Raw genomic sequence first — 43,144 nt, 5'->3', positions numbered from 1 at the left:
CATTCTCCTGGAGCCATCAACGGCAAACCATCATCAGCCACACCCGGTCCTCCCGGACCGCCCAACATTCTTAAGGAATCCGTCATGAGTAGCACCGGCACCCCGAACGAAGCCGTCATCACCTCCTACGCGAAGGCCCCGGCCCGCACCGTCAGCGCCGGTGGCGTCACCTACGCCTACCGCGAGCTGGGACCGAAGGGCGACATCCCCGTCGTCTTCTTCGTCCACCTCGCCGCCACCCTGGACAACTGGGACCCCCGCATCATCGACCCCGTCGCGAAGGGCCGTCACGTCATCGCCTTCGACAACCGCGGTGTCGGGGCGTCCACCGGCCAGGTGCCCGACAGTGTCGAGGCGATGGCCGACGACGCCTACACCTTCATCAGGGCGCTCGGGTACGACAAGATCGATGTCTTCTCCTTCTCCCTCGGCGGCATGGTCGCCCAGGCCCTGGTGGTGAAGCACCCCGAGCTCATCCGCAAGCTTGTCCTCACCGGCACCGGGCCCAAGGGCGGCAAGGACATCGACAAGGTCGTCGGCACCACCTACTGGGACATGCTGCGCGCCACCTTGACCCGGTCGGACCCCAAGGAGTTCCTGTTCTTCAACCGCAACGCCGCCGGCAAGCCCGCGGCGCGTGCGTTCGTCAACCGGCTCAAGGAGCGCACCGTCGACCGCGACGCGAAGATCAAGGTCAAGGCGTTCCAGACGCAGCTCAAGGCGATCCAGAAGTGGGGGCGCTCCGCCCCGGACGACCTGTCGACGATCACGCAGCCCACCCTGATCGCCAACGGCGACAACGACCGCATGGTGCCCTCCGTCCTCTCGGAGGACCTGCACCGGCGCATCAAGGACAGCGAGGTGATCATCTACCCCGACTCCGGTCACGGCGGCATCTTCCAGTACCACGAGGAGTTCGCCCCGGTCGCGGTCGAGTTCCTCGGCCGATGACCACCGCCTGGCAGGAAGAGCCGGCCGGCGAGGGAAGGGCAACACCATGAGCATGCCATCGACCGCCGTGCACCTGGATGCGAAGAAGCACCTCACCTCCTCGATCCTGTTGTGGGTGCGCACCGACCAGCCCCGCCAGACCGGCATGGACCACTGGAAGGGCCCGCACTCGGGGATCATCTCCGCCACCCCGGGCCTGGAGGAGTACCGCCAGATCCACCTCGCCGAGCACAACCCGGGCCGGTGGCCGGCGACCGGCGGAGTGGAGACCTCGATCCCCGTCGACCGGAAGATCGACGGGGTCGCAGAAGTCACCTTCCGATCGGCGCTTGCACCTCTGCTCGGGCGCAAGCAGACGAAGCTGGCCTACCAGGACGAGATCAACGTGTTCCGCCGCACCCTGCTCTCCGGCGACGTGATCGAGGGACTGTCCGACCAGCTGGCACCGCTGGTCTCCGCTATCCACGCCTACGACGTCGCCGCCGCCCTCACCTACGTCAAGAACGGCGACATCCTCCCGCACTACGAGGAGTGAGCGGCAACGGGCGGGAGCAGGACCGCCGGACCCGGCAATCCCCCCGTGCCTCCCGCCCACTGACGCCCCGTCGCCAACCCATATCCATCACACATCTGGAGCCAGACCATGAGCGAGCCGAGCACCATCCACTACGAGCGCACCTCACCCCAGGTCGCGAAGATCACCTTCGCCAACCCGCCCGTCAACTTCATCGTCGGCGAGACCGTCCTGCGCCTCACCGAGATCGTCGAGAAACTGGCCACCGACCCGGACATCCAGGTCGTGGTGTTCGACAGCGCGACCCCCGACTTCTTCTACAACCACTTCGACCTGGCCGCCGCCGCCGACTTCCCCGCCCCCGAGGACGAGAACGAGGTGCCGGCCTGGACGAACCTGGTCCTGCAACTCTCCAAAGCGCCCTACATCACCATCGCGGCCATCCGCGGACGCACCCGCGGCGGCGGGAACGAACTCGCGCTCGCCCTCGACCTGCGGTACGCCAGCCGGGAGAAGGCGATCTTCGGGCAGCCGGAGGTCGGCAGCGGACTGCTCCCCGGCGGTGGCGGCACCGAACGCCTGCCCCGCGCCATCGGGCGCGACCGCGCCCTGGAAGCCATCCTCACCAGCGACGACTACGACGCCGACACCGCCGAACGCTGGGGCTGGATCACCCGTGCCCTTCCCGACAGCGAGCTCGACGCCTTCGTCGACACGATCGTCGGCCGGCTCGCCTCCTTCGACCGCACCTCACTCGCCTCGGCCAAAGCCCAGATCAACCGGGCCTCCCTGCCCCCGGACGCGGATCTGGTCGCCGCCTACGGCGAGTTCGCCCACTCCCTCACCCTCCCCGGGTTCCTCGTCCGCGCCGCCGGCGCGCAAGCCGTCGTCGAGCAGGCCGGCATCGACTTCGAGTACCGCCTTGGGCAGTACATCGGCGTTGCCAACCAGCAACTCTGACACCCCATCACGAAACGAACACCGACGCAGCAGATGCTGCGGCGGTGCTCGTCTGTCGTGGGGGCCACCTGGTTCGCCGTCGCATCCTTGCCGATCAGGAGAAGAACATGGCGCGAAACCCCGTCACTACCGGAAACGGGAGACGGATCGGTGCTGCTGTAGAGGCTGTGGTGTTCGACGTCTTCGGCACCGTGGTCGACTGGCGCACCGGTGTCGCGAGCGAATTCGAGCGCGTCGGCACCCGCGTCGGGTTGCAGGCCGATTGGCTGGGACTCATCACCGCGTGGCGCAGCCGGTACCCGCCGACGCTGAGGCGGGTGGTGTCGGGGGAAGTTTCCTGGCGGCCACTGGACGAACTGCACCGGATGATGCTCGACGACGTGCTCACCGAGTACGGCCTGACCGAGTTCACCGACACCGACCGGGACGAACTCGTCAACGCCTGGCACCGACTGAGCCCATGGCCCGACAGCCGCGACGGTCTGTCCCAGCTGCGCGAGACCCATATCACCGCCACCCTGTCCAACGGCAGCATCGCGCTACTCATCCACCTTGCCCGCGCCGGCGGATTGCCGTTCGACGCCATCCTGTCCGCCGAACTGGTCCACAGCTACAAGCCCGACCCGAAGGTGTACCTGATGGCCGCGGAACTGCTCGAAGTCCCGCCGTCGCGGCTGCTGATGACCGCCTGCCATCTCGAAGACCTGCGTGCCGCCGCCGACGCCGGACTGCGCACCGCATACATTCCACGCCCGCTGGAATGGGGCCCCGGCCACCCGGCCCCACCGGCGCCGGACTGGGTCGACCTCACGGCCACCGACATCCCCGACCTGGCCCGGCGACTCGCTCTATAGCGGCCGATCCGACGCGGCCAGACCAGTTTCCAGCAATCACGGGCCAAGAAAGCTCGTCTCCACGTTCCGACGGATCTCCTCATAGGAACGGGTGAGGTCCCCGGGCTCGGGACCGACGCCGCGGCATCGTTCATCAGCACCGTTGCCTCACCACGGTGGTGATCGACACCGACGGCAAGCGGCTGCGCCGGGTCCACCGCCGATATCGTCGGCGGCCCGACGAACGTGGCGGCGCACACCTCCTCGACGTCGGCCAGCCGCTCGAACGCCATGGATCGCGGGACCTCGACGCGAAAAGACCACGTCGGGGCCTAAGAACAAGCTCAGGCGTTCGTGCTGTGCAGGTCCGGGTAGAGCGCCTCGACCGGGCCGCTGAGAGCCGCCTTGACCTGCGCGGTCAACTCGTCGGCCAGGACCTCGTACGCCCCGGCCTCGACGGCGTCGTAGGCCGTCTTCACCAGCTCTGCCGGCAGCAACTTGGGTCCCTCGGCGTGCGCGGCCATGGGGGTGTCGACGTAGCCCATGTGCACCCCCGTCACGTGGACTCCCTTGGGTGCGAGCTCGATGCGCAAGGAGTTGGTGGCCGACCACAGTGCGGCCTTCGACGCGCTGTAGACGCCGCCGAAGGCGTACCAGCTGGCAACGGAGTGCACGTCGACGAGGACCGAGTTCGGCTTGGCGGCAAGGACCGGTGCGAAGGCGCGGGCGAGGAAGACGGGGCCGAAGAAGTTCGTCTCCATGTTCGCCCGGAGATCCGCTTCGGCGACGTCGAACAGGCTCGCGCTCGGCGGGATCGCACCCGCGTTGTTGATGAGCACGGTGACATCAGGCGCGGCGGCGACGGCCGCGTCGATCGACGCGGGGTCGGTGACATCGAGCGTGAGGGGGGGCGATGCGGTCGTCGTCCCAGGTGCGGGGTGACGTAGACCTTGGTGGCGCCACGAGCCAGGGCGTCGTGGACGAAGTGGGTTCCGAGGCCGCCGTTCGCTCCGGTGACAAGGACGACTGATCCGTTGAGGGAGGGCATGGGTGTTCCTTTCCAAGGGGCACGAGGCGCGGGCTGGTGCCACCGCTTCGCACGGATGGAGCAATGGCTCGGCTCCCGGCTGTGGGAGCATGAGTGAAGACACTTTCGAGCCGACACGTTAGTGACTGCGTTCATAACTGAGTTAAGTCAGAATCTATTCCCGGAGGACGCCGCCATGTCTCTCGCCTCCCGGCCGGTAGGACGGCGCGAGCGGAACAAGCAGGACAAACTGGACCGCATCATCGCCGCCGCCAGCGAGCTGTTCGCCGAACGCGGCGTCGACGAGGTCACGACCCAGCAGATCGCCGACAAGGCGGACATCGGCACCGGGACGCTGTTCCTGTACGCCAAGACCAAGGGCGAGCTTCTGCTGCTTGTGCAGAACGTCAAGTACGCCGAAGCGCTCGACCGGGGCCGGGCGGAGGCGGAGACCATCCCAGGCCTGCTGGACGCGGTGCTGGCAATCGTCAGGCCGATCGTGGAATGCAACCGCACCCAGATCGACAACGGACGCACCTACCTGCGAGAGGTGGTCTTCGGCGACCCCGAGGAACCCCGGCACGGCGAAGCGCTCACCATCGCCGCGCAGACCGAGGAGGCCATCGCCGCCCTGCTGCGCCGAGACGAGCGGGTCACAGAGGGCGATGCCGCGACGCTGGCACACATCGTGTCCGCCGTGATGTTCCTCAGCATGGCGGTGAGCGTGAACATCGCCTTGAGCGTCGAAGAGATCGTGCAGGACATCCGAGGGCAGGTCAGCGTCCTGCTGCCTCGCTGAAGCGCGGTTCATGGGTTCGCATCCGCGCGGCCTGTCGGGCGAACCGATCGTGCGTGCAACTGGCGATCCCGCCCTGGGAAGCACGATCCCAGCACGGGGCCTCATCCCAGCACCATGCGGCTCGGACGCCCCCGATCACTCCTTTCGCGGTCGATCCGCGCCGCCCGGCCCGACGGCGCCCCGGTCTACGTGTTCATGGACAACCTGTCCGCCCGGCCCTGCTTTCTAGGAAAGTTCGCGTTTGAGGATCTTTCCGGTGGAGGTCATGGGCAGAGCGTCGACGAACTCGACGATGCGCGGGTACTTGTAGCCGGCGAACTGCTTTTTTCCCCAAGCTGTCAGCTCGGCCTCGGTCGTACCGTCGCCGGCCTTCTTCACGACGACTGCCTTGATCTCTTCCCCGTGGCTGGGGTGCGGAACTCCGATGACGGCGACCAAGGAGACTGCGGGGTGTTCCATGAGCACCTCTTCGAGCTCGCGTGGGTAGACGTTGAACCCGCCGCGAATGATCATGTCCTTGGACCGGTCGACGACGAAGTAGAAGCCGTCCGCGTCCTGGCGAGCCAGATCTCCGGTGCGGAACCATCCTTGGTTGATGGCCTCTGACGTCGCCTCGGGGCGCTTGTAGTAGCCCTTCATGACGTTGTGGCCCTTGATCGCGATCTCCCCGACCGCGCCGGCGTCGTCCTCCACATCCGACCAGTCCTTGTTGATGAGCTTCATCTGAACCCCGGCGATGGGCCGGCCGATCGATCCGACACGGGGCTCCTCGCCGTACGTGGCGAACGACGCGATGGCCGCCGTCTCCGAGAGCCCGTAGCCCTCAAGGATCGTCACCCCGAAACGTTCCTTGAACTCTTGATGGATCTTCGCGGGAAGCGCGGAGCCACCGGAGACGGCGATGCGCAGGTTGGCGGCCAGTCGGGCGACGTCCACGCTGTCGTCGAGTGCGTCGAGCAGGCCCCAGTACATGGTCGGTACGCCGCCGAAGAACGTCACGTCATGGTCGAGCATGAGCTCCAGGGCCTGGCGGGCGGAGAACCTCGGTTGCAGGACGAGCGTGCCGCCGAACCCGATGGCGCCGTTCTGGATGACCATCTGGCCAAAGGCATGGAAGAGCGGAAGGACGCACAGGTAGACGTCGGGTCTCGCGGGATCCGACGAGAAGAGCTGGACACCGGCTCGGGCGATGTCGTACACGTTCCGGTGTCTGAGTTCTGCGCCCTTGGGCTGCCCGGTGGTACCGGACGTGTAGAGGATGACCGCGGTGTCGTCGTCGCTACGCTCGACCGTCTCGAACGTCTCCGGCTGCCCGGCGACAGCGGCGGCATAGACCTGGTCCGGGGTGACACCGTCCACGGATGCGCCGCCGCCGATGAGGAAGAAGTGCGCGGCCCGGTCGGCGGCCTGGAAGGCCGACCATGCCTCGCGCCCGATCGGGAGCTCTGCACTGCCTTCGAAGGCGAAGTACGCCGTCGCTTCGGAGTCGTTGAGGTGGTAGGCGATCTCACGCGCCTTGAGGAGCACGTTCACCGGCACGACAACCGCGCCGGCCTTGAGGATCCCGAAGTAGACCGTCGTGAACTGCGGGATGTTCGTGCAGGACAGGGCGACCTTCTCGCCCGGGCGGACGCCGCGCTCGATCAGCAGGTTCGCCACCCGGTTCGACGCCGCGTCGAGTTCCGCGTAGGAGATCCGATCGCCACCGAAGACGATCGCCGTGCGCGCAGGGTGTGCCGACGCGGTGCGGGTCAGCAGACCGGACACGTTCCGGGTCGAGCTCGTCATCAAGGGCTCCTGGTCTGTGCGTAGTCGGGACACCGTGTCGCTCCTGACATCAGGTGGTCAGGAAGTCCTCGCCGTCACGCGCGTCGAGGCGTTGGAGAATGCTCTGGACCGTGCGGTCCCGCGTCAGGCCGGAGTCCAGGGCGGGCGCGACGATGCCGCGGGCCCGCGAGACCACCGACCATCTGCGCGGACGGAACACCCGCACATCGCGGCGACGCAGGCCCTCGACGATGGCTTCCGCCGCCTGCTGGGGGCTGATGCGCTTGCGCAGGAACCTCGGCTGGGTGTTGAGCAGCGCCCGGGCTGCTGGATCCTCGTCGATGCTCTGCCGGATCATGTCCGTGTTGATCATCGCGAAGTACGCGGTGGTCACGCTGACGCCATGAGCGGCGAGCTCGACCCGCAGTCCACGGCCGAGCTGCTCGACCGCGGCCTTGCTCATCGCGTACGGGATCGTGCCGGCCCCGTTGACGAACGCGAACACCGACGAGATCGGTACGAGCCGGCCACGGTGTGCGATGAGGCCCGGGAGAGCGGCACGGACCGTGTTGAGCGCGCCTCCGACGTTCACGTCGAAGAGCCGGTCGACCACCGGAGCCGAGGACGCCCGCAGGGTCACACCCCGCGCCACCACACCCGCGTTCGCGATCACGATGTCCAGGCGGCCGGAGTCCCTGACGACGGTCTCGACCGCTCGGGTCATGTCGCCGGGGTCGGTCACATCGCCGACCAGGTGGGTGATCCGCTCGTCGATCGCCTCGCCCGCGGCCGGGCGGTGCAGATCGATCACGAAGACCCGGGCACCGGCGGCGGTCAGGGCCCGCGCGGTCGCCGCGCCCAGGCCCCGGCCGCCGCCGGTGACGAGGGCGACCTTTCCGGCGATCGACCGGTCGGATCTGTCAGTCATCGAGGAACTCCAGCACCTCGCGGACGAACTCCCGGTGGTGCTGGAAGACGCCGCCGTGCCCGGAGTTCGGGTAGATCTTCAGGCGGGCGTTCGGGATCCGGCGGGCCATGTCCGCCGAGTTGCTGCTCGCGACCATGAGGTCGTTGTCACCGTTGGCGACGAAGACCGGCTGGGTGATCACCGAGAGGTCGTCGGGTGCGTGCAGTCCGGCCGTGCGGATGGCCTTCAGCTGCGCGCGCCGAGCCTGTAGGGAGATTTTCTCGTCGCGATCGTGGGCGCGCTCCTTGAGCCGGGCGAGGTAGTCCTTCGCGGCCCGCTTGCCCTCGGCGTCGCGCGGGAAGAACAGGAACGTCCTGGCGTCTTTCAGGGTGAGCGCGGACTTGACGTACGCCCCGACCGCGACCTTGTTGATCTCCTTGATGCCGCCGCCTCCGCGGGGACCGGTCCCGGCCAGGACGATCCGGCGCACGAGCTCGGGTGCCTGCAGGGCCACCATCTGTGCGACTCCGCCGCCGAGCGAGAACCCGAGGAGGTCGACCTGCTCCAGTCCCATCGCACGGATGAAGGCGACGGCGTCGCGGCCCATGTCCGCGACATCCGGCGGTACGGATCCTCCGGACCTGCCGACCCCGCGGTTGTCGAACGTGATCACCCGGTGGCGGGCGGCGATGCCGTCGATGATCCTCGGGTCCCAGGCGTCAAGGACAGCCATCAGGTGGTGCAGGAACACCACGGGAACACCACCGGCCGGACCGAGCTCGCGGTAGGCGAACGGCACCCCGCCGACGTCGATCGTGCGGTTGGGTACGTCGATCCACTTCATGCTCTTTGTCGTCTTCATCTGACCTCATCGGATACGGCGCGAGGACCGCGGCTCCGTGCAGTTATATTACGGTCGTTCTTCTTACGGTTGTAATGTATACAGCTGGATGGAGCGGTGACAAGGGCTCTGCACCCACTGAGCGGGGGTTGTCACCGAAGGCCCCGGTCCGACCAGTCGTCACGAAGACGTCTCGACCTTGCGCTCTGCTGTACGTGCCGGGCGACTGCATCAAGGCCCTCCCGGGGCGGCGCCGCGTCCGAACACCGGGGCCCGCGCACCAACAGGGGTCGGTTCGGTGCGCGGGCGTGGGTGGCGTGGTTTCGGAATCGGCCGGGGCGCGACCGAGGGCGTTCTGGGCGTCGGCGGGGTCGGGGCCCTGTACTGCTCCTACGTACAGCTCGACCTGGGACTTGAACCGGTCGACGGCGGCGCGGTCGCTCATGAACTTCGGAAAGGCGAGGGCGTCGGTGGTGGGGTAGTCGGCGAGGGGCTTCAGCCCCGCGGGCGGGGCGACATCGGCGCGTACCGACCAGGTGAAGCTCGCGATGACGTTCTTCTGAGTCTGCTGGGAGAGCGGCCAGCTCATGAACAGTTTGGCGGTGGCCTGGTGCCGGGACCGTCGGAAGATGGCGGCGCGCTGTGCCCAGGACGGGAACCGGTCGTGGCTGGGCAGCACCTGAACGCTGTTGGGGCCCGTGCCCCCGGCTCCGGCCGGGCTGGCAAGGTAGGTGCCGCCAGTGACGCCGCTGATTGATCCGAGCAGGCCGCGGACGTATGTGGGCCGCTGCGCGGCGAACTTGTCCAGCCAGCCCCAGCCGTACTGATCGATGAACAGCTTGTACTGGAAGAGCACCGCGTCGTCGTCGTTGGGCCAGGTGGAGATGACCCTATCCGTGAAGACGGGGCTGAGCAGGTCGGTGGCACGCATCCGGAGATCCTGATGGGCATTCCGCCCGGCTCCGGTGGCACCCAGCGCATGCCTCGGCTCATCGGTGCCCACCGTGCGCTGGTGGCGATCCTGGAAGGCCGGCCGTTGCCCGCCGAGGAAGCCCTCGCCGTCGGGGCCATCGACGAGATCGTGCCGGCCGATCAGCTCATTTCCCGGGCCGTCGAACGAGCCGCTCATCTCGCGGCGCGGCCGACCGAGGCGATCGGGGCCGTCAAGCGGGCGGTGAACGTGGGCGGCTCGTTGTCGATGGCCGACGGGCTGCACCTCGAACGCTCCGAGTTCCTCGCCTCCCTGCCGCAGCCGACGGCGCAGGAACTCATGAAGGGCTACCTGCGCGACACCGCGGTCCAGGGTGAGCTGCCGCTGTACCAGCCCGGCGGTTACGCCGCCGCCCTCCAGCGCGGAACCGCGTCAGGCCGGAAAGAGGAAGTGAGGGCGTGACACACGATGTGACCACGAAGTTCAGCCGGCGCACCGTGCAGTTCGCCTCGGGTGACTCCTACTGCTCGGCCTGGCTGTACGTGCCGGAGCCGGCCTCCGAGGCGCCCGTACCGGTCGTCGTGATGGGGCACGGCCTCGGCGCCACCCGGGAGATGGGGTTGGCGCCCTACGCCGAACGATTCGCCGCCACCGGGCTGGCGATACTGGTGTTCACCTACCGCAATCTCGGCGACAGCGGCGGCGGACCGCGCCAAGTGTTGTCCATGACCAGGCAACTCGCCGACTGGGACGCCGCCATCGAGTACGCGGCCAGTCTCCCCGAAGTCGACCGGCAACGGGTCGCGGTGTGGGGCAGTTCGCTGGGCGGGGGCCACGCCATCGCCGTCGCAGCCCGGCATCCGGAACTGTGTGCCGCGGTCGCCCAGTGCCCCTTCACCGACGGGCCGGCCTCGGCCGGGGCGCTCGGAATACGGGAGACTCTGGCCCTGGGAAGCGTTCTGACCCGCGACTTCCTCGCAGCGGCGCGCGGGAAGGAGCCGGTCACCGTTCCGGTCGCGGCAGCGCCCGGTCAGCTGGGTCTGATGACCGCGCCCGACGCGCTGCCGGGAATGCTGGCGTTGGTGCCCGACGACTACGAGTGGGTCAACCGCGCGGCGGCCCGCAGCTTGATCAACATCATCCGGTATCGGCCCGGCCGAGCGGCCAAGCGCATCACCGCGCCGATCCTCGTCTGCATCAGCACAACCGCCTCGGTCGCCCCACCCGCGCGGACCGAACGCTACGTGCGTCAGGCACCGCGCGGCGACGTTCGTCACTATGATGCCGGGCATTTCGACTTCTACTTCGGCAACGCGTTTGAGCAACTGGTCGCCGACCAGAGCGAGTTCCTGGTCAGCCACCTGAAACCAGCGCAGGTCACGAGCGGCTGAGCCGGGCGGGCCGTCGAGGACGGGGTAGCCGATGTCAGATGCTGCCCCGCACACGGTGCCAGGAGCAGGTCGATCCTCGCCGAGGCGAAGGGCGACCTGACCACAAGTGGATCGACGGCCCCCTGGCTTCGATGACCTCCGTCAGAGGCCGCGCCTGGGCTGGGGATGTGGTGCGTCAGTCGCGCTGCCCGCTGTCCAGCAGGGTGAGGGCGTTGTTGATCCCCTGATCGAGGAGCTCGTTGGCGAGTTGGCTGTCGGTCAGGGCGCGGGAAAGCTGCAGGGTTCCGGCCATCAGGCCGAGGAGGCTGAGTGCCTTCACGCGTGCGGAGGACGGGGCCTCGGGCGCCATGCGGGCGGCAATGCCGTCGATGAGGATCAGCACGCCGTCGGTGTACGCCTGCCTGGTTGTGTCGGTGCAGCGCCCGATCTCGTCGAGCAGCGCGGCGTTGGGGCAGCCGTCGCCAAGCATTTCACGGTGCTGGGGCGACAGGTATCCGCGCACGATCTGCTCCAGTCCGGCCCGGCCGGGTTCGGCCCGCGCGACGACATTCTCGGCCTGCGCCTTCAACTGGTCGGCGATCGCCGTGGTGACGAGGTCGTCCTTGGATGCGAAGTGGGCGTAGAAGGCACCATTGGTCAGCCCCGCGTCCTTCATGAGCGTCGAGACCCCGGAGCCGTCGATACCGTCCTGCTTGAAACGGCGGCCCGCCGTCTCGATGATCCGCCGCCTCGTCTCCGACTTGTGCTCTTTTCCGTACCGCACCACGCCACACGCTCCTTCGCCGGCCGGAAGGACCGGTTGCCCTTCGCCGACTCCGACAGTCTATGGTAGTGCGAACGTACTCCAAAGAGTCGACGGCGGCGACGGTCGTCCGCCTCGTCGCCAGTTGCCCTCTGCGGCAAGGGCGATGAGCGAGCGTCTGGCTTTCATCGGTGCGGCAGCCACGGACCCGGCATCTGGACTCGCCCTCGCCGACGAGGCTCATGGTGACGGCCGCCACCGCGAGCCTCGCCGACCACCCCAGCCCTGGCCGGCGCTGCTCCTCGATCGGGCCGACACGGACATCGCCATCCGCGCCAAGGGGATCGAAGGCGGTCTCGCCGACGTCATCTCTGTCGGCACCATCTCTCTCGGTAGTCCCGACCTCGTCAAGCGCGCAAGCGCCAACGCCCCTAAACGCCCCCGACCTGCCACCCTCCACGGCGGTGGCGCGGCCGGCTGCACCGACTACCCCGTCCTGCTCCGCCCAGGTGGAGCACCCGGTGCCCGAGGGGGACGTCCGCCCTAGGTACCCGGCACGGCTGCGACACACACCATCCCCACAATCGATGAGTCACCGAGGGGCAGCGGGCCGCCACCGAGCGGAATGGCGATGCACTCTCCGGCCACCCCCGCGGACCCGTGGCCCTGCCTGCGGAGTCACACCCGAGGGGCGGGCCCCGGGCGGAACATGCAGTTGCCGGCGTGGGCACGGCATCACCCACCTGGTGACCGTCGGCATGCCGGCCCACCCTGCGTCGAGTCGGCCGGCCGCTACGCCATGGAACTGGGCTACCACGTGCCCCTGCTGCGCAGAGGGGCCGCCGCATTGACCTGTGGAATGCCGCACGCGGCCTACGAGTTGACCGGCCCTTCCTGCGCCCACGCCATGGTGACCGCCAGCGAGATCGTCACCGCCTTCAAGGGAGCACCCGTCTGACGCTCACCACGGCACCGCTCATCGGGGCGGCCGGTGCGCCGACGAGGGCGGGGACGGCGCAGGCGCTGAACCCTGCGCCGGGAGCGCCCATCGAGTTCGCGTTCGGCGGTATGCCGAAGCGGCACGGAATGGATCCGGGGTCGGCGGTCGGGCAAACCCGGCGAACCGGGTGACGTCGGCCGAGCGTGCGCTTGGCACCCTCGCGCACGGTGGCGATGAAGCAGATCGCGCGGGACACGTGTCCAGGGATCGGCGCCCCCTGCGGGCACTTCCCCACGCCTCCCGCTCCGACGCCGATGCCTCCACTCCGCGCAGAGCGCTTGCAATCATCGAAGCAGCCTCATAGAATTACGAGCGTAATTTAAATGCATGGGTTCTCACCGCTGACGGCTCGACCGACAACCCTCATGACGGGTCTGCCCTCGGTTCGCGAGACAGATGCTCCCCTTCGGGCACGCCTCCACCACCGCCCGCAACCCCGCCCCGCCCCGCGACAACGGCCCTACCACCTGCCTTACGGCCGACATCGCGCACCGGCGGCGTGGCTGCTGCGAGCAGCGAGCCCTTCTTACTTCACCAGGAACTCTCCATGGATCTCTCCACCAGCACCGCCCTTGTCACCGGAGCCAACCGGGGCTTCGGCCGCGCCCTCGCCGCCGAGCTGCTCAGCCGCGGCGCCACCGTCTACGCCGGCGCCCGCAATCCCGACCAGGTCGACCTGCCCGGCGCCAGGCCGATCGCGCTCGACATCACCGATCCCGCCTCCATCGCGGCCGCAGTCAAGGCCACCGGCGACGTGACCGTCCTGGTCAACAACGCCGGATCCTCCACCGGTGCCGACCTGCTGGCCGCCGACCTGGACGCCATCCGCTTGGAGATGGACACCCACTACATCGGCACCCTCTCCGTGGTCCGCGCCTTCGCACCCCAGATCACGGCCAACGGCGGCGGCACGATCCTGAACATCCTCTCCGGCCTGTCCTGGGTCAGCTTCCCGGAACTAGGTGCCTACTGCGCCGCCAAGTCCGCGGAGTGGTCCCTCACCAACGCCCTGCGCCTGCAACTCGCCGACCAGCACATCCGAGTGGCCGGCCTCCACGTCGGCTACATGGACACCGACATGGTCCGGGCCGTCGACGCGCCCAAGTCGGACCCCGTCGACATCGCCCGCACCGCCGTCGACGGCATCGCCGCCGACGCCTACGAAATCCTCGCGGACGACGCCGCCCGCCAGGCACAGGCCGCACTGGCCGGAGGCGTCTCCGTGCTCTACCCGCAGCTCCCCTGAGGGCAGCCGCCCAGGAATCCGCACCGAACTGGGTGGATGCCGATGCCCGGTGTCCCACTCCCACCCCCGCCGTCGCGCCATCGACGTGAGGGCAGCGGCGGCACAGGACGGCGAGAACCACTCAAGCGTCGTCAGGGCAATCGTCGCGGTAACCACCGACCCCAGGTCGTGACCGCGCCAACCGTCGGCCCGCCGGCCTCACGCGTCCGCACAATGCGCCACACCGTCCCACGGCCGGTTCTTCGGCAAGAGATCCGCAAGCCAACACGGCGACCGACTGGCGCCCGCCCCAACAGACCACATCTCTCAGGCGCACCGGCAAAGGGGAGAAGCACACGCATGAGTACCTATCTGGCGGACAAGGCCGAGGACCTGTCCGCGGAAGGCGCTTCCGCAACGTTCACCTACCGGCGGATGGGGCCACAGGGCGGCGTCCCCCTGGTCCTGGTGAGCGGTTTCCGCGGGACCATCGACTGGTGGGACCCGGAGTTTCTGGACCTCCTGGCCGCCGACCACGATGTGATCCTTTTCGACAACGTCGGGATCGGCTACACGCCCGGCGAAGCGCGCGACTCCGTCGAAGGATTCGCCGACGGCGCCATCGACTTCATCGAGGCCCTCGGCCTGGCGCAGGTCGATCTGCTCGGCTGGTCCATGGGCGGCTTCGTGGCCCAGCACGTGACGCTGCGGCGGCCCGACCTCGTCCGCAGACTGGTCGTGGCGGGCAGCAGTCCGGGCCGGGTACCCGAGGCGCCGCCCCTGCCGGAGAAGGTGCAGGGCATCATGGCCAATCCCGACTCCTCCGCGGACGACCTGCTCTATCTGTTCTTCCCCGAGACCGACGCGGGCCGCGCCGCCGGGGTCGAGCACCTCACCAAGGTCTCGACACGGCTGGCCGCCGGGGGCCCAGCCGTGTCCGAGACAGCAGCGATGCGCCAACGCGAGGCGATCGTCAAGTACATGACGGTTCCGTTCGAGCAGGTACGGGCGAACCTGGAGACCATCAAGCAGCCCGTCCTGTACGCAGGCGGCGTCCGAGACGTGATGGCCCCCGCCCTGGCCTCCTACGTCGCCGTCCAGCACCTCGACTCGGCCACCTTGATCCTTTACAGCGACGCCGGCCACGCCTTCCTGTTCCAGCACGCCAAGGCCTTCACCACCGAGGTGGCCGCCTTCCTCGCCAACTGACCACGCCGACCGAAACGTCGCACGCAACTCGGGCAGCAGACCGCTGACACCGGATCAGAGCACCTTCTGGCCACGCGAATTGCCGTCTCCGTCCATCCGCATTGGAGAAGCACATGTCTTCCTCGAACGAGACCCAAATGTCCACCACCGACCTGCACCAACTTGCCGATGAGTACGTCAAGCTCGTCAACCTGCGTGACCTCGACACCCTGTTCGCCCTGTACGCGCCGGACTTCCGCAACCACGCCGCCGACGGCACCACCACCAGCGTCGAGGAGACCCGCGCGGTGCTCGCGTCGTTCCTCGACGCGGTCCCCGACTACGCCGCCACGCCGGTCCGTGTCGTTGTCGAGGACGATTGGTTCGCGATCAGCTTCATCCTCACCGGCACGAACACCGGGCCCTTCAACGGAACTCCCGCCACCGGCCGATCGATCAAGGTGCTGGAGGTCCGCATGTTCAAGGTGGCCGACGGGAAGCTCACCGACCACTGGGGCCTCATCGACCTGCCGACGCTCTTCGCCCAACTGCAGTCCTGAAAAGGGCATTTGATGAAGCGATGTCGACCTGTATGCCCGAGCAGGTGCCTCGCCAGGCGGGTGCGGTCTCGCCCGCTACGCGCCTGGCGAAGTTGTCGGTCGAGGCGACGTGGATCACGGCCCCGGACCGGCGGGGAGGGGGCTCCTGGACACGGACCGGACGCCGGCCGAGCATGACGCGTCCCGGACTTCACCGCACGGCCCACGGACGTCCGGCGCCCCGGCCTAGGCCGTGTCCGCAAAGTCCCGCCTGCTCCGCGACGCCCGGCACGCACTCTCGCCGCACCGGACGAAGGCCCACGTACAACCAGTACGAGGGCTTCCGCCCGGCACGCCGAGAGCACGCACCGAACGCCGCGGAGGCCGCCCTCCGGGCGGACGACGGGACTTTGCGGACACGGCCTAGCCCCATCGGCGTTCCGCCCGCCGAAGGCTCCGGTGCGCAGGAGGCAGCCGGTGGTGAACATGTCGACGGCCTTCATGACGAAGTCGTCGAAGCTGTGCTCGCCGATCGTGTAGTCGGTGCAGACGCGGCGGGCTCCGAGCGGGGCGAGGGAGTAGAAGAGGACCACGCCCCCGCAGTTCTTCTACAGGTCGACGAGGATCTGGTGCTGGTCGAGGTGGCCGTGCGTCCGGGCCATGGCCCGCATCACCGCAATCCGCGGCGCCTTCCTCGCCCGCGACAAGCGGCGACCGACCACTCGTCCTCGTCACGCCCCGGCCGGGCCCGTAAGACCATCGCCCAGCACCCGCCCCCGAGCACTACCAACTACCCCGCCACCAGGCCATATACCCAGCGAAAGTGCCGTGCCGGTATCAAGCCGACCGCCCCGTCGTCCGGCCGATCCGCTCTCCGGCTGCTTACTTCTTCAGCCAGCCGACCTTGGTGTAGTCGACGTCCGCGAGGCCGTTCGCGCCGTAGTTGGCGAGGTTCGAGCGGACGGCGAGGACCTGGGGGCGCTGGTAGACCGGGATGGAGTGGCCCAGCGCCCAGATCTTGGCGTCGGCCTCGTTGTAGAGTTTGTTCGCCTCGACGGCGTCGGTGGTCTCGGTGGCCTTCTTCAGCAGGGCGTCGACCTCGGGGGAGCCGACCGAACCGTAGTTCTGGTAGAGGTTCTTGCCGGACGGCTCGCGGTAGATCGGGTACGCCTGGGAGCGGAAGATCTGGTCGACCCAACGGAAGCTCGTCAGATCGAAGTTGCCGATGGTGACGTACTTGGAGAAGTAGTCGTTCGACGGCACCTTCACGATGTTCAGCTTGATCCCGACCTGCGCCAACTGTGCCTGCACCAGCTCCGACTGGTCCACCTGCGCGGAGGTGGAGCCCGCGCTGAGCGTGTAGCCGAGGGTGAGCTGCTTGCCGGCCTTGACCCGCTTGCCGCCCTGGAGCTTCCAGCCCGCCGCGTCCAGCAGCTCGGCGGCCTTCTTCAGGTCGTACGTGCCGTACGTACCGGAGTTGTCCTGGTAGCCGGCCTGATTGGGCATGAAGAAGTGGCTGCCGTACGGCTTCAGTTGGACGGGGAGGTCCTTGCCGAAGGCGGCGGCGATGGACGTGCGGTCGATGGCGTGCTGGAGGGCCTGGCGGACGCGGACGTCCTTGAGCGGGCCGCGCGCGCCGTTGAACTCGATGTGCACCTCGTCCCAGCGGGCGCCGACGCGGATGTCGGTGCCGGCCGCCTTGTACAGCCGCTTGTAGTCCTCGGGAAGGAGCGCGCTCGCGGAGTCGATCTCCTTGTTGAGGTAGGCGTCCGTCCAGGCGGAGTAGTCCGGGGCGCGGAAGACGATCGAGTCCAACTTGGGCTTCGTTCCCCACCAGTTGGGGTCGGGGACCGCCGTGATGGTCTGGGCCGTCTTGTCGTACGAGGAGATCTTGAATGCGTTGCCGGTGATCGGGATCCGCTGCGTCCAGCCCTTGTTGAACTTGTCCGGGGTGCCGATCCCGGCGGCCGGCAGCAGCGGGTTGAACAGGTGCTTCCAGTCGGCGTACGGCGTGGAGTAGGTGACCTTGACCTGGTGCGCGTCGGCGCCCTGTTCGACCCGGCTGATCTGTTCGTAGCCGGAGGTGTCGGCGGCCTCGTACGCCTTGTCCGTGCCGTTGTTCGCCTTCCATAGAGCCTCGAAGTCCCGCCAGCCGATGGGCTTTGCGTCGGACCACTTCGCCTTTGGGTTCAGCTTGTAGACGACCGTCTGCGGGCTGGTCGAGGTCACCGAGGCGGAGAGCAGGAAGTCCGTGTCGGGGTGGGACTCGCCCTGGGCGTCCGCCCAGAACAGCCGGGGCTCCACCAACTCGTTGATGTCCGTCGCGTCGCCCTGGTTGCCGTTGGCGGTGTAGCGGTTGTAGTCCGCGATCCACTGCGAGATCGCCAGCTTGAGGGTGCCGCCCTGCTCGATGTCGCTCAGCGGACGGGCGTTGATCTCCTGACTGCCGGCCGGGGCCGCGTTCTTCCGCGCGACGGGTTTGCCGTCGTCGGAGGAGCCGCAACCGGTCACCAGCAACGCGGTGGCCGCGGTGGCGGCGATCCAGGCTGCGGCGGAGGTCTGTCGCATGTCGGTGTCCTTCGTGAGGCCGGTGGTCGTCGGTGGGCGCGCCGGGACTTCAGGTGGATGCACCGAACGTAGAACGGCCTACGACCCTCGGGGGAGACCCCCTGGACACCTGACATGTTCTCTTCATAATGTGGCAACAGGAGGCCTGGACCATTTCTTCTGTGCCTGCCTACCTGGCCAAACGACTCGGCTACTACGCCCTGTTGCTCCTGGCCGCCGTCTGCCTCTCCTACCTGCTGGCCTCGCTCGCGCTTCATCCGCGTGAGTACTACGCCGGCCGGCAGCCGCCCATCCCCGTGGCCTCGGTGAACCACCATCTCGACGAGATCGGCGTCAACGACCGCACCCCGCTGCTGAACCGCTTCCTGCGCTGGCTCGGACACGCGGTGCGCGGCGACCTCGGCGAGACCATCGACGGCACCTCCGTCGATGCCGAGTTCGGCCGCCGACTCGGCGTCAGCCTGCGGCTGCTGCTGGCCGGGACCGTGTTCGGGACCGTCGTGGGAGTGCTCGTCGGGGCCTGGACGGCGGTACGGCAGTACCGGTTCAGCGACCGGGCCGTCACCCTCGCCTCCTTCGCGTTGCTCTCAACTCCCGTGTTCCTGCTGGCGATTCTCCTCAAGACCGGCGCGATCTGGTTCAACCGGACCACCGGCACGGACCTGATCCAGTTCACAGGGGAGAAGAGCCCCGGCGTGACCGGCGGCCTCTGGACCGTCATCGAGGACCGCGGCGTGCACCTGCTCCTGCCCACCCTCTCCGTCGCCCTCTTCGCCGTCGCGAGCTACAGCCGCTACCAGCGCAACACGATGCTCGACGTCCTCGGCTCGGACTATCTGCGCACCGCTCGGGCCAAGGGCCTCGCCCGCCGCACGGTCTTCCTCAAACACGGACTGCGTACGGCCCTCATCCCCATGTCGACCTACTTCTCCTGCGGCTTCCTCGCGCTGTTCACCGGCGCCATCTTCACGGAGACGATCTTCGGCTGGCACGGCATGGGGGAGTGGTTCGTCGCGTCGATCGGCAAGAACGATGTGAACTCGGTCGTCGCCGTGAACCTCTTCGCCGCCGTCACCGTGCTGCTCTCCGGCTTCCTCGCCGACGTCCTGCACGCAGCGCTCGACCCGCGCATCCGGCAGGCGCCATGACCACGGCCGTCATCGCCGAAGAGGCATCCGTCGCGGCGCCGCCCGCCGGCCGTGCCACCGTCGTACTGCGCCGCTTCCTGCGCAACCGCACCGCCCTCGCCGGAGCCGTCGTCCTGGTGCTGCTGTTCCTGCTGGCCTTCGTCGGGCCGTACGTCACCCCCTGGTCCTACAGCCACATCGACTACACCGCGCTGCGGGCCGCACCCGGCGCGGACCACTGGTGGGGCACCAACCGCATCGGTCAGGACGTGTTCGCGCAGACCGTGCGCGGCCTGCAGAAGTCCCTCGTCATCGGACTGCTCGTCGCCGTGCTGGCCACCGGGCTCGCCTCACTCGTCGGCGCCTGCGCCGGATACTTCGGCGGCTGGACCGATCGGCTCCTCATGTTCTTCGTGGACCTGCTGCTGGTCTTCCCCTCCTTCCTGATCATCGCGATCGTCTCGCCCCGGCTGAACTCCAGCGGATGGTTCGCCCTGGTCGGGCTGCTCGGACTCTTCGCCTGGATGATCACGGCGCGGGTCGTGCGGTCCATGACGCTCTCCCTCAAAGAGCGCGAATTCGTGCGCGCCGCACGGTACATGGGCGTCGGACCCTTCCGGATCATCTGGCAGCACGTACTGCCCAACGTGGCCTCCTTCCTCATCATCGACGCGACCATCCAGGTCGGCGGCGCCGTCATGAGCGAGACCGCCCTGTCGTACTTCGGCTTCGGCGTACAGCCGCCCGACGTGTCCCTCGGCACGCTCATCGCCGACGGGACGAGTGCGGCGGTCACGTACCCCTGGATGTTCTTCTTCGCGGCCGGTCTGCTGGTCGTGTTCGTCCTGGCGGTGAACCTGGTGGGCGACGGCTTGCGGGACGCGCTGGACCCCACTTCGAAAGGCGCCTCCCGGTGAGCCCGATACTCCAAGTGACCGATCTGGACGTCGACTTCGACGGGCGTCCCGCCGTACGGGGGGTCAGTCTCACCCTCGAACGCGGTGAAGTCCTCGGCCTCGTCGGCGAGTCGGGCTCCGGCAAGTCCGCGACCGCGCTCGCCGTACTCGGCCTGCTCCCGGGCAACGCGGCGGTGCGCGGATCCGTACGGCTCGACGGCCAGGAACTCGTCGGCGCCTCGGAACGGCAGCTCACGAAGGTTCGCGGCAGCCGGGTCTCCATGGTGTTCCAGGACCCGTTGTCCGCGTTCACGCCGGTCTACCGGATCGGTGACCAGATCGCCGAGGCGGTACGCGCCCACCAGGACGTCTCCCGCGAACAGGCCCTGGAACGAGCAGTCGAACTGCTCGACGTCGTCGGCATCCCCGAACCCGCCCTGCGCGCACGGGCGTTCCCGCACGAGTTCTCCGGCGGCATGCGCCAGCGCGCGATGATCGCCATGGCGATGGCGAACGACCCCGACATCATCCTCGCCGACGAACCGACCACCGCCCTCGACGTCACCATCCAGGCGCAGGTGCTCGACGTCCTGCGCACCGCGCGGCGTGAGACCGGGGCCGCGGTGCTCCTGGTCAGCCACGACCTCGGTGTCATCGCCGGGATGGCCGACCGGGTGGCCGTGATGCACGAGGGACGGGTCGTCGAGTCGGGCGCGGCCGTCGACGTCTTCGAACGGCCCCAGGAGCCGTACACGCAGCGGCTGTTGGCCGCCGTGCCCCGGATGGACACCCCCCGCGCACCCCAACCGCCCACCGGCGAAACGGTGTTGAAGGTACGCGGACTCACCAGAACCTTCCCCCTCCTCAAAGGAACCGCCTTCAAGCGCCGGATCGGCTCCGTGTACGCCGTCGACGGCGTCGACCTCGACATCAGGCGCGGCCAGACGCTCGCCCTCGTCGGCGAATCGGGGTCCGGGAAGTCGACAACGCTCTTCGAACTGCTCGAACTGGCCCGGCCGGAAGGCGGATCGATCGAGCTGTTCGGCAGGGACCTCGCCCGGCTCGGCAAGGCTGAGGTGAAGGCCCTGCGCCGCCGCGTCCAGATCGTCTTCCAGGACCCGATGGCCTCCCTCGACCCGCGGATGCCCGTGGGGGACATCGTCGCCGAGCCGCTGCGCACCCAGGGCGCCGACCGGGCGACGATCGGCCGCCGCGTGCCCGGACTCCTCACCCAGGTCGGCCTGGACCCGGCACACGCGGACCGCTACCCGCACGAGTTCTCCGGCGGCCAGAGGCAGCGCATCGGCATCGCCCGCGCGCTGTCCGTCGAACCCGAACTGCTCGTCCTGGACGAACCGGTCTCGGCCCTCGACGTCTCCGTCCAGGCCGGCGTACTCGAACTGCTGCAACGCCTCAAGGACGAGCTGGGCCTCGCCTATCTCTTCGTCTCCCACGACTTGTCGGTCGTACGGAACATCGCCGACCGCGTGAGCGTGGTCTACCTCGGGCGCACGGTCGAGGCCGGCCCGGTCGACGAGGTCTTCGAGCGACCCCGGCATCCCTACACCCAGGCACTCCTCTCCGCCGTACCCCTGCCGGATCCGGCACGTGAGCGGGAACGGCAGCGGTCGCGCATCCTGCTCGCCGGGGACCCGCCCAGCCCGACGCGACGCTACGACGGCTGCCGGTTCCGGGCACGCTGCCCGCTCCACCCGCAGCTGGGGGAGGGGGAGCGGAAACGGTGTGACCAGGAGGTTCCGGTGCTCGACGGGGACGGGGCGGCCTGCCACTTCCCGCGTGTACGGGAGGTCGTCCGACCTTCCTAGGGCGGGCTTGAGACGGTCGGTCGTTGTGGTGCGGGCGGTCGTGGGCCCGGGCACTACCGCGGTCCCGGAGGATCGCCGACCCGCGGGAGCTCCGATGTCGACCGCCGTGCCGGGAAGAGCAGCAGGAGCGACCGGGGACCAACCTGAGGCGGTCAGGCGGGGCCTGCCAACTGTTCTGCCCCGGGGCACCGGCAGTACCGCGGCGCGCATCGGCGTCCTGACCGCCTGTCAGGCCGCCCTGATCGTGGGCTTCGGGCTCCTGATCACGGACCCGGCCCGGAACGTATGGGCGCTGACGGTCGAGGACCATGTCGACGAGGGGTTCAGTGGATCCGTACGGGCCCGCTCACCGCCCTGTCGTACCTGGCTGGACGCCCGCCCGAGCCCGCTGCGGATCACCACGGCCTCTGCCGCCGGCCACCGTCCGGTGTCCAAGGAAGTGACCCTGCTGCCGGGCCGCGCCACGACAGCAGACCTGTCGCTGGCCGCGACCTGACCCCACCGCCACGCGTTCACGTCGCGCCCGCCCAGACGCTCTGTCCGGGTGGGCGCGGCTTCGCCTTCTCCCTGTGCACACCTCGGGACAGATGTCCCTCGGTGGGTGTGGCCGGTCCGCGCTGCGAGGAACTGGCAGTGCTCGCACGGGTGGGCCAGTCGTACTACGCGCGGTTGGAGCGGGGGCAGTCCACCGCCGGTCTGGAGTTCCCGGAGGCGATCGCCCCGGCCGCTGCCGCAGGGCGGGACCGCGCGTCGATGTCTGTCCGGGCAGGACTTTGTCGCCGTCGCCGATCTGAGGGGAGCCGAGCCGAGCGACGCCAAGGGCCCTTCGCGCAGGGCGGTTACGTGGGCGGCTCAGGAGGTTCTGCCCGTGCCTGTTGCGCGTGGTGGACGTGAGCCCGGGACCCGACCTCTCGGCTGTGTTCTTCCGACCCATTGTGGTTGGGCCCCCGTCCCTTTACTGTTCGGCTTTGCCTGAGTCTGTTTGATGCTGTTCGCCCAGTCGGTCTGGAGGCCGCCGTGCGGGATGGTCGGAACGGTTCGGAAGGTGCGAGACCCGGTCGCCGTCGCTGGTGGAGGGCGATCCTCGCGACAGCCGCGACCATCGTCCTGGCGGCCGGCCTGACCGCGCCGGCCACGGCGGCGGCGCAGGACGTCGGCGAACAGCCGCCCGCCGCCAGTCCGCAGGCGCACACCGTGACTCTCGACGGCTACTCCTTCCTCGTCGACGGCAAACGCACCTACCTGTGGTCCGGCGAGTTCCACTATTTCCGGCTCCCGAGCCAGGACCTGTGGCGCGACATCTTCCAGAAGATGAAGGCCGCCGGTTTCAACTCGACCTCCCTGTACTTCGATTGGGGCTACCACTCACCGAAGCCGGGCGTGTACGACTTCACCGGGGTGCGGGACGTCGACAAGCTCCTCGACATGGCCCAGGAGGCCGGGCTCTACGTCATCGCCCGCCCGGCGCCGTACATCAACGCGGAGGTCGACAGCGGCGGCCTGCCCGGCTGGCTGACCACCAAGGCGGAGAACAATCGCAGTGACGACCCGCGGTTCCTGAAGTACGCGGACGAATGGCTGACCCAGATCGACCGGATCATCGCCCGCCACCAACTCACCAACGGCACCGGGTCGGTTATCGCCTACCAGGTCGAGAACGAGTACTACAACGGCTCGGCGGCCGGCCGTTCCTACATGCAGCACCTGGAGGACAAGGCCCGCGCCGACGGCATCACGGTCCCGCTGACCGGCAACAACAACGGCACCTTCAACTCCGGCACCGGCGCCCTGGACGTCGACGGCCCGGACTCCTACCCCCAGGGCTTCGACTGCTCCAACCCCTCGAAGTGGAACGGCGTCCCCGACATCAGCTACGACCACCCGGCCGGAAAACCGCTGTACTCACCGGAGTTCCAGGGCGGCGCCTTCGACCCCTGGGGCGGACCCGGTTACGACAAGTGCGCCCAGCTGATCAACGACCAGTTCGCCAACGTCTTCTACAAGCAGAACATCGCCGTCGGCGCGACCGCGCAGAGCTTCTACATGACCTACGGCGGCACCAACTGGGGCTGGCTCGGCATGCCCGAGAACTACACGTCGTACGACTACGGCGCCGCCATCCGCGAGACCCGCCAGCTCGACCCGAAGTACGACGAGGACAAACTCATCGGCTACTTCACGCAGTCGGTCGCTCCGCTGACCAAGACCGAGGCGATCAGAGCCACACCGCCGGACGACTCCGCGGTCGTGGACACCGCCCGGATGAACCCCGACACCAAGACGCAGTTCCACGTACTGCGGCACGGGAACTCCACCTCCACGGCAGCCGACAAGACCCACATCTCCCTGGACTTCAACGCCCAGCCGACCAATGACACCACCTACACCTGGGACGACCCCGACTCAGCGCTCCAGTACGCCGGTTCGTGGTCGCACGTGGCCAACACGAGCTACACCGGCGGCGATTACAAACACACCGAGTCGTTCTCGAACAAGGCCGGCGACTCGCTCACCGTCCCCTTCGACGGCACCGCGATCCGCTGGATCGGCTCCAAGACCAACAACCACGGCAACGCCGACGTCTATCTCGACGGCACCAAGACGGCCACGGTCGACGACTCGGGCAGCGAGAGCCAGGCGGTGCTCTTCCAGAAGACCGGCCTGACACCCGGCGCACACACGCTGAAGATCGTCGTCGCCGGGAACCACAGCTCGGGATCCACGGACAACTACGTGGCCGTAGACGCCATCGACGTACCGACGAGCGACTCCGCCGCGGAGGCGACCTACCCGGTGGTGCCGCAGCAGCCCGGCACCGCGATCACCCTCGACGGCCGCGACTCCCACGTGATCGTGGCCAACTACCGCCTCGGTGAAGCGCAGTTGCAGTATTCGACCTCCGAGATCATGACCAGCGCGACCATCGGGGACCGGGACATCGGCGTGCTCTACGGCGATCAGGGCAGCGACGGCGAGACCGTGCTGCGCTACGGCGCCAAGCCCACCGTGACCGCCAACGGCGGTACGGTCACGACCAGTTGGGACCCGGCCACCGGAGACCTGCGGCTCAACTACACGCACAAGGGCCTGATCCGCGTCAGCATCACCGGCGACGGACAGCGCCCGCTGCTCCTGCTCGTCGGCGACAAGGACACGGCGAAGACCTTCTGGCGTCAGGACACGGCGAGCGGCCCGGTGCTCGTGCGCGGCACCCACCTGCTGCGGACGGCGACCAGCCTGCACGGCGGCCACACCGTGGCATTCACCGGCGACAACGCCGACGACAAGAACATCGAGGTGTTCACCTCCGCCGCCCAAGTCACCTGGAACGGCCGGACATTGGGCACCCGCACCACCGACACGGAAAGCCTCACCGGGAAGATCGCGGTGGCCGCCCCGATCCACCTGCCGACACTGACCAACTGGAAGCACGCCGCGGAATCCCCCGAAGCCGCCCCCGGTTTCGACGACACCAGCTGGCAGGTGGCCGACAAGGCGACCACCAACAGCGTCTCCGGCGCCAACTCGCTGCCGGTGCTCTACGCGGACGACTACGGCTTCCACACCGGCAACACGTGGTACCGCGGCCGATTCCGCACCACCGGCAAGGAGACCGGCATCCACCTGGTCTCGGACTCCGGGGGAGGAGCGCAGGCGTTCTCCGCCTGGCTGAACGGCACCTTCCTGGGCAGCTCCACCACGGGCAGCGGCGACTTCACCTTCCCGGCAGGTTCCGTGAAGTCCAGCGGCGACAACGTCATCTCCGTACTCACCGTCAACATGGGCCACGAGGAGGACTACAACTCCACCAACGGCAACAAGACCGCGCGTGGACTGACCAGCGCCTCCCTCGTCGGCGCGCCCCTGACGTCCGTCACCTGGCGCCTCCAGGGCGTACGGGGCGGCGAGGACCTCCAGGACACCGTCCGCGGCCCGCTGTCGACGGGCGGCCTCTACGGAGAGCGGGCCGGCTGGTCCCTGCCGGGCTACCCGGACACCGACTGGAACCGGGTGTCCCTCCCGACAACCGACACGACCCCCGGCGTCTCCTGGTACCGCACCGACGCCAACCTGGACCTGCCGCACGGCCAGGACACCTCGCTCGGGCTGACGTTCACCGACGACCCGGCACGCAAGTACCGCGCCACGGTCTTCGTGAACGGCTGGCAGGTCGGCAACTACGTCAACTACCTCGGCCCGCAGCACACCTTCCCCGTCCCCAACGGCATCCTGAACCCGAACGGCCACAACAGCATCGCCATCGCCGTGTGGAACCTCGACGGCACCACCGGCGGCCTCGGCAAGGTCGCCCTGACCAACTACGGCAGTTACGCCTCCTCCCTGCGCGTCGCGCAGAACGACAGCCCGTCCTACGACCCCCGCAGTTACGCCATGCCGAAGCGTCCGGGAACGGACGTCACCCTGGACGTGCCGGACACCGCCCAGCCGGGACAGCCCTTCACCGCGCGGGCGACGGTACGGGTACCGAAGGACCGACCGTCCGCTTCCGGACTGACGGCGTCGCTCTCCGCGCCCGACGGCTGGAGCGTGAGTGCCACCAGCCCCACATCGGTCAAGCGCCTGCAACCCGGCACATCGGCCACCTTCACCTGGCAGGTCGAGCCGCCGACCGGAACGCTGCCATCCGCCTCGGCACTCACCACCACGGTGCACTACCGGCAGAACGGACGGCAGGCGGTCGGCGGAGACGAACGCATCGTCCGCGGGATCCCACCGGCTCCGCCGACCGGGAAGAGCGACGTGAGCGACCTGCCGTTCCTCTCCTCCACCAACGGCTGGGGCCCGGTGGAACGGGACACCAGCGTCGGCGAGCAGGCGGCCGGGGACGGCCGCCCGATCACCATCGCCGGCGTCGGCTACGCCAAGGGCCTGGGAACCAACTCCGTAAGCGACGTTGAGCTCTACCTCGCCGGACAGTGCTCGCGGTTGACGGCGGAGGTCGGCGTCGACGACGAGACGGGCGGCGCGGGCACGGTGACGTTCTCCGTGATCGCCGACGGCAAGACCCTGGTCACCACGCCGACGATCCGCGGCGGGCAGGCCGCGCTGCCGATCGACGTCGACGTCAGCGGTGCCCAGGTGATCGACCTCAAGGCCGGTGACGCGGGCGACGGCAACGGCAACGACCACGCGGACTGGGGGATGCCGACGCTGACGTGTGAGTGAGCGTCGCTCGTTCGCGGGGCGCGATCGACGACCGAGGACCCGGGACTCGGGGGACTCCTCCGACGCCGGGGAGTGTCGCCGTCGGCTCCGAGGCGCGGGTGAGCGAAGCCGGTTCCTACACGGGGCTCGGATCGTCGAGGAAATGAAGCAACACGGCGGCCTCGGCACGGAGCCGTGCGGCCCGGTGCGCGTGCGCGGGCGCGGTCAACTGTGCCGCAGCCTCCAGACGCTCGGCGGCTTCCGCTGTCACGATCCCGACCACACCGTGCTCGCCCAACTCACGCCGAGCCCTCTCCGTGACCCCGACACCGACCGGCGATTCCTCAAGGGCCAAGCCACGAAGCTCGGTTTCCTGCACGGGCACCGCCTCGGCGTTGTCCAGCGCGCCAAGGGCTGCCCGAAGGGCGCTCACCGCGGCCTTGTCACCCGCGCGCATCGCTTCCGGGAGCGCTCGACGCATGCGACGACGAAGAGACATGCCGGAGAGCCTATGGCGGCGCCCCTCGACCCTCAACGCGAATAACGCGCTGCGCCGGACCTACCGCAGCGATGGCCTGCACCGGGGACGTCGTTGCCCTGCCCGGCGGATGCGGGCGTTGGTTCGAAGAACAGGGCAACCAGGAGCGTCCCTCACGGGTCTAGCCACCGATGACACACCATCAGGTTTCGTCGTGCGGGGAGCGGCGAACCCAGTGTCCCGAGGGGGGACTTCATGCGTATGCGCCCGGCTGTGGCCGTCACTTTCCTGACCGCCGCCCTTTCAGCATCGGTGCTTCCGGCAACCGCCCAAGCGGCGGGCACGGCCGCCGCCGACGACACCACGTTCTCGAACGTCGTGGTCAACGGAGGCAAGGACATCGTGCTCGGCCTGACCACCAGAAAGACCGTCACGATCACGTGGACGGCCCGTGACCCGGAGGGCGTCGCCGCCTCCTGGGCCTACCTGTGGCACGGTCCCAACACCGACGACGCCGACGGCAGCCTGCCGCTGTATCCGCCGGCGGGAACATGCGTGGTGTCGCCGGCCGACCCGACCACCGCCACCTGCAAGGTGAGCATCGCTGTGAGCGCCGCGCGGGACTTCGACCACAACGGCCTCGCCGGCGCCTGGAAGGTGCTCGCCGGGGCACAGGACACCGACGACAACTGGACGGAGATCGACGCTGCCGGTACGGCGAACTTCAAGCGGTACGCCAGGGTGACGGTCAACGCCTCGCCCGAGCCGGTGAAGAAGGGCAGGACGATCACGGTCACCGGGAAGCTGACCCGCGCCAACTGGGAGAGCGGCACCTACACCGGGTATCAGGGGCGGACGGTCCACCTGCAGTTCCGCAAGAAGGGAAGCTCCGTCTACACGACGCTGAAAACCGTCACCAGCGGCGTCGGAGGCACGCTGAAGACCACCACCAAGGCCAAGGCCGACGGCTACTACCGCTTCGTCTTCACCGGAACCCCCACCACCGGACCGTCCACGGCGACAGGCGACTTCGTCGACGTCAGGTGACGAACCACCCCGTTCCGGCCGGTCGGCGCCGTACCGCGGCCGCTCGGGGAAGGCCGGCGTCCATCCGGGGTGGACGCCGGCCCGTCCGAACAGCCGGTCATCGTAATGCGGTCGCCCGAGTGCTCGATCCCGTTGCCTGCCGACGGGTGCACGAGCAGACGCCGTGAGGCGGCCCGGTCGCTGCCCGTAGCCGCGTCGCGGTCGACCTCCGTGCCGAGTTCCAGCACGGGGACTTCGCCCGGCAAAGGACGTGTGACGTGCCGGCGGCCGTTGTCCCCTCACTTTGACCAGGTGAGCCCAAGGGCGCCGAAGAGGTGTCATCTCCCCTCGTCACCGCGCCGAGGACCGGTGGACGCCGACACCTCCCGGCGATGCCGGGTCGGCCGACGGATGCGGAAGCCCAAGATGGGACGCCACGGCAGACAGAAGAAGCGCGCACCGGAGCTGCCGGTCAGGCCGGGGCGCCGACCGGACCAGCCTGGTGGGTACGAACTCCGCGCCTGGCCGCCGTGAGGCCGAGCACCTCGACTCCACCCGACTCGGGACAGTCCGGAGCCTCCGACAGACCCGGAGCAGTTCACCTGACAATCGGCCGAGAAAGCCGTGGACGCGCCGAGACGAGCCGCCGATCAACCCGGTGACCGGGGCTGGCCGTGCTCGCTCTCCGGTACCCGCACGGGGGAAGGACGCCGACCCGCGGTGCCGGGCTACACGTCCAGGTATGCCGCAGGTACGGCGTCGGGCGAAGCCGCCGTCACAGCCGCAGGACGACCAGGGCCGTGTCGTCCGTGTTGCCCTCGGCGGGGAGCAGGTCGGCGAGGAGGGCGTCGGCCAGGGGCTCGGGTTCCGCGTGCCGGTGGTGGGCGAGGGATGCGGCGAGGCGGGCCAGACCGCGGTCGATGTCCTCCGTACGGCGCTCGATCAGTCCGTCGGTGTACAGGACGAGGGTGGCGCCCTCGGCGAAGGGGACGCTCGTCTGCGGCCGGCCGACATGCTCGGGTCGTGCGCCCAGGGGCGGGTCGGTGGCCTGGTCGAGGAAGGTCACCGCGCCGTCGGGGTCGAGCAGCGCCGGAGGAGGGTGACCCGCGCAACTGTAGGTGATGGTGTGGTCGTCCCAGTCGATGAACGTCGTCACCGCCGTGGCGGACTCGGCGCCCTCGACGAAACGGGCGTAGAGACCGAGGGCCTCAAGGGCGGAGCCCGGCCCGTCGGCGACCCGGCAGGCCGCGCTCAAGGCGCTGCGCAGCTGGCCCATGACGCAGGCGGCCGCCAGACCGTGCCCGACGACGTCACCCACGGCGACCGCCATTCCGCCGTCGGGCAGGTCGACGAGGTCGTACCAGTCGCCGCACACGTTCAGGGCATCCACGGCGGGCCGGTAGCGGACGGCCGCCCGGTGGTGGCCGACCGGTCGCGGCGGGGGCAGCATCGCCGCCTGCAGGGTCAGGGCCACCTCGCGCTCATGGGCGTGTGCCCTGCGCAGCCGCTCGTTGACCTCCTGCAGCTCACGCGCCCGGGTGTACAGCTCGGCTTCCAGAATCCGGGACCGTCTGTCGTCGGCTCGGCCACCGAAGGCCCGGACGAACTCGGTGACCTCCTCCACCCGGTGGACGATGAGCGTCACATTGCCGTCCTTGCCCCGGATGGGCGCGTTGACGGGGCTCCAGAAGTGCTCCACCCATCGGCCGGGCCGCAGAGGGTCCTCGATGTCGTAGCGGAGCAGGGCCATGGTGTCGCGCTCGCCGGTGGTCGCCGCGCGCAGCATCGACTCCCGGGTCTCGCGCATGCCGGCCGCCGCCGGGTCCTTGGGGTTCTCGGGAAAGACGTCGAAGATGTAGCGGCCGACCAGTTCCTCGCGTTTGCGTCCCGACAGGCGCTCGAAGTCCCGGTTGGCGTCGACGTAGATCAGCTCGGGGGTGAGCAGCGCCACCATGCCGGGCAGGTCGCGGAAGACCGCCTCATAGTCGATCTCCGGATCCTGCATGGCCTGCCCGCTTCGACGCCGAGGGTCACTGTGTCGTTCCACGATAGGAGGGATCTGGCCATGAAGCCCGGAAACGGCTCTTTTCGGTTCGGTGAGCAGTGACGACGGCGTCGGCCGTCACCCGACCGAGCGGCCTGCTCGGAGAGGGCATCCTGGGCGGCCGCACGGTGGTACGGCCCGGCGAGCGGCTCCGCCGTTCATGATCCGGTCCGTGTCGGGCCGCCGGTGTCCGTGGTGAGACGGCGATAGGCGGCTCGGGCGTGGAGGAGTCGGGCCAGGGCCGTGCCCACCAGGGCAGCGGCGAACAGGCAGGCGAGCCAGAACACGTCGCGGTGTCCGGCCCAGGTGAGAGTGCCGGCGGGCGGGACGGCGAAGCCGTTGAGGAAGAGCCAGCACAGCACCGCGGTCCCGGGGGCCGCCGAGAAGCGGGCGCACAGGCCGAGCAGTACCGAGAGCAGGGACAGCGCGGCCAGCGCCGACGATGGACGACCGGGACCTATCAGCGCGTTGAGCAGGGCCACCAGCACCAACGCGCCGCCGGTTGCCGCTGCCCAGACCAGTGGCGTGGCCAAGGGCGAGGGGACAGGCCGTGCTCCGGTACGCAGAGGCACCCAGTCGATCATGCCTGAGACTCCTTCTGGTCCTCCCGCTCCTCCTGGCGACGGGGAAGCCAGCCTGCCCGAGTCCGCACCACCGGTACAACCTCGCCCCATGGCTCAGGTCCCGGTCCGCACGGTGAGCCCTCACCGACCCGGGCATGGGCGAGGCTCACCGTGCGGACGCCCTCACCTGATAACCGGAGGATGCCCCGTCCTTCAGGGCGGGGAGGAATCAGGCTTCCCGTGTAGCGGGGCAGGGAAAGGGGGATCGCCGTCAGGGCGTTTCCTCGTCGACCCCGGCGGCGCGGAGGCCGACCTCCAACATGTAGACCAGTTCGGAGTTGAGGGAGCGCCGCTCGGACTTGGCGTGGGCGGCCAGCCGGTTACGGAGGTCTTCGGGGAGCCGCAGAGTCATGCGTACCTCGTTATCCATGGTGCTATTATGACGGTATGTCGACACTAAAGGAAGCGGGAGGGGCCGGGCATGCCCGGTGGACCTACCGCATCCGTGTGTCGTCCACCGCCCTTTGCGCACTGATGGCGGAGTGGGACCGGTGTCGGTGGGTGTGGAACGAGTGCTGCGCGAAGTCCAGGCAGACCCACATGTGGAACAAGGACCGGCCCAAGGACACGGATAAACGCACGTGCGGCCCGGCTCAGCTCGACAAGCTGTTGACCCAGGCTCGGCAGGCCATGCCATGGCTCCGCGAAGGCAGCAGTGTTCCTCAGCAGCAGATCATTCGCGACTTCGGAAAGGCCAAGGCCAAGGCGCAGAAGGACATCCGGGAGCGTCTGCCGATGCGGCAGCGCGGCAGGATGCCGAAGTGCAAGAAGAAGCGGGAAGCGCTCCCGAGCCTGAACTACAACCGGAACGGGTTCCGCCTCAAGGACGGCCGTCTGCACTTGGCGGGCGGAATCGCCCTGACAGTTGTGTGGTCGCGCGACCTGTCGGCCGATCCGTCCAGCGTGCGTGTCTATCAGGACAGCGTCGGGCATTGGTACTGCTCGTTTGTCGTGCCCGCCGAGACCCTGCCGCTACCCGAAACGGGCGCGGTGATCGGCATCGACTGGGGCGTGAAGGAGACCGCGACCACTACATCCGACACACATGACCTCCCCCACGCCGAGTACGGCAAGAAGGCCCGGACGAAACTGGCCCGGTACGACCGGATGATGGCCCGCCGCAAGCCGAAGAAGGGCCGGCCCGCATCGAAGGGCTACCGTGAGGCGAAGAAACTGCGGGCCAAGGCGCACAAGAAGGTCACACGCCAGCGCCAGGACACCGGTCGCAAGTGGGCCAAGTCCGTGGTCCGCGACCACGACGCGCTTGCGGTCGAGGACTTCCGTCCGAAGTTCCTGGCCCGGACCACCATGGCCAGGAAGGCCGCTGACGCGGCGATCGGCGCCACCAAGCAGGCCCTGGTCGAGATGGGCCGCAAGTACGGCCGGGCCGTGCACCTGGTCCACCCGGCGCACACCACGATGGACTGTGCGCAGTGCGGAGCGAGAACCAAGCACGCACTGCCCCTTTCGGAACGAACCTATACCTGCACCGCGTGCGGAGCCGTGTCCCCACGGGACAAGAACTCCGCCCGCGTGATGCTCGTCCGGGCTGGTCTCAACCCGGCTGGTGCTGATGGCGCAAGACCTCCAGGAGTGCTGCTCCAAGAGGCGGCCTGAGCCAGGAATCCCCTTCCCTTCAGGGAGGGGAGGATTCAATGAAGTCTCCTGCCCGGCCCGAGCCTCCCACTGCGGCGCCGCTCCCGCGACCAACTGCTGCTCCATCGCGCCGACACCCAGCACGACGGCCTCTACGACGACTACGGCGTCGAGGTGAGCGGCTACCCAGCGGGCTGTGTCGACAGTCATCGCCGCCGCCAGGGCCGCGATGACTGCCGACACAGCCCTCCTGCGGACCCTTCTCGACCATCCTGATCCTGCGCAGCTTTCCTCCCCCGGCCCGCCGTTGAGCAGACCCGACGTCCGGGGTTCGTGGAGGTGTCGGTGTCTGCCTGCGCCTTCGTACGTCGGAGAACCGGCACCCGTTGTCCTCTCGGAGGGCTGCCCGGAACACAGGACGGACACCAACTGCCTGGGCTGGCGCGCCTCGGCGTGGGAACCTCCTGGTCGGCGCCAGCGAGGAGGCCCTGTACGGGCCTCGACGTCGACCAGGACCGTGGGTGAGGCGCAGGGACTCGATCGCACCTGATGCTCGGCGCCGGACCGTTCACCGGCCCTGTCGCTTCAGCAGTGCGTCGAGGCGGGGGTAGACGGTGCGGGCGTTGTGTTCTTGGACCGCCGCCAGGTCGTCGGCGGGCAGGTCTGCGGCCTCCATGTAGCGGCGGGTGTCGTCGAAGTGGTGGCCGGTGCACGGGTCGATGTCGCGGACGGCGCCGATCATCTCCGAGGCGAAGAGGATGTTGCGGGCCGGGATGACGTCGTAGAGGAGGTCGGAGCCGGGCTGGTGGTACACGCAGGTGTCGAAGTAGACGTTGTTCAGGACGTGTTGCTCCAGCGGCGGTTTGCCGAGTGCCATCGCGAGGCCCCGGAAGCGGCCCCAGTGGTACGGCGCCGCCGCCGTGCGGGATGACGAACCGCAGGGTGGGAAAGTCGGCGAAGAGGTCGCCCTGGACGAGTTGCATGAACGCGGTGGTGTCGGCGTTGAGGTAGTGCGCGCCGGTGGTGTGGAAGGCCGGGTTGACGCTCGTACTGACGTGGATCATCGCCGGGATGTCGTACTCCACCATCTTCTCGTAGAGCGGGTACCACGAGCGGTCGGTGAGCGGCGGGGCGGTCCAGTGGCCGCCCGAAGGGTCGGGGTTGAGGTTGACCGCGACGGCGCCCAACTCCTCGACGCAGCGCGTAAGTTCGGGCACGCAGGTGGCCGGATCGACGCCCGGCGACTGCGGGAGCATCGCGGCCGGCGCGAAGCGCTCCGGATACAACTGGCTGACGCGGAAGCAGAGTTCGTTGCAGATCGCCGCCCAGGCGGCGGACGTCTCGAAGCCCCCGACGTGGTGGGCCATGAAGGACGCGCGGGGCGAGAAGACGGTGATGTCGATGCCGCGTTCGTCCATGAGCCGCAGCTGGTTCGGCTCGATGGTTTCGCGCAGTTCGTCGTCGCCGATGCGCAGGTCCGTGCGGGCGGGGGCGGCGGACGGATCGGTGAGGGAGGCGGTCTGCCGCCGGCGCCATGCCTCCAGGGCCGGCGGGGCGGTCGTGTAGTGACCGTGACAGTCGATGATCATGAATTCTTCCCTCTCGCGGAGGCCTCGTCGTGACTCGGCGCAGGGCGGTGCCGGGCGCGCGGTCCAATGGCGTCAAAGAAATCTGGGAGGGGGTACGCCGTCGATCGGCGCAGCCTTCGGGCCCGGCGCGGGTGATGTCGCAGGCCTGGAGGCTGCCTCGGGGATGTGTGTCATCGGAAGGTTGCGGCTACGGGCGGTGGTGTGCGGCCGGACACTGGCGTCGGCCCCCGGTGCCTGCCGTCCCTGGCCGGTCTGAGATAGCCCCGCATGGCCCCGTTCCGCTCGCGGGTGGGTGTCATGCGGCTGTCTGGTACCCGGCATCGAGCTCCGCGTGCAGCCGGTCCCGGTCGATGGCGTTCTCCCATTTCCCGACCACGAGTGTCGCCACGCAGTTGCCGGCGACATTGGTGAAGACGAAGGCGGCCGACAGGATGCTGTGAATACCGAGGACCAGGGCGATGCTGTCCACCGGGATCTTGTGCGTCGCGCTCAGAGTCAGTGCCAGCACGGCGATCGCGGATCCCGACACTCCCGCGCCGCCCTTGGACGTGAGCAGCAGGACGAGCAGAAGACCGACCTGCGCCTGCCATCCCAGATCACTGCCGGTTGCCTGCGCCAGAAAGACGCTGACCGAGGCGAAGTACAGACACGTCCCGTCGTGATTGAAGCTGTACGCGGTGGGAAGCACCAGGCCGACCACGGGCTCGTCCACTCCAAGTTGCTTGAGCTTGGAGGTGAGTTGAGGGAAGACGCTCTCCGAGGAACTGGTACCGAGCACGAGGAACAGCTCCGCGCGGAAGTACCGCATCAGCTTGAACAGGCTGATGCCCGCATACCGTGACACCGGCCAGAGAACCAGGAGGAAGAAGAGCAGGACGATCAGATAGAAGACTCCGATCAGTTTCCCGAGCGAGGTCAGTGTGCCCAGTCCGTACTTGGACACGGTGAACGCGATGGCGCCGAAGGCCGCGAGCGGTGCGATGCGCATGACCTTGCCGATGATCCAGAACAGGGTCTGCTGGACGCTGCCGACGATGTCCAGTACGGGTTGTGCCCGATCGCCGAGAGAGGCCAGTCCGCAGGCGAACAGAACGGAGAACACCAGGACTTGAAGGATGTCTCCTTCGGCGAACGCTTGTACCGCGGATGTGGGCACCAGACTGACGAGGAAGTCGTCGAAGCCTTCCGACTTGGCGGGTGCGGTGTTCGCCGCCGCGTGCAGTGACGACGGATCTATGTGCATGCCCGCACCGGGGCGGAGCACGTTGACCACGACGAGCCCGATGACGAGGGCGATCGTCGTGATCACCTCGAAGTACACGAGCGCGCGCACCGCGATACGGCCGACCTTGCCGAGATCACGGACACTGGCGATGCCGTGGGTGACGGTGCAGAAGATGATGAGGCCGACGACCATCTGGATGAGGTGGATGAAGATGTCGCCGAGGAACTGAAGATGGTGTCCGACGGACGGGGCGAAATTGCCCACGACGACGCCCAGTGCGACTCCGGCGATCACCTGGAAGGCGAGGTCGTGGTAGAAGCGGTGGCGCGGTTTGACCGGTTGCACGGGTGTGGCCGTGGATGTTGCTTCACTCATCGTCGTTTCCAGTTTCTTCGTTGAAAGACTGGCGGGGAGAACCGGTTGGGGAACACCGGTCGGGAAATCGGGGAGTCCGGCCGGAGCAGTCGGCGTACGGGGGCTCAGTCGGCGTCGCTGCCGAGAACGCTCCTTGCCGGTTCGAAGATCTCGTCCGGTGTGAGTCTTCTGGGCAGCAGTCCCTGTTCCAGACAGGCCCCCACGATGTGCTCGATCGGCTCGCGCAGGCGGTCGAAGCCGAAGAGGGTCGGGGACGGTACGCCGGCCGGGCGCTCGACGGCGGCGTCGGCCCTGAGCAGAAGGTGATACGCCGCTCGGACCGCCTGCGGGTCCCGGCGGCAGGCCGACGCACCGGCGACGACCATGTGGTTGACGGGCATGTACCCGTGCTGGTGCCACCACCGCTCGTCGCGGGCGTCGGCGTCCGGGACGACGCGAACGAACTCCTCTCCCTCGGGGAGATCGTTGCCGAGTATCGCGGCGCCGATCCGGCCCTCGCGCAGCATGGCGGGCAGGGAGGCCCCGCCGCTTCCGCGCCTGACGAAGTCGGGGTCCGTGTACTGGGCCACGTGGGGTTCCTCGTGGGTGATCCATCGCATGTCGCGTGCCGCCAGACCGAAGTCCTCGGCGAGGTGCGAGCGCACCCACATGCCCGTGGTCTGGGTGTACGAACGCACACCGACTTGTGTGCCGGCCAGTTGTGCCGGGGTGACAGGTCGTGAGGCGTGGGCGATGAGACAGCCGCGCTGGAAGCGCGCGGCCACCACGGCCGGCAACAGGACCACGGGACGGTCGTAGGCGACGGCCTGCAAGGCGGTCACGACGGCCAACTCGCTGAGGTCGTAGGCCTCTTCGCGCACCATGGGTGCGAAGGCCCGGTGGACCGGTGCGATGTCGATGAACGACAGGGTGACCCGCTCGTCACGGAGTTCGCCGCTCTTCAGCTTCGCGGTGTGAGGGTGGTCGGCGAGGACGGTTCGCAGGACGGCGGGCTCAGGCACGGGCTTCGCCCGTCGTCGCGAGGGAGGGATAGAACGCGCGGGCCGTACCGCCGAAGACCGACCTCAGGTCGTCGTCGGAGAGGCTGGACAGCGCGCCGCGGGCCTCGTCGAGGATGTCGGAGAGAGTTCCCTCCGCCGCCGGGAAGTTGGAGCCCCACGCGATACGTCCGGCACCGTACGAGGCCACCAGGTCTGTCAGGAAAGCCTCGGTCGTGGACTTGCCCGCCTTGGCGGCCTCCAGGGCGCGGTGGGTGAGTTTCAGGTGGACACCGGGGTGGATCGCCAACTCGAAGAGTTTCCTCGACAGTCGGTACGGGTGGCCGTCGGACAGGTCGGGGCGCGCGCAGTGGTCGAGCAGTACCCGCACACGGGGAAAGCGCTCCAGCAGGTTCTGCAGGGCGGGCAGCCCCTGGATCGTCATCTGCAGACACACGGGGATGTCGTTCTCCTCCGCGTAGGCCCAAGCGGGATACGAACGTTCATCGCCCAGCCAGTCCGCCTGACCAGGCATCGTGGTCCCGGTGGTGAACAGACGGAAGCCGGACAGTCCCTGGTCCTGCCACTTCTTGATCTCCGCTACGGCGTCGTCGGCCAGGGCGTCGATCGAGTAGACCCCGACGAACCGGTCCGGGTGGGAGCGGACCGCTTCGGCGACATATCGGTTGTCGTGGCCGTAGACCGTGGACGCCTGCACCACCACCGCCCTTGAGACACCCGCCCCGTCGAGTGCGTGCGTCAGGCCGTCGATGTCCACCGGGTGGGCCTGTGACCACGCGGACTGTCGTCCCCCGACAGGGGCGTGGGGATATCGCGCGGTGTCCGGTGAGATGACGTGGGTGTGCGTGTCCACGATCTCCATCAGGCCTCCCAAGGTCTTCGGATCGATGTCGGTCGCTCGGCATGGCCGAAAGCCGTGCACCGACTGAAGTCCAGGGCGGCAAGATTGTCAACAATTTCATCCGAATATTTTTGCAGTTATGAGTCGGCGAAGATGCCGGCCAGCCGTGGGGGCGGGGGGTGACGTGCGGTCCAGGACGACGCGAAGCCGGTCCTGACGTGGGGCGATCTCCGTCTGCTGATCCGCCGTGGACAGTGCCGTGCCGCAGGCGTGGTCGGCTCCGCCGACGATGACAGGTGTGTATCGAGGTGGCGGCGCCGCACGACTCGCGTTGCGTCGTGGCGGGTGACTCCCTGTCGCGCGCCAGGCGCCGATCGACCCGTCCGGAAGCTTCGTCTCGCCGGGCGCGGTCCCAGGGATCCTCTGTCCACGGCTCGCCGGTGCGGCGGTGGTTGCAGGGGTCCAGCAGGTCTCGCGTTTCCGGTCAGGGCGCACGCGACGAGCAGGCCCTGGGGGCGCACGGTCTCGCGGGAGCGGGCGTGTTCCCCCGGGGGACTATTCACAGACGGTTGCGGGCCTGACCAGCGATTTCTTGTGGGGCGGCTGGTCGTGGAGGGATGGTTCCGTCCTACGGTGTTGAGGGCGGGGGTGCGATGAACGCCTCGGGTGCCGAGTTCGTCCCGGGCCCGGGGCCGCGCCGGGTGGCGGCGTATACGGCCCCCGGACGCGACCGCTCAGCGGCTGTGGTGGACTCAGCCTTCCAAGTACGCGAGGACGGCCAGGACCCGGCGGTTGTCGTCCTCGGACGGTTCGAGGCCGAGTTTGGTGAAGATGTTGTAGCTGTGTTTGCTGACGGTCTTCTCGCTGACGAACATCAGGGCGGCGATCCCGGCGTTGGAGCGGCCCTGGGCCATCAGTGAGAGGACCTCGTGCTCACGTGGGGTCAGCGCCAGCAGGTGAGGGTCGGCCGAGCGGTGGGTCAGGAGAGCGGCGACCACGTCGGGGTCCATGATCGTACTGCCTGAGGCGACCTGCCGGACATGGTCGACGAACTGGTCGACGGCCATGACCCGGTCCTTCAGCAGATAGCCCACGGCCCCGGCGCGGTCCGACATCAGCTCCCTGGCGTAGAGCTGCTCGACGTACTGCGAGAGCACTACGACGGGCAGCCCGGGGATCTGCCTGCGCGCGTCGATCGCGGCCCGCAGGCCCTCGTCGGTGAAGGTCGGGGGCAGGCGTACGTCGACGATGGCGACGTCGGGCCGGTGGGCTGTCAGTGCCCGGATCAGCGAGGGGCCGTTGTCAACGGCCTCCACGACCTCGAAGCCGTTGGCCTGGAAGATCCTGATCAGGCCCTCGCGGAGCAGGGCGAGATCCTCCGCTACGACGATGCGCACGGCAACGACATCCTTATCTCGGTGGGTCCGCCGGGCGGGCTGTCGACGGTCAGGGTGCCATCGAAGGCGGCCAGGCGGCGGGCGATGCCGTGCAGGCCGGTGCCGGCACCGATGGCGGCGCCCCCGCAGCCGTCGTCGGACACCCGCATCGTCAGTTCCCCCGTGCTGCCGCCCGGGTGGGCTGTGAACTCCACCTCGATGCGGATGTGCTGGGGCCGGGCGTGCTTGATGGCGTTCGACAGGGCCTCGGTGACGGCGAAGTAGGCCGCGGACTCGACGGGTGTGGGCAGCCGTCCGGGCAGGCGGGCCACCACCGTGGTCGGAATGGGGTTGACCAGGGCCAGGGCCCTCAGCGCGCCGTCCAGGCCACGGTCCGCCAGGACCGGCGGATGGATACCGCGTACCAGGTCGCGCAGTTCGGCCAGGGCGTCGGTGGTCGCCTCCCGGGCCTCGGCCAGCATCCGCTGGACGGCCTGCGGATCGTTGGGCAGCATCTGCTCGGCCAGGCCCAGGCTCATACCCAGCGACACCAGACGGGCCTGCGCGCCGTCGTGCAGATCCCGTTCGATCCGACGCAGTTCACCGGCCTGGGTGTCGACGGTGTCGGCCCGCGAGGTCGCCAACTGCTGGACACGGGCCCGTAGTCGCGCCTGCTCGGTCGGGCCGAGCAGGGAGCGGATCACCAGGGCGTTGAGGTTGGCCAGGCGCACGGCGGTGGTGTACCAGAGCAGGAGGAGCACAGGACCGAGCGGGACCATCACGAACGACTCCTGGACGCTGTGCAGGCGGAAGCCGTTGCCCAGGGGGGTGCGGAACACCTGCGGCGGGGTCAGCTGGTAGAGGAGCGGATAGATCAGGTAGAAGACGCCGCCGAGGAAGAGGATGAACGACAGCCCGTAGGTGAACCAGCCGGTGATCGGGTTGACCACCAGCCAGGCCCAGTCCCGCCAGGTCGCCGGGTCGCGCAGGAACGCCCACAGCCGCGTCGGCCAACCGGCGTCCGGGGGCGGCAGGTAGGGCCCGGGCATCGGTTCGCCGAGCCGGTCGGCGGCCCAGTGGCGGTGCAGTCCGGCGAACCAGCGGACCAGGACGGTCGCGAGCAGGGTCAGCGGGATGCCGACCCCGAGCGCGACGACCGACACCGAGGTGATCCAGAGCGTGGCCAGGCCGGTACCCAGGACCGTGCCGAGCAGCAGCACCAGCGACCAGCCCAGCAGGCTCACCCGCAGGGCCAAACCGGAGAGCGGCGCGGAACCGTGGCGCGGGCCATGGCCGCCGGGCACCGGGCGTGCCCCGGAGGGCGGGGCGCCGCCGGGAAAGCGGCTCGCGCTGGAATCGGTCATCACGCTCCATCATCGTGCATCGGTGTCGGGGCGACCGGCCTCCCGGTCGCCACCGGTCCGTGCGGCCGGTGTGGTCCGTGACCACCGGTGGCGTACCTCGATCGCCTCGATCATGACCGGGTGGCCGGGGGCCGCACAGTGGGGTTTTCTCCACCCCCCTGGGGGCTCAGCCCCCGTGTTCCGTTGCCCCGGCCCGGCGAGGCTGGAAGGGCAGGCAGGCATCGACGGCAGCACCGCCGCCGAGCAGTGGCCTGCATCAGTGCGCCGGCGTCGGACGATCCGAGGCCGGTGTCCTCTCGTTCAGGAGGCCCCTCATGACCGCATTCGCGTCGTCCCCGCGCCACCGCCGCCAGGCAGGCCTGACACTTTTCGTGGCCGCGGCCTTGACCGGCACGCTCGGTGCCTGCGGCGGGGCGGCGGCCCAGCAGCCGTCCGCACCCGTCGGCGCGGACGTGTCCCAGCAGGCCCGGCTGGCCGAGCTTGCCCAGCAGGACGTGGACGCCGGAGCCCCCGGGGTGATCGTTCAGGTCGACGACGGTCACGGACGGCCGATCGAGATCGCCCGGCAGGCCCCCTGGAGCAAGGCCGACCACACCCTTGCCGCGGAGGACAAGTTCCGGATGGGCTCCAACACCAAGACGATGGTTGCCACCGTGGTCCTGCAACTGGTCGCCGAACACCGGCTCAAGCTGAGCGACCCGGTCGACGCGTGGCTGCCCGGCCTGGTTCCCAACGGGTCCGCGATCACCGTACGCATGCTGCTCAACCACACCAGCGGCCTGTTCAACTACACCAACGACCCCGACGTGCTCAAGGCGTTCACGGGCCAGGACACCAGGATCTGGACGCCCCGGGAGCTAATCGCCGCCGGCGTCCGGCACGACCCGCTGTTCGCACCCGGCACGGACTACGCCTACAGCAACACCAACTACGTCGCGCTCGGCCTCGTCGCCGAGAAGGTGACCGGACACACCCTCGGCGACCTGATCCAGCAGCGGATCGCCGGTCCGCTCCACCTGAAGAACACCTACCTGGTCACCGGCGCCGACACCGACACGGGTACGGGTACGGGCACGGATTCCGGCGTCGGCACCGGCACCGCGAAGAGCCCCGTACTCGCCCACGGTTACGAGCCCGACGCCGCTCGCCTTGCCGCGCTGCTCCCTCCGGGCACGCCCGCCGGGACCGCGTTCGCCGGCCCGGCCCGGCCCGCGGGATACGTCGACACCACTTTCATCAACGCCAGCACGGAGTGGGCCGCCGGCGGCATGGTCTCCACCGCGCAGGACTGGGCCCGCTTCGACAGCGCGCTGCTGTCCGGCAAGCTTCTGCCGACCGCCCAGCTGAAGGAGATGAAGACCACCGTCGCCGAGGAGTCCGAGTTCCCGAACCGCCGGTACGGGCTCGGCCTGGAGAAGGTCGTCACCCCCTGCGGCACCGTTTGGGGCCATAACGGCCAGGTCCCCGGCTACTCCAGCGAGGCCTATACCGACGCCACCGGTCGGCGTACCGCCTCGGTCCTCACCTCCACGATCTTCGGTCTGGCCTCGCCGAAGCCCGGCGCCGCCAACCAGTCCCTGGTGAACGCCGCGGTGTGCGCCATGCTCGGCAAGCCGATCCCCGCCACGCCCGCGTCCCCGGCGGCCTGAATCCGCCGCCTGACCCCGGCCGGCTGATCCCGGCCGACTGACGTCGGCCGCTTGCCTCCGGACCGGCTCACCCCACACCCCTCATGCCTCGCCCGTCGCGCGAGCGGTCCCGTTCCGTCTCGTCTCCCGTAGAGAAGAAGGTTGTTCAGTCATGTCCGCACTGGCCAGATGGTGCTTCCGCCACCGCCTTGTCGTCGTCGGGATCTGGGCCGCGTTGCTGGTCGCGCTCGCCGTGCCGTACGCGATGCTCGGAACCAGCTACTCCAACGAGTTCAGCCTGCCCGGGGCCGAGTCCGCCAAGGCACAGGCGCTGCTCCAGTCCGCCGCTCCCCAGCAGGCCGGGGACAGCGGCCAGATCGTGGTGCACGTACGCGACGGCTCGGTCCGGGACGCCGCCGTGCGGGACAAGGTCACCCCGATGCTGGCCAAGGTCGCGAAGCTGCCTTCGGTCGCCTCGGTGACCAGCATGTACGGCCCCACCGGAGCACCGCAGATCAGCAAGGACGGCACCACCGCCTACGCGACGGTGACCTTCGACGCGACGGCCGACCGGATACCGGTCGCCGACATCACCCGGGTCGTGGACACGGCCCGAGCCGCCCGTGCCGCGGACCTCCAGGTGGAACTCGGCGGCCAGGCCGTCAGCGGCGCGGCCGAGGGCACCACCCAGAGCACCGAAGCGATCGGCATCGCCGCCGCCGGCATCATCCTGTTCGTCGCCTTCGGCTCGCTCCTGAGCATGTTCGTGCCCCTGCTCGTCGC

General features: G+C 68.8%; 37 protein-coding genes and 1 pseudogene. 21 read left to right on the top strand and 17 right to left on the bottom strand.

Translation table 11 applies throughout. The annotated features are described in order from the left end of the window. Positions 1-84 precede the first annotated feature (84 nt). The 4 genes from AC31A1_RS08245 (at position 85) to AC31A1_RS08230 (ending at position 3,279) form a co-directional block, all read left to right on the top strand. Positions 85-951 carry an alpha/beta fold hydrolase gene (locus tag AC31A1_RS08245; protein ID WP_489652598.1) on the top strand — a complete coding sequence of 289 codons (867 nt, stop codon included), beginning with the start codon at positions 85-87 and terminating at the stop codon, positions 949-951. Between the two features lie 46 nt (positions 952-997). After that, positions 998-1,486: a hypothetical protein gene (locus AC31A1_RS08240; protein WP_489652597.1), complete on the top strand. Its 489-nt coding sequence runs from the start codon at positions 998-1,000 to the stop codon at positions 1,484-1,486. A 108-nt stretch (positions 1,487-1,594) separates the two neighbouring features. Continuing rightward, complete coding sequence (locus tag AC31A1_RS08235; RefSeq protein WP_489652596.1) at positions 1,595-2,425, top strand: enoyl-CoA hydratase/isomerase family protein; 831 nt, start codon at positions 1,595-1,597, stop codon at positions 2,423-2,425. Positions 2,426-2,532: 107 nt separating this feature from the next. Further along, entirely contained in the window at positions 2,533-3,279 is a 747-nt protein-coding gene (locus AC31A1_RS08230) for a haloacid dehalogenase type II (RefSeq protein WP_489652595.1), read from the top strand. Between the two features lie 323 nt (positions 3,280-3,602). Here AC31A1_RS08230 and AC31A1_RS08225 read toward each other — a convergent pair whose 3' ends face one another. Next, entirely contained in the window at positions 3,603-4,397 is a 795-nt protein-coding gene (locus AC31A1_RS08225; protein ID WP_489652594.1) for an SDR family oxidoreductase, read from the bottom strand. Positions 4,398-4,481: 84 nt separating this feature from the next. Between AC31A1_RS08225 and AC31A1_RS08220 the strand changes: the two genes are divergently transcribed. Next, on the top strand, positions 4,482-5,084 hold the full coding sequence (locus AC31A1_RS08220) for a TetR/AcrR family transcriptional regulator (RefSeq protein WP_489652593.1): 603 nt from the start codon (positions 4,482-4,484) through the stop codon (positions 5,082-5,084). 225 nt (positions 5,085-5,309) lie between these two features. Here the strand turns inward: AC31A1_RS08220 and AC31A1_RS08215 are convergent, their stop codons facing one another. From AC31A1_RS08215 to AC31A1_RS08200, 4 genes are read right to left on the bottom strand one after another with little or no spacing between them, the layout of a single operon-like run. Then, a complete protein-coding gene (locus tag AC31A1_RS08215) occupies positions 5,310-6,872 on the bottom strand; it encodes a long-chain-fatty-acid--CoA ligase (RefSeq protein ID WP_489652592.1) in 1,563 nt (520 codons plus the stop codon). Positions 6,873-6,921: 49 nt separating this feature from the next. Further along, positions 6,922-7,779: an SDR family NAD(P)-dependent oxidoreductase gene (locus AC31A1_RS08210; RefSeq protein ID WP_489652591.1), complete on the bottom strand. Its 858-nt coding sequence runs from the start codon at positions 7,777-7,779 to the stop codon at positions 6,922-6,924. Next, positions 7,772-8,620 (bottom strand): alpha/beta fold hydrolase, encoded by an 849-nt coding sequence (locus tag AC31A1_RS08205; protein ID WP_489652590.1) that lies wholly within the window; start codon positions 8,618-8,620, stop codon positions 7,772-7,774. Before AC31A1_RS08205 ends, AC31A1_RS08210 begins: the two co-directional genes overlap by 8 nt. A gap of 43 nt (positions 8,621-8,663) precedes the next feature. Continuing rightward, positions 8,664-9,530, bottom strand: coding sequence for a hypothetical protein (locus AC31A1_RS08200; RefSeq protein WP_489652589.1), 867 nt, complete (start codon positions 9,528-9,530; stop codon positions 8,664-8,666). A gap of 12 nt (positions 9,531-9,542) precedes the next feature. On the opposite strand from AC31A1_RS08200, the gene AC31A1_RS08195 reads away from it, so the two are divergent. Both AC31A1_RS08195 and AC31A1_RS08190 read left to right on the top strand, forming a co-directional pair. Beyond that, a complete protein-coding gene (locus AC31A1_RS08195) occupies positions 9,543-9,992 on the top strand; it encodes an enoyl-CoA hydratase/isomerase family protein (protein ID WP_489652588.1) in 450 nt (149 codons plus the stop codon). Further along, complete coding sequence (locus AC31A1_RS08190) at positions 9,989-10,921, top strand: alpha/beta hydrolase (RefSeq protein ID WP_489652587.1); 933 nt, start codon at positions 9,989-9,991, stop codon at positions 10,919-10,921. Before AC31A1_RS08195 ends, AC31A1_RS08190 begins: the two co-directional genes overlap by 4 nt. 175 nt (positions 10,922-11,096) lie before the next feature. On the opposite strand, the gene AC31A1_RS08185 is transcribed toward AC31A1_RS08190, so the two are convergent. Next, entirely contained in the window at positions 11,097-11,687 is a 591-nt protein-coding gene (locus tag AC31A1_RS08185) for a TetR/AcrR family transcriptional regulator (RefSeq protein ID WP_489652586.1), read from the bottom strand. Positions 11,688-11,829: 142 nt separating this feature from the next. Between AC31A1_RS08185 and AC31A1_RS08180 the strand changes: the two genes are divergently transcribed. The 5 genes from AC31A1_RS08180 (at position 11,830) to AC31A1_RS08160 (ending at position 15,636) form a co-directional block, all read left to right on the top strand. Then, a complete protein-coding gene (locus AC31A1_RS08180) occupies positions 11,830-12,210 on the top strand; it encodes a hypothetical protein (RefSeq protein WP_489652585.1) in 381 nt (126 codons plus the stop codon). A gap of 252 nt (positions 12,211-12,462) precedes the next feature. Further along, positions 12,463-12,621, top strand: coding sequence for a hypothetical protein (locus AC31A1_RS08175; protein ID WP_489652584.1), 159 nt, complete (start codon positions 12,463-12,465; stop codon positions 12,619-12,621). Between the two features lie 589 nt (positions 12,622-13,210). After that, positions 13,211-13,909, top strand: a complete 699-nt coding sequence (locus AC31A1_RS08170) for an SDR family oxidoreductase (protein WP_489652583.1) — start codon at positions 13,211-13,213, stop codon at positions 13,907-13,909. A gap of 339 nt (positions 13,910-14,248) precedes the next feature. Then, positions 14,249-15,097 (top strand): alpha/beta fold hydrolase, encoded by an 849-nt coding sequence (locus AC31A1_RS08165; protein WP_489652582.1) that lies wholly within the window; start codon positions 14,249-14,251, stop codon positions 15,095-15,097. 137 nt (positions 15,098-15,234) lie between these two features. After that, positions 15,235-15,636 (top strand): ester cyclase, encoded by a 402-nt coding sequence (locus AC31A1_RS08160; protein WP_489652581.1) that lies wholly within the window; start codon positions 15,235-15,237, stop codon positions 15,634-15,636. An 861-nt stretch (positions 15,637-16,497) separates the two neighbouring features. Here AC31A1_RS08160 and AC31A1_RS08155 read toward each other — a convergent pair. After that, positions 16,498-18,183 (bottom strand): ABC transporter family substrate-binding protein, encoded by a 1,686-nt coding sequence (locus AC31A1_RS08155; RefSeq protein ID WP_489652580.1) that lies wholly within the window; start codon positions 18,181-18,183, stop codon positions 16,498-16,500. Between the two features lie 161 nt (positions 18,184-18,344). Here AC31A1_RS08155 and AC31A1_RS08150 point away from each other — a divergent pair, with 161 nt between their 5' ends. The 5 genes from AC31A1_RS08150 (at position 18,345) to AC31A1_RS08130 (ending at position 27,219) form a co-directional block, all read left to right on the top strand. Further along, positions 18,345-19,331 carry an ABC transporter permease gene (locus AC31A1_RS08150; protein WP_489652579.1) on the top strand — a complete coding sequence of 329 codons (987 nt, stop codon included), beginning with the start codon at positions 18,345-18,347 and terminating at the stop codon, positions 19,329-19,331. Further along, a complete protein-coding gene (locus AC31A1_RS08145) occupies positions 19,328-20,227 on the top strand; it encodes an ABC transporter permease (RefSeq protein WP_489652578.1) in 900 nt (299 codons plus the stop codon). Before AC31A1_RS08150 ends, AC31A1_RS08145 begins: the two co-directional genes overlap by 4 nt. Then, positions 20,224-22,032 (top strand): ABC transporter ATP-binding protein, encoded by a 1,809-nt coding sequence (locus tag AC31A1_RS08140; protein ID WP_489652577.1) that lies wholly within the window; start codon positions 20,224-20,226, stop codon positions 22,030-22,032. The genes AC31A1_RS08145 and AC31A1_RS08140 overlap by 4 nt, the downstream gene beginning before the upstream one ends. A gap of 94 nt (positions 22,033-22,126) precedes the next feature. Further along, complete coding sequence (locus AC31A1_RS08135; protein ID WP_489652576.1) at positions 22,127-22,528, top strand: hypothetical protein; 402 nt, start codon at positions 22,127-22,129, stop codon at positions 22,526-22,528. 521 nt (positions 22,529-23,049) lie between these two features. Continuing rightward, positions 23,050-27,219, top strand: a complete 4,170-nt coding sequence (locus AC31A1_RS08130; RefSeq protein ID WP_489652575.1) for a beta-galactosidase — start codon at positions 23,050-23,052, stop codon at positions 27,217-27,219. A 115-nt stretch (positions 27,220-27,334) separates the two neighbouring features. On the opposite strand, the gene AC31A1_RS08125 is transcribed toward AC31A1_RS08130, so the two are convergent. Next, the gene (locus AC31A1_RS08125; RefSeq protein ID WP_489652599.1) at positions 27,335-27,655 is read right to left on the bottom strand and encodes a hypothetical protein; all 321 of its coding nucleotides are present in this window, start codon (positions 27,653-27,655) and stop codon (positions 27,335-27,337) included. Between the two features lie 276 nt (positions 27,656-27,931). Between AC31A1_RS08125 and AC31A1_RS08120 the strand changes: the two genes are divergently transcribed. After that, positions 27,932-28,723, top strand: coding sequence for a hypothetical protein (locus AC31A1_RS08120; protein ID WP_489652574.1), 792 nt, complete (start codon positions 27,932-27,934; stop codon positions 28,721-28,723). A gap of 754 nt (positions 28,724-29,477) precedes the next feature. Here the strand turns inward: AC31A1_RS08120 and AC31A1_RS08115 are convergent. The 3 genes from AC31A1_RS08115 to AC31A1_RS08105 form a co-directional block, all read right to left on the bottom strand. Beyond that, positions 29,478-30,707, bottom strand: a complete 1,230-nt coding sequence (locus AC31A1_RS08115; protein ID WP_489652573.1) for a PP2C family protein-serine/threonine phosphatase — start codon at positions 30,705-30,707, stop codon at positions 29,478-29,480. A 197-nt stretch (positions 30,708-30,904) separates the two neighbouring features. Then, positions 30,905-31,330 carry a hypothetical protein gene (locus AC31A1_RS08110; protein ID WP_489652572.1) on the bottom strand — a complete coding sequence of 142 codons (426 nt, stop codon included), beginning with the start codon at positions 31,328-31,330 and terminating at the stop codon, positions 30,905-30,907. 250 nt (positions 31,331-31,580) lie between these two features. After that, entirely contained in the window at positions 31,581-31,739 is a 159-nt protein-coding gene (locus AC31A1_RS08105; protein WP_489652571.1) for an Arc family DNA-binding protein, read from the bottom strand. Positions 31,740-31,756: 17 nt separating this feature from the next. Here AC31A1_RS08105 and AC31A1_RS08100 point away from each other — a divergent pair, with 17 nt between their 5' ends. Continuing rightward, a complete protein-coding gene (locus AC31A1_RS08100) occupies positions 31,757-32,986 on the top strand; it encodes an RNA-guided endonuclease InsQ/TnpB family protein (RefSeq protein WP_489652570.1) in 1,230 nt (409 codons plus the stop codon). Positions 32,987-33,533: 547 nt separating this feature from the next. Here AC31A1_RS08100 and AC31A1_RS08095 read toward each other — a convergent pair. From AC31A1_RS08095 to AC31A1_RS08070, 6 genes and pseudogenes are all read right to left on the bottom strand, one after another. After that, a pseudogene (locus tag AC31A1_RS08095) lies at positions 33,534-34,554 on the bottom strand (amidohydrolase family protein). Between the two features lie 295 nt (positions 34,555-34,849). Next, positions 34,850-36,154, bottom strand: coding sequence for a C4-dicarboxylate transporter DctA (gene dctA / locus AC31A1_RS08090; protein WP_489652569.1), 1,305 nt, complete (start codon positions 36,152-36,154; stop codon positions 34,850-34,852). Between the two features lie 104 nt (positions 36,155-36,258). Further along, on the bottom strand, positions 36,259-37,155 hold the full coding sequence (locus AC31A1_RS08085) for a hypothetical protein (protein ID WP_489652568.1): 897 nt from the start codon (positions 37,153-37,155) through the stop codon (positions 36,259-36,261). Further along, positions 37,148-38,014, bottom strand: a complete 867-nt coding sequence (locus AC31A1_RS08080; protein ID WP_489652567.1) for an amidohydrolase family protein — start codon at positions 38,012-38,014, stop codon at positions 37,148-37,150. Before AC31A1_RS08080 ends, AC31A1_RS08085 begins: the two co-directional genes overlap by 8 nt. A 731-nt stretch (positions 38,015-38,745) precedes the next feature. Further along, a complete protein-coding gene (locus AC31A1_RS08075) occupies positions 38,746-39,390 on the bottom strand; it encodes a response regulator transcription factor (protein ID WP_489652566.1) in 645 nt (214 codons plus the stop codon). Further along, positions 39,375-40,733, bottom strand: a complete 1,359-nt coding sequence (locus tag AC31A1_RS08070) for a sensor histidine kinase (protein ID WP_489652565.1) — start codon at positions 40,731-40,733, stop codon at positions 39,375-39,377. The genes AC31A1_RS08075 and AC31A1_RS08070 overlap by 16 nt, the downstream gene beginning before the upstream one ends. 314 nt (positions 40,734-41,047) lie before the next feature. On the opposite strand from AC31A1_RS08070, the gene AC31A1_RS08065 reads away from it, so the two are divergent. Further along, a complete protein-coding gene (locus tag AC31A1_RS08065) occupies positions 41,048-42,382 on the top strand; it encodes a serine hydrolase domain-containing protein (RefSeq protein WP_489652564.1) in 1,335 nt (444 codons plus the stop codon). Between the two features lie 151 nt (positions 42,383-42,533). Beyond that, positions 42,534-43,144 (top strand): MMPL family transporter (locus AC31A1_RS08060; RefSeq protein WP_489652563.1); only part of this gene is annotated, 611 nt, incomplete at its 3' end.

Source organism: Streptomyces sp. P5F9, assembly GCF_057961495.1.
The sequence above is the reverse complement of the archived record's forward strand: the minus strand, read 5'-3'. Positions and strand labels throughout refer to the sequence as shown.

Excerpts from the sequence above, each read along its gene's own strand:
- AC31A1_RS08245 (WP_489652598.1), top strand. The coding sequence starts at position 85 with ATGAGTAGCACCGGCACCCCGAACGAAGCCGTCATCACCTCCTACGCG.
- AC31A1_RS08240 (WP_489652597.1), top strand. The coding sequence starts at position 998 with ATGAGCATGCCATCGACCGCCGTGCACCTGGATGCGAAGAAGCACCTC.
- AC31A1_RS08235 (WP_489652596.1), top strand. The coding sequence starts at position 1,595 with ATGAGCGAGCCGAGCACCATCCACTACGAGCGCACCTCACCCCAGGTC.
- AC31A1_RS08230 (WP_489652595.1), top strand. The coding sequence starts at position 2,533 with ATGGCGCGAAACCCCGTCACTACCGGAAACGGGAGACGGATCGGTGCT.
- AC31A1_RS08225 (WP_489652594.1), bottom strand. The coding sequence starts at position 4,397 with ATGCTCCCACAGCCGGGAGCCGAGCCATTGCTCCATCCGTGCGAAGCG.
- AC31A1_RS08220 (WP_489652593.1), top strand. The coding sequence starts at position 4,482 with ATGTCTCTCGCCTCCCGGCCGGTAGGACGGCGCGAGCGGAACAAGCAG.
- AC31A1_RS08215 (WP_489652592.1), bottom strand. The coding sequence starts at position 6,872 with ATGACGAGCTCGACCCGGAACGTGTCCGGTCTGCTGACCCGCACCGCG.
- AC31A1_RS08210 (WP_489652591.1), bottom strand. The coding sequence starts at position 7,779 with ATGACTGACAGATCCGACCGGTCGATCGCCGGAAAGGTCGCCCTCGTC.
- AC31A1_RS08205 (WP_489652590.1), bottom strand. The coding sequence starts at position 8,620 with ATGAAGACGACAAAGAGCATGAAGTGGATCGACGTACCCAACCGCACG.
- AC31A1_RS08200 (WP_489652589.1), bottom strand. The coding sequence starts at position 9,530 with ATGCGTGCCACCGACCTGCTCAGCCCCGTCTTCACGGATAGGGTCATC.
- AC31A1_RS08195 (WP_489652588.1), top strand. The coding sequence starts at position 9,543 with ATGGGCATTCCGCCCGGCTCCGGTGGCACCCAGCGCATGCCTCGGCTC.
- AC31A1_RS08180 (WP_489652585.1), top strand. The coding sequence starts at position 11,830 with ATGAGCGAGCGTCTGGCTTTCATCGGTGCGGCAGCCACGGACCCGGCA.
- AC31A1_RS08175 (WP_489652584.1), top strand. The coding sequence starts at position 12,463 with ATGGAACTGGGCTACCACGTGCCCCTGCTGCGCAGAGGGGCCGCCGCA.
- AC31A1_RS08170 (WP_489652583.1), top strand. The coding sequence starts at position 13,211 with ATGGATCTCTCCACCAGCACCGCCCTTGTCACCGGAGCCAACCGGGGC.
- AC31A1_RS08165 (WP_489652582.1), top strand. The coding sequence starts at position 14,249 with ATGAGTACCTATCTGGCGGACAAGGCCGAGGACCTGTCCGCGGAAGGC.
- AC31A1_RS08160 (WP_489652581.1), top strand. The coding sequence starts at position 15,235 with ATGTCCACCACCGACCTGCACCAACTTGCCGATGAGTACGTCAAGCTC.
- AC31A1_RS08155 (WP_489652580.1), bottom strand. The coding sequence starts at position 18,183 with ATGCGACAGACCTCCGCCGCAGCCTGGATCGCCGCCACCGCGGCCACC.
- AC31A1_RS08145 (WP_489652578.1), top strand. The coding sequence starts at position 19,328 with ATGACCACGGCCGTCATCGCCGAAGAGGCATCCGTCGCGGCGCCGCCC.
- AC31A1_RS08135 (WP_489652576.1), top strand. The coding sequence starts at position 22,127 with ATGTCGACCGCCGTGCCGGGAAGAGCAGCAGGAGCGACCGGGGACCAA.
- AC31A1_RS08125 (WP_489652599.1), bottom strand. The coding sequence starts at position 27,655 with ATGCGCGCGGGTGACAAGGCCGCGGTGAGCGCCCTTCGGGCAGCCCTT.
- AC31A1_RS08120 (WP_489652574.1), top strand. The coding sequence starts at position 27,932 with ATGCGTATGCGCCCGGCTGTGGCCGTCACTTTCCTGACCGCCGCCCTT.
- AC31A1_RS08115 (WP_489652573.1), bottom strand. The coding sequence starts at position 30,707 with ATGCAGGATCCGGAGATCGACTATGAGGCGGTCTTCCGCGACCTGCCC.
- AC31A1_RS08110 (WP_489652572.1), bottom strand. The coding sequence starts at position 31,330 with ATGATCGACTGGGTGCCTCTGCGTACCGGAGCACGGCCTGTCCCCTCG.
- AC31A1_RS08105 (WP_489652571.1), bottom strand. The coding sequence starts at position 31,739 with ATGGATAACGAGGTACGCATGACTCTGCGGCTCCCCGAAGACCTCCGT.
- AC31A1_RS08100 (WP_489652570.1), top strand. The coding sequence starts at position 31,757 with ATGTCGACACTAAAGGAAGCGGGAGGGGCCGGGCATGCCCGGTGGACC.
- dctA (WP_489652569.1), bottom strand. The coding sequence starts at position 36,154 with ATGAGTGAAGCAACATCCACGGCCACACCCGTGCAACCGGTCAAACCG.
- AC31A1_RS08080 (WP_489652567.1), bottom strand. The coding sequence starts at position 38,014 with ATGGAGATCGTGGACACGCACACCCACGTCATCTCACCGGACACCGCG.
- AC31A1_RS08070 (WP_489652565.1), bottom strand. The coding sequence starts at position 40,733 with ATGACCGATTCCAGCGCGAGCCGCTTTCCCGGCGGCGCCCCGCCCTCC.
- AC31A1_RS08065 (WP_489652564.1), top strand. The coding sequence starts at position 41,048 with ATGACCGCATTCGCGTCGTCCCCGCGCCACCGCCGCCAGGCAGGCCTG.